Below are 55,841 nucleotides of genomic sequence, written 5' to 3' on the forward strand. Positions count from 1 at the left end.
AGCCTTCCGATACTACCTGAAGCGTTCAACTCATTGAATCTCAAGGAGTTTTGCGTTTCGACTGCGTCGGAAGTGGGGCGCATTATAGGCCCCTGAAACGGCACGTCAACCCTTTATTTCAATTATTTGAAATATTTAGATTGAAGGCCGCATTTAAAGGCGAACAGGTACCGGCCTTCAGAACTTCGGCATCTACCTGATCCAGACAACCCAAGACCGTTCGCCCACTTTTTCCATCCCGCCCCAGGCGCCCCGCTAGACTGATGCTTCTTACCGCCACGGACACTGCTCTGTCATGGCCAACGCCATCAGCGCCGACATCGCCACCATCGGCCGCATCAACGCAGTCCCTGCCCTTCTCCAGGTCATCTGCGAGACCACCGGCATGCGCTTTGCCGCCGTGGCTCGGGTAACCGAGAACAGCTGGACCGCCTGCGCCGTACTGGACAACCTGGGTCTGGGCCTCAAGCCTGGCGATGAACTCGACGTCACCACAACCCTGTGCCAGGAAATCCGCAGCAGCCACCAGACCATCGTGATCGACCAGGCCAGCGAGGACGACCAGTACGCCCGGCATCACGCACCACGGGTCTACCGTTTCGAAAGCTATATCTCGGTGCCGGTGCTACGTACCGACGGCAGTTTCTTCGGCACCATCAGCGCCCTGGACCCCAGGCCCACCTCACTCAAGGGCAGCGCCATCCAACCCATGATGGAATCGTTCGCCCGCCTGCTGTCGATCCAGATAGAAAGCGAGGAAAGCGCACAGCGCACCGAACAGGCCCTGCAGAAGGAGCGCGCCATGGCGGAGGTACGCGAGCAGTTCATCGCGGTACTCGGCCACGACCTGCGCAACCCATTGTTCGCCATCACGGCCGGGGCGGAGTTGCTCGTCCAGCGCTTGCAGGACGAGCGCAACCGAGCCATCGCCCGGCACATACATACCTCCGGCAGCCGCGCCGCCCAGCTGGTGCGCGATATGCTGGACTTCGCCCGCGGCCGCCTGGGCAGCGGCATCCCCATCAACCAGCAGCCCTGCCACGACCTGGCCGAGGCTCTGACCCATGTGGCCTCGGAGTTGCAACGGGTGCATCCACAACGGCAGATCCTGCTGAACATCGGCGACATCGGTGGGCTGCACTGCGATCGCGAACGCATCGCCCAACTGCTCTCCAACCTGATCGCCAACGCCCTGGCCCATGGCGCCGCCGAAGAGCCGGTCACCGTCACCGCGACCCTGCACGACGGGATCTTCGTACTCAGCGTGCACAACCTGGGCGAGCCGATCCCCGTGCAAGTCCTGGCACAGCTGTTCCAGCCCTTTTCCCGGCCACTCTCCAGCAGACCACAGCAAGGGCTGGGACTGGGGCTTTATATAGCCAACCAGATCGCCTTGGCCCATGGCGGCTCCATGGAGGTCGTATCGAATGCCCAGGTGGGGACGTTGTTCAGCTTCCGCCTGCCCGTCGACCGATCAAAGGTCAACGTGCGTCCATGACGCTCAATGTTCGGCCGGCGCCTCGTGCACCTGCACGCTGGCAGTCATCCCGGCACTGAGGTTGATGTCCTTGGGAATATGATCCAGGCGGATGCGCACCGGGATGCGCTGGGCCAGGCGTACCCAGTTGAATGTCGGTTCAACCTCAGGCAACAGTTGGCTGTCGGGATTGCTGTTGCTGTCGGTGATGCCGCGGCTGATGCTTTGCACATGGCCGTCGATCGCCTCGCCGGCGCCCATCAGCCAGACTTTCACCGGGTCTCCGACATGGATGCGCGGCAGCTTGGTCTCTTCGAAATAGGCCTGGATATAGAAGGTGGCATCATCCACCAGGGCCATGACCGATTGGCCGGTGTTGACATAGTTGCCCTGCGCCAGGCGCAGGTTGGTGATGTGCCCGCTGCGCGGGGCCCGGACTTCGCTGCGTTCCAAGTTGATCCTCGCCACCTGCAGCTGCGCCTGGGCTTCATGCAGCTCACCCCGTGCGACGGCAGCGTTGATCTGGGCATTCTCGCGCAGCTCGGCGCTGATCGCATCGGGGCCCAGGGCCGTGCGCCGCGCCGCCTCGCGCTCACGCAGACGCAATTGGTGGGCGCGGGTTTCGGCCACGGCACTGGCTTGGTCGAAGGCGGCCTGGAAGCGTTCGCGGTCGATGCTCATGAGCAGATCGCCGGCCTTTACCTGCTGGTTGTCGCGCACCTTGAGCTCGCGCACCCAACCGGACACGTCCGGGGCGATGACCACCACGTCTGCACGCACCCGTGCATCACGGGTCCAGGGCGTGAGCATGTAGTACTGCCAAAGGTGATAGCCGGCGAATATGGCCAGAGCCACCACACAGAGGGTAACGAAGGCACGTACGACTGTACGCATGGGTATCACTCCTTACAAAGGCCCCAGGAGATGCACCACCAGGGACAGAACACAAACGAACAATGCCGCATCGAACAACGCCTCGTGCCAGATCCACCGACCCAGCGGCGTGGCCTGCACCACCAGGCGCAGCAGACCGGTGAGCAGCAGCGCCAGCAACGCATAGATCAGAAACGGACTGAGCAGCACACCGCCCAGTGCCCATTCACGCAACCCCATGGATCTCCTCCTGCCGATGGCACCACTTGCCCCAACTGCTGCGCAGTTGCAGCACCGCGCCAACGGCCAGGCGTAGCGGGTCGCTCGGCGGCTGACGGCGCAACGCCTCGATGAATTGCTCGGTCGCCGCGTCCAGGCGTTGGCTGCGCCCTGGTGCCGGCCCACTGGCCAGGACGGCCTCCAACTGCTGCAGGTAATGGCGTTCGGCTGGCCCCAGGGGTGCCTGGGCCACGGCCAGGCACATGCGCAAGTGCACCAGCTCGTCACCGATATCCAGTGCGTGCACGCCATCGTCCCAACGTTTGCGCTCGGCCTCCGGCAATTCACTGGCGTGCCTGGCCAACTGCATCAAGCGGTCGGCCATACGCCCACCGAACCAGCTGTCGGCACCACGCAGGTCGCGCCGGGTCAGGCGCACCAGGTCGCTCTGGGTCGCCGCCCGCAGGCGACGGCCGAGCCAGGCCGGGTGGCGTAGCACCACCAGGCGGAAGGCCATGACCGCGGCTCCAACGCCTAGCAACATGGCCTGGGCGCTATTGAGCATGGCCGCGACATCGAACTGCATGGTATTGAGCGGGGCCACCAACACGATGAAGTGCAGGCAATAGGACGTGGCAGTCGCACCAGTGCGCGGATGCGCCATGCCCAGGGCCCCCAGGAACAGCGGCACTCCCATCCCCAGGCAGAGCATGGCGAAACTGCTCCATTGCGGTAGGAGGATCTGCCCGACCAAAAAGGCCACGGGAATGGCCAGCAGGATGCCCCGCAGGAAGCTCAGGCCGATCTGCGCGCCGTTCTCGCGGCTGGCGAACAGGCTGCAGACCACACAGGTCAGCACCAGCCCGCCCGGCGCCGCCGGCCACGCGGTGGCCAGCCAGAAACTGGCCATGGCAAGGAAGGCCAGGGCACTGCGTGAGCCAAACAGCAAGGCCAGCGGCAGGTCGCGATGGACTGCCAGGCCTTGGGGCACGTCCTTCGGCGCCCTGCCCTGTTCGGCGTCCTGCAAGGCCTGGGTCGCAGCCATGGCGACGTCCAGCAACAGGGCCATGCGCGCCAGGCAATAATGCTCGGCCGAGCTGATCTGCTCGTCATGGGCGGCATCCCAGATTCGCTGGCGCAACAACAACAGGCTGGGTGGGTCGGGCTCGGCCAGTTGCGCGCGCACCTCGTTCAACCAGGGCGCCAGCCGATCGGCCTCGGCTTCATCGAGCTGACGCCATTGGCGGCGCACCGAACGCGAGATACGCAGCAACACCATGAGCTTCTGGCTCAGCCCACGAATCGCCCTGGCCCGTTGGCGGCCACGGTTGCCTTCGAACCAAGCGTGTTCACGCTGGGCATCGATGGCGACGATCCGCCCGAGGATTTCAAGCAAACCCTTGCGCCCCTCGTCTTCGCCGCCCAGCATGGCGCTGGAGGCCTGCAAGCCGTTCTGCCAGGCCTGGCGCGCCTGGCCTGCGAGCTGCTGCTCGACGCGCATCGGCCAGAGCAAGGCGCTGGTGGCCGTGGCGCAGACGATCCCCAGGCAGATCTCGGTGCAGCGCGCTACGGCCTGGTCGAACACCTGTAAAGGATGGTTGATCGAGGGCAAAGCAATGATCGCCACGGTGTAACCCGCCAGTACGAACGAATAGGCCCAGGCACTGCGCAACTGGGTGGAGGCTGCGGTACACAACGCAAGCCACAACGCCAGGGTCAGCAGAAACAGCCAGGGCGCCTGGGCGAACAGGGCGATGAAGACCACCGACATGAACGTACCGACCAAGGTGCCGGCCAGGCGGGCCAGGCCCTTCTGCACCACCATGCCCGACAGCGGCTGGGCGACGATGAAAGCGGTCATCAGCGCCCATGAAGGCTGCTCCAAGCCCCAACGCATGGCCAACCACAGCGCCAGGCCACCCCCAAGCACGGTCTTGATGGCGAACTTGAGGGCGAGGTTGCTGGGTGCGAACAGGGCCTGGAAGGTGATGGGCACGAATCGGACCTTGCGGGGGTGATGATTAAAAAGATAGACAACGGCGCAAGGATAAAGCGTGGCGAATTAATTAGCTAGCTAAGCATCATTCAAGGAAACATATCCCACACAAGCCCGCACCTACACAGGAATGCGTTGCCGCGAAGGCGTTGGGAAATTCCAGGCAAAAAAATGGGCGACCGAAGTCGCCCTAAATGCCTTGCGTGCTCGTGAACCTGGAAGGCTCAGCGCGGCTTGCGCTTGCTCGAATCCTTCCAGATGAAAATGCCCAGACCGGCGAAGAACACCAACATCAACCCGACCGTTACCACACCGGCGATAACCACATTGTCGAAGAACATGTCGGCCTCCCGTTTCGTCTGCCGTTGTCCGATGGGTGCAAGGTAGCGAATACGGGGGGAGGGAAAATTGACCGGAGTCAATGGTGCCCAGGGGCGGGCACGCGAGGCGGACGCAGGGTTGATCTACATCAAGTTTCAGCGCTTCTTCGGCTTACCCTTGGGCTTTTTCTTCGGCTTGGCCAGCGGCATGGCCTGCTCGAATGCCTGGCGGACTTCATTCAGGCGCTTTTCCTTGAGGTCATGGATGCGTTTGGTGCGCTCGGCACCGAAATCGATCAGGTTGTCTTGGCTCATGGGCGGGCTCGACTGACAGCAGAGACTTGCATGATGAAGCCTGACGCCCGTGCTGACCAGCTCAGACTTCGATGTCCACCAACAACCCCTGGCGGGTACGCTCGCCCAGGGGCGCCACAGGCACGGTGTTGTCGGCATTGAGTTCGTCGCCGGGCAAGGCGCTGTAGCGCTCGTCCTGGTCCTTCTGCCGACGTTGCTGCTGGCGACGCTGCTCCTCGCGCAGCAATAGCGCCTGCTCCTGGGGATCGCGCTGGTGCTTGAGGTCGACAGTGCCGTCGCTGGAAGCAGGCTGCGCCGGGACCACTGGGGGAATATCCGGGGTCGGTTTGACCGGGTCCTGTTGCGAAGTCACCGGTGCGGCACTGAGCGGGATGATCGGCGGCAGCATGGAATGGTCTCCTGTGGCCACTGTATCGGCCGGCGATCACTTGCACTTGAGCACCGAACCACCGGATTGTGCAGCGCATCACAACATGCTGTACAACCGCTACTCGAGGTCTTCGCCCAACGGCTCGTCAGGTGGTGGGCTGGCTTCGCTCCAGGGCCGCTTGTAGACCTGCTGCCACACTGCGTCCATGTGCTCGCGTATCACTTGCGGTGCATTTTTCAACGATGCGCTGTCTTCCCGCTCGCCGCCGACAGGCTCCTCGCCCGCCGGAATGATCAGCGATTGGCCGGTGATGGTGTAGGTCGCCTGGCCTTCGCGCATCTCGATAGCGATGTCGTGCGGGTCGATGCCACCGCCGCAGAAGGCATGGCTGGCCACGGTGAGCTCGGCGACGCCATCCTTGTTCAGGTCGCTGGCGTCGCTGACATCGGTGTAGAAGTCTACGTCCAGGTCCAGCCCCGGGCAGCTGGTTTCCTGCTCGATCTGCCAGCGTGGGGCGAACACGTCCGCCTCGGCGCCGCGCCCGTACAGGGTGGCTTTGAGCATGACCTTGTCCACCTCCTGTTCGGTCTCGGCATCGGTGGCCTGGCCATCGACGCGGCTAAGCACCAGCAACCCTTCGCCGTCACGGTCACGGAAATGTACGCTCTTGAGCGGCGTCCGCACACCCAGTACTTCCAGCTGTTCAGTCGGAATCGGTGGCAGGGTTTCGAAGTTCTTCTGTTCACAGGCGGCCAGCAGCAGCACGCTGCCCATAGCCAGGGAGGCGTTCAACCAGCGGTGCTTTGCAGCCATGTGGTGTGGGCCCTCGTCGCAGGACGTTGTTCGTCGATGAAGCAGCTAGACTCTAGATTCTTTGGTCTACCGGCCCCTATCCGTTAACATAGTCGGCTTTTTCATCGCGGGAGTTCAGGCAGTATGGCGCAGCAGTATCAACCGGGGCAACGCTGGATCAGCGACAGCGAAGCCGAGCTCGGCCTGGGTACCATCCTGGCGCAGGATGGCCGCCTGTTGACCGTGCTCTACCCGGCCACTGGCGACACCCGCCAGTATTCCCTGCGCAATGCGCCGCTGACCCGTGTGCGTTTCTCGCCAGGCGACCAGATCACGCATTTCGAAGGCTGGAAGCTGACCGTGCGCGAAGTCGAGGATGCCGATGGGCTGCTGGTCTACCATGGCCTCGACGGGCAGAACCAAGCCCGCGTACTGCCGGAGACCCAGCTCTCCAACTTCATCCAGTTCCGCCTGGCCAGCGACCGCCTGTTCGCCGGGCAGATCGACCCGTTGTCCTGGTTCTCCCTGCGCTACAACACCCTGCAACACACCAGCAAGCAGATGCTGTCGACGCTCTGGGGCCTGGGTGGCTGCCGCGCGCAACCTATCGCCCACCAGTTGCACATCGCCCGCGAGGTCGCCGACCGGATCGCCCCGCGCGTATTGCTGGCCGACGAAGTGGGCCTGGGCAAGACCATCGAAGCCGGCCTGGTGATCCATCGCCAGTTGCTCAATGGCCGCGCCAGCCGCGTGCTGATCCTGGTACCGGAAAACCTCCAGCACCAGTGGTTGGTGGAAATGCGCCGCCGCTTCAACCTGCAGGTGGCACTGTTCGATGCCGAGCGCTTCATCGAAAGCGATGCCAGCAACCCCTTCGAGGACGCCCAGCTCGCCCTGGTGGCGCTGGAGTGGCTGGTGGACGACGAGAAAGCCCAGGACGCCCTGTTCGCGGCGGGCTGGGACCTGATGGTGGTCGACGAAGCCCACCACCTGGTCTGGCACGAAGAACAGGCCAGCCCGGAATATGCCCTGGTCGAACAACTGGCCCAGGTCATCCCCGGCGTGCTGCTGCTCACCGCCACGCCCGAGCAGCTGGGCCAAGACAGCCATTTCGCCCGCCTGCGCCTGCTCGACCCCAACCGCTTCCATGACCTGGCCGCCTTCCGCGCCGAGAGCGAGCACTACCGCCCGGTGGCCGAGGCCGTCCAGGAGCTGCTCGACGAAGGCCGCCTGTCGCCCAAGGCCCACGCCACCATTGCCGGTTTCCTCGGCGCCGAGGGCGAAGCCCTGCTGGGCGCGGTCAGCGACGGCGACAGCCAGGCCAGCGCCCGCCTGATCCGCGAACTGCTCGACCGCCACGGCACCGGCCGCGTGCTGTTCCGTAACACCCGTGCCGCGATCCAGGGCTTCCCCGAGCGCCAGTTGCACCCCTACCCGCTGCCCAACCCGCAGCAATACGTCGACCTGCCGAGCGGCGAGCGAGCCGAGCTGTACCCGGAAGTGGCCTTCCAGGCCCAGGGCGAGGCTGGCGACGACGAACGTTGGTGGCGTTTCGACCCGCGGGTGGACTGGTTGATCGACACCCTGAAGATGCTCAAGCGCACCAAGGTCCTGGTGATCTGCGCCCATGCCGAAACCGCCATGGATCTGGAAGACGCGCTGCGCGTGCGCTCCGGTATTCCGGCCACGGTCTTCCATGAAGGCATGAGCATCCTCGAGCGCGACCGCGCCGCAGCCTACTTCGCCGACGAGGAATTCGGTGCCCAGGTCCTGATCTGTTCGGAAATCGGCAGCGAAGGCCGCAACTTCCAGTTCGCCCATCACTTGGTGATGTTCGACCTGCCGGCACACCCGGACCTGCTCGAACAGCGTATCGGCCGCCTTGACCGGATCGGCCAGAAGCACACCATCGAGCTGCACATCCCCTACCTGCAGGACAGCCCGCAAGAGCGCCTGTTCCAGTGGTACCACCTGGGCCTGAACGCGTTCCTCAATACCTGCCCGACCGGCAACGCGCTGCAACACCAGTTCGGCCCTCGCCTGCTGGCGTTGCTCGAGGGCGGCGAGGCCAAGGCCTGGGATACGCTGGTGGGCGAGGCACGAAGCGAGCGCGAACGCCTGGAAGCCGAGTTGCACACCGGCCGCGACCGCTTGCTGGAGCTCAACTCCGGCGGTGCCGGCGAAGGCCAGGCGCTGGTCGAGGCGATCCTCGAGCAGGACGACCAGTTCGCCCTGCCGATCTACATGGAAACCCTGTTCGACGCCTTCGGCATCGACAGCGAAGACCATTCGGAAAACGCCCTGATCCTCAAGCCGAGCGAGAAGATGCTCGACGCCAGCTTCCCGCTGGGCGACGACGAAGGCGTGACCATCACCTACGACCGCAACCAGGCACTGTCGCGCGAGGACATGCAGTTCCTGACCTGGGAACACCCGATGGTCCAGGGCGGCATGGACTTGGTGCTGTCCGGCTCCATGGGCAACACTGCCGTGGCACTGATCAAGAACAAGGCGCTCAAACCCGGCACTGTGCTGCTCGAGCTGCTCTATGTCAGCGAGGTGGTAGCCCCGCGCAGCCTGCAGCTGGGCCGCTACCTGCCTCCGGCCGCCCTGCGCTGCCTGCTCGATGCCAACGGCAACGACCTGGCCCCGCGCGTAGCGTTCGAAACCCTCAACGACCAGTTGGAAAGCGTGCCCAAGGCCAGCGCCAACAAGTTCGTCCAGGCCCAGCGCGACGTGTTGGCCAAGCGTATCGCCGACGGCGAGGCCAAGGTCCTGCCGACCCATGTCGAGCGCGTGGCCGAGGCCCAGCGTCGCCTGGCAGCGCAGGCCGACGAGGAGCTTGCCCGCCTGACTGCGCTCAAGGCTGTCAACCCAAGCGTGCGCGACAGCGAGATCGAGGCCCTGCGCAAGCAACGTGAAGACGGGCTGGCCATGCTCGACAAGGCCGCCCTGCGCCTGGAGGCGATCCGCGTATTGGTCGCGGGCTGATGGCACGGTAACAAGGGCTGCTTTGCAGCCCATCGCGGCCTTGTGCCGCGAAAGGGGCGCAACGCGCCCCTTCGGCCTTAGAACACTGCGCTATCGAGCCAATATCCAAATGGTTGAAATCAAAATGCCATTAACCAGGCTGGCTTGAACTCCCATTCCTATACTGCTGCTGAACGGTCTCCTCCGGCTTTTTGGGGACGAGTGAGAACTCGACGAAGAGGCGAGCAATGGAGTGGTTGGGACTGCACCTGTTCGACACCCTGCCGACAACCGGCCAAATCATCTTGGACTGCCGCCACGACCCCCTCCTGGTGTTGCTGGCCTATGGGATCGCATGCATCGCCTGCTTCGCGACCTTGGACATGACCGAGCGTCAGAGCCAGAGCGAAGACCCCACCGCTCGTCGACAGTGGCGCGTACTGGGTGCTTGCTGCCTGGCGGCGGGCATCTGGGCGCTGCACTTCACCAGTACCCTGGCCCTGCAAGCACCGGTGGAAGTGCGTTATGACGTTCCCCTGACCGGCTTGTCGCTGCTCGTCGCCCTGCTCGCTGCCTGGCTGGCGATGAACAGCCTCGACCGTGTCGACATGCGCCCTCGCCATTATGTGCAAGGCGCACTGCTCATCGGGCTGGGCATCACGGTGATGCACTACGTGGGCATGGCTGCGCTGAATACCAGCGCTCGCCCGTACTACCACCCGGAACTATCATTGGCTTCGCTGGGCATCGCCATCGCCGCCAGCCTGGCGGCCTTGCTGATGGCGCGTGCTATCAGCAAGGGCAGCGGTACCCTGCACCTGGCCGGCAAATACGCGGCCAGCCTGCTCCTGGGCGGCGGCCTGCTGCTGACCCACTTCTCCAGCATGGCCGCCATGACCTTGGTGGCGCCCGCCGGCAGCCCCCTGCACTTGCCCACTACCGACAACAGCCTGCAATTGGCCCTGACTGTGGCCTTCATTACGCTGTTGATCAGCGGCAGCAGCATCAGTGCCGCCCTGGCAGACCGTAAGCTGCAAAGCAAGGAACATGACCTGCGCCGGGTCAACGTGCTGCTCAGCCAACTGGACCAGGCGCGCGCATCCCTGCAACAGGCGGCTCACTACGATGCCCTGACCAACCTGGTCAATCGTCGCGGGTTCAACCAGGTATTCGCCGAGCGCCTGGCCGAACTTTCCGCCAATGAGCGCATGCTGGCGGTGATGTTCCTGGATATCGACCACTTCAAGCGCATCAATGACAGCTTGGGCCATGCGGCGGGCGATGAGTTGCTCAAAGTGATTGCCGGCCATATCAAGGCCGCCACCCGCAACCACGACGTGGTGGCGCGCTTCGGTGGCGACGAGTTCTGCATCGTCACCAGCCTCAACAGCCGTGACGAAGCACGCCACCTGGCGCAACGCATCATGCAGCGGATGAAGGACCCGATCGACCTGGGGGGGCGGCGCATGGTCATGACCACCAGCATCGGCATCAGCATCTTCCCCGATGACGGGCGCACCGCCGAAGAGCTGCTCAAACACGCCGACCTCGCGCTGTACCAGTCCAAAGGCTGCGGTCGCAACAGCCTGAACTTCTTCAATAACAGCCTGAAGACCCGCGCGACCCTGGAGTTGCAACTGGAGGAGGAGTTGCGGGTCGCCCTGCTCGAGGAGCGCGGCCTGTGCGTGCACTACCAGCCGATCTTCGACCTGCACAACGGCCAGGTGGCCAAGCTGGAAGCCCTGGTACGCTGGCAACACCCCCAACACGGCCTGCTGAGCCCGGATCGCTTCATCGGTATCGCCGAGACCAATGGCCTGATCGCCGACCTCGACTTGTGGGTGTTGCGCCGTGCCTGCCAGGACCTGGCCTCGCTCCATCGCCAAGGCCATGCTGAGCTCAAGGTCACGGTCAACTGTTCGGCCGTGACCCTGGGCCGGGAGGAACTGCCCAACGAAGTGGAAATGGCCTTGTTCGAGGCGGGCCTGGCCCCAAGGCACCTGGAGTTGGAGGTCACCGAGAATGCGCTGATGGGCGATATCCAGCGGGTCGTCAGCTTGCTCAAGCGGGTACGCGCACAGGGTGTTGCCTTGTCGATCGATGATTTCGGCACCGGGTACTCATCGCTGGCCTACCTCAAGCGCCTGCCTCTGGATGTGCTGAAGATCGATCGTTCGTTCATCCAGGAAGTGCCCGGCAGCCAGAAAGACCGCGAGATCGTCCAGGCCATCATCGTCATGGCCCATACCCTGCACCTGCAAGTGGTAACCGAAGGCGTCGAGACCCTCGAACAACACGCGTTCCTCGCCGCCCATGGTTGCGACTACCTGCAGGGCTACCTGCTCAGCCGCCCGGTGGCGCTGGCCGAGCTGCGCTCGACCCTCGACCGCCTCGAGCGCCAGGCCGTAGGCTTCAACCCTTGTTGCGATACAGTTCGACCAGGGTCGCTGGATCTTTTTGCAGATACCCCTGGCTACCATGCAAGCGCATCAGTTGCGCGGCAAGGCCACTGACCGGCGTCGCCGAACCCTGCTCGCGGGAAAACTTCACCGCAGTATCCAGATCCTTGAGCAAGGTGCGTACATGCCACTTGATCGGTTCGAAGCGGCTCTCGGCCATCTGCGGCGCCAGGATCTGCAATGGCTTGGAATCGGCGAAACCGCCGGCCAGGGCTTCGGCGATCAGTCGTGCATCCACGCCAGACTGCTCGGCCAGGGCCACCACCTCGGCAATCACCAACGCATTGCAGGCGACGATCATCTGGTTGCAGGCCTTGGTCACTTGGCCTGCGCCGACTGCACCCATATGGGTCACCCGCTGCCCGAGCGTCAGCAGCACCGGGCGAGCCCGCTCCAAGTCACCCGCCTCGCCACCGACCATGATCGCCAGGGTGCCCGCCTCGGCCCCAGGCGTGCCTCCGGAAACCGGGGCATCCAGCCAGGCCATGCCGCACAACGCCGCCAGTTCGGCCGCCATTTCGCGGGTAGCGGTTGGCTCCAGGCTGGAGAAGTCCACCAGCAACTGCCCCTGGCGCCCACCTTCGGCCACCCCTCCCTCACCGAACACCACTTCGCGTACCACCGACGTATCGGCCAGGCACAACAACACCATGTCAGTGTCGCGGCACAAGTCGGCGGGGGTTAAGGCCAGCCGTGCCCCGGCCGCTACCAGCCCGGCACATTTTTCCGGGCTGCGGTTCCATACCACCAAGGGGTAACCCGCCGCCAGCAAGCGCCGACACATCGGCAACCCCATCAGGCCGATCCCGGCAAACCCCAGCGTAGGCAATGCAGTACTCATGAGCGACTCCATAACAGATGAACAGGAAGCACGGAGGCCGATCATACATCGCTGCGCTGTCGCGCATGGCACACAGGGCGCAAGCGCAACGAGCCAGCTTCATTACGCATACCGTAAACTGTTACCGCAGTGCCGAATTCCCAGCGATTGTTACCAACGGCCACCTTGGCTGAACGTCGGCAAGCATTCGCCCCCACTGCGCTGTGCGTTTTTACGCACCAAAACGGCGCAGCGTCACTGGGTTTTCTTTTCTTGCATCACCACGAACGGCGAAACCACCACCGCCCAGATCTGCGGATCACGGCTCTGAAGGTCTAGCGCCTGCTCCGCGGATACCGGCGCAACAGTGCCATCATTACGCCACTTGGCGAAGATCTCGCTGCGATTCTCGGCCATTGCCTCGGCAACTGCGATGAGGTCCAGGCTCGGGTCCACCCAAATCAGGTCACCCTTTGCCCAGAAACGTTCCAGTGCCTTCCACTCGATGGTCGCCGTTTCGCCGAGCAATTTGGCATAGAGGGTGCTTGCTTGATCGGTCATGGGTTCTCCATAAAAAATTCGGCCACGAAAAAAGGCCGGCATTTTTGCAGAAAAACCCGGTTTCAAATATGTAATTTGATCGATTAACCCCGAAGTTGTGGGGCGGGGCCAAGGATGCAGGCAAAGTAATGGCGCTTTTCTGTATCTTTGTTTCGATCAGGCGACACCCTGGGAAACTGGCACTTTTCGCCCGCTTTTCAAGCGCTCGAAGGGCGCTCTACACTGTACCGGTACAGTTCCGGGACATGTTCCGGGGAAGGTGGGCTTGCGACATGGCGTAGCCGTGCCGGAGACCGCCCGATCTGTAGCCCTGGCCGCCAGGACTATAAGAATTACAACAGAATGAGTGGAGCACTATGATCAAGATTTCCAAGCTGTTCGCCGCAATGGTACTGGCCGGGGTTGCCAGCCATTCGTTTGCCGCCGATACCATCAAGATCGGTATCGCCGGGCCCAAGACCGGCCCGGTCACCCAGTATGGCGACATGCAGTTCGTTGGCGCCAAGCAGGCCATCAAGGACATCAACGCCAAGGGCGGCATCGACGGCAAGATGCTCGAAGCCAAGGAATACGACGACGCGTGCGACCCTAAACAGGCCGTGGCCGTCGCCAACAAAGTGGTCAACGATGGCGTCAAGTTCGTGGTCGGCCACCTGTGCTCCAGCTCCACCCAGCCTGCGTCCGACATCTACGAAGACGAAGGCGTGATCATGATCACCCCGGCCGCCACCAGCCCGGAAATCACCGCTCGTGGCTACAAGCTGGTGTTCCGCACCATCGGCCTGGACAGCGCCCAGGGCCCGGCCGCCGGCAATTACATCGCCGACCACGTCAAGCCGAAGGTCGTCGCGGTCCTGCACGACAAGCAGCAGTACGGCGAGGGCATCGCCACCGCGGTCAAGCAGACCCTGGAAGGCAAGAACGTCAAGGTCGCGGTCTTCGAAGGCCTGAACGCCGGTGACAAGGACTTCTCCTCGATCATCCAGAAGCTCAAGCAGAACAACGTCGACTTCGTCTACTACGGCGGCTACCACCCAGAGCTGGGCCTGATTCTGCGCCAAGCCCAGGAGAAAGGCCTGAAAGCCAAGTTCATGGGCCCGGAAGGCGTCGGCAACGACTCCATCTCGCAGATCGCCCAGAACGCCTCCGAAGGCCTGCTGGTCACCCTGCCCAAGTCCTTCGACGCCGACCCAGCGAACAAGGCCATCGTCGATGCCATCAAGGCCGACGGCAAGGACCCGAGCGGTCCATTCGTGTTCCCGGCCTACTCCGCGGTCCAGGTGATCGCTGACGGCATCAAGGCCGCTGGCACCAGCGACGACGCCGAGAAAGTGGCCGCGGAAATCCACAAGGGCACCTTCAAGACCCCGACCGGCGACCTGTCGTTCGATGACAAGGGCGACCTCAAAGACTTCAAGTTCGTGGTCTACGAATGGCACTTCGGCAAGCCGAAGACCGAAGTCTCCCCTCAGTAACTGCGTGACTAATAGCTGACCGAGAAGCCCACTGTGCGAGCAGTGGGCTTTGTTTTACGAGGTTCATGGGCCTGATCCCCGCGATCCGGGGGCGGGTTCACCTGAAAATCTTAAAACCGTCACCCGCGGTTTCCTGGCCGTACCCCCTGCCAGTGAAATGCAAATCAGGTTTTTAGGAGCGCTGTAATGCCTGAGATCTACCATTTCTTCCAACAACTGGTTAATGGATTGACCATCGGCAGCACCTATGCCTTGATCGCCATCGGCTACACCATGGTGTACGGCATCATCGGCATGATCAACTTCGCCCACGGCGAGGTGTACATGATCGGTTCCTACGTGGCCTTCATCGCCCTGGCGGGCCTGGCCATGATGGGTATCGATTCGCTGCCCCTGCTGATGACCGTGGCCTTCATCGCCACCATCGTCGTTACCAGTGCCTATGGCTACAGTATCGAACGGGTTGCCTACCGCCCCCTGCGTAACAGCAACCGCCTGATCCCGCTGATTTCCGCCATCGGCATGTCGATCTTCCTGCAGAACACCGTCCTGCTTTCGCAAGATTCCAAGGACAAGTCCATCCCCAACCTGATCCCCGGCTCCATCTCCTTCGGGCCAGGCGGTGCCGAGGAAGTCCTGGTGTCCTACATGCAGATCCTGGTGTTCGTGGTCACCTTGGTGGCCATGACCTGCCTCACCCTGTTCATCTCCCGTTCCCGCCTGGGCCGCGCCTGCCGTGCCTGCGCCGAGGACATCAAGATGGCCAACCTGCTGGGCATCAACACCAACAACATCATCGCCCTGACCTTCGTCATCGGTGCCGCACTGGCGGCGGTGGCGGCCGTGCTGCTGAGCATGCAGTACGGCGTGATCAACCCCAACGCCGGTTTCCTGGTGGGCCTGAAGGCCTTCACCGCGGCGGTCCTGGGCGGCATCGGCAGTATCCCGGGCGCCATGCTCGGTGGCCTGGTGCTGGGCGTGGCCGAAGCCTTCGGCGCCGACATCTTCGGCGACCAGTACAAAGACGTGGTGGCATTCGGGCTCTTGGTTCTTGTCCTGCTGTTCCGGCCGACCGGCATCCTGGGCCGTCCGGAGGTTGAAAAAGTATGAACAGAAATCTCAAACAGGCGCTGTTCAGCGTCGCCCTGGTCTGGGCCGTGGCGTTCCCGGTGCTTGGCCTGAAACTCAGCATCGACGGCATCAACCTGGTGGTACACAGCCAGGGGCCGTTCACCCTCTCGATCATCGCCATCTGCTCGGTGTTGATGTTCCTACGCGTGCTGTTCGACAAACAGTGGAGCGCAGCGATGCGCGGTCGCTCGGAGCGCAAGTTGATCCCCGCGTCGGTCACCAACTACCTGACCCTGCCCAAGACCCAGCGTTGGGTCATCATGGGCCTGATCGTGGTGGCACTGGTCTGGCCGTTCTTCGGTTCGCGGGGCGCGGTCGACATCGCCACGCTGATCCTCATCTACGTGTTGCTGGGCCTTGGCCTGAACATCGTGGTGGGGCTGGCGGGCCTGCTGGACCTGGGCTACGTCGGTTTCTACGCCGTCGGCGCCTACAGCTACGCCCTGCTGTCGCACTACTTCGGCCTGAGCTTCTGGATCTGCCTGCCGATCGCCGGCCTGATGGCCGCGACCTTCGGCTTCCTGCTCGGCTTCCCGGTGCTGCGCCTGCGGGGTGACTACCTGGCGATCGTGACCTTGGGCTTTGGCGAGATCATCCGCCTGTTCCTGCGTAACCTCACCGGCCTGACCGGTGGCCCCAACGGCATCAGCAACATCGAGAAGCCGACCTTCTTCGGCCTGACCTTCGAACGTCGCGCTGCCGAAGGGATGCAGACCTTCCACGAGTTCTTCGGCCTGCAGTACAACTCGATCAACAAGGTCATCTTCCTCTACCTGGTCGCCCTGTTGCTGGCGTTGCTGGCGCTGTTCGTGATCAACCGCCTGCTGCGCATGCCGATCGGCCGCGCCTGGGAAGCGCTGCGCGAGGACGAGATCGCCTGCCGTGCACTGGGCCTGAACCCGACCGTGATCAAGCTGTCGGCCTTCACCCTGGGTGCCTGCTTCGCCGGTTTCGCCGGCAGCTTCTTCGCTGCCCGCCAAGGGCTGGTGACACCAGAGTCGTTCACCTTCATCGAGTCGGCGATCATCCTCGCCATCGTCGTGCTCGGCGGCATGGGCTCTCAGCTGGGCGTGATCCTCGCGGCCATCGTGATGATCCTGCTGCCGGAGCTGATGCGTGAATTCAGCGAGTACCGCATGCTGATGTTCGGTGCGCTGATGGTATTGATGATGATCTGGCGTCCGCAGGGCCTGCTGCCCATGCAACGTCCCCATATGGAGCTGCGTCGATGAGCCGCGAAATTCTGCAAGTCAGCGGCCTGAGCATGCGCTTCGGCGGCTTGTTGGCGGTGAATGGCGTGGGCCTGACCGTCAAGGAAAAACAGGTGGTGGCATTGATCGGCCCCAACGGTGCCGGCAAGACCACCGTGTTCAACTGCCTGACCGGCTTCTACAAGCCCAGCGGCGGCACCATCCTGCTCGATGGCCAGCCGATCCAGGGCCTGGCCGGGCACCAGATCGCCCGTAAGGGCGTGGTGCGGACCTTCCAGAACGTGCGCCTGTTCAAGGAGATGACCGCGCTGGAGAACCTGCTGATCGCCCAGCACCGCCACCTGAACACCAACTTCTTCGCCGGCCTGTTCAAGACGCCGAGCTTCCGCCGCAGCGAGAAAGAGGCCATGGAGCGCGCGCAGTACTGGCTGGAGAAGGTCAACCTGACCGAGTTCGCCAACCGTACCGCCGGCACCCTGGCCTACGGCCAGCAGCGCCGCCTGGAAATCGCCCGCTGCATGATGACCCAGCCCCGGATCATCATGCTCGACGAGCCAGCCGCCGGCCTGAACCCCAAGGAGACCGAGGACCTCAAGGCCCTGATCGCCTATCTGCGCGAATCCCACAACGTGACCGTGCTGCTGATCGAGCACGACATGAAGCTGGTGATGAGCATTTCCGACCACATCGTGGTGATCAACCAGGGCACGCCCCTGGCCGACGGCACGCCGGAAGAGATTCGCGGCAACCCTGATGTGATCAAGGCCTACCTGGGGGAGGCGTAAATGCTGAAGTTCGAGAACGTTTCCACCTTCTACGGCAAGATCCAGGCGCTGCACAGCGTCAACGTGGAGATCAACCAGGGCGAGATCGTCACCCTGATCGGCGCCAACGGCGCCGGCAAGTCGACATTGCTGATGACCCTCTGCGGCTCGCCCCAGGCACACAGCGGCAGCATCAAGTACCTGGGTGAGGAACTGGTCGGCCAGCCCTCCTCGCACATCATGCGCAAGAGCATCGCGGTCGTGCCGGAAGGCCGCCGTGTGTTCGCCCGCCTGACCGTGGAGGAGAACCTGGCGATGGGCGGCTTCTTCACCAACAAGGGCGACTATCAGGAGCAGTTGGACAAGGTCCTGCAGCTGTTCCCTCGCCTGAAGGAGCGCTACGTGCAGCGTGGCGGCACCATGTCCGGCGGCGAGCAGCAGATGCTGGCCATCGGCCGGGCGCTGATGAGCAAGCCCAAGCTGTTGTTGCTGGACGAACCCTCCCTCGGCCTTGCGCCGATCATCATCCAGCAGATCTTCGACATCATCGAACAACTGCGCCGCGACGGCGTGACGGTGTTCCTGGTGGAGCAGAATGCCAATCAGGCGTTGAAGATCGCCGACCGTGCCTATGTACTGGAGAACGGCAAGGTGGTGATGCAGGGTACCGGCGAGGCACTGCTGGTCGACCCGAAAGTGCGCGACGCCTACCTAGGGGGGTGACCGGGAAAAGGGCCTTCGGGCTAATGCCAGTCATTTAAGCCTTTGCATTGGGGGCGGCTGCCCACCCCACCGCCGCCACGCCGGCCCCCCCTGGTCCGGCGGGCCCAACAACCCCCGCGCAGGACAGGTGGGAGCCGGCTTGCCGGCGATGCATTCGCCTTCGGGCCCTTTTTCTGCCTGCCGCTATATCACCTATGCTGGCCGAAAACTTGTGATCCCGGCAAAGCCTGAGTAACGTGGCCAGCTCCTTGGCAAAAGATCCCCCGGAGTCCACCCCATGCGCCTCACCCCTCCCCTGCTGCTCGCCACCCTGCTGCCGCTGTTCGCGGGCTGCCAGTTGCTGGCGGACAAGCCTGCCGACCCGAACATCGGCACCCTGCGCATGCAGGGCGAGCTGAGCGCCGGGGGTGGCAAGCTGCTGTTCAAGCCGTGCACCGAAGCCCGCCGTTTCGTGGTCAATGACGTCGGTGCCACAGGCCTGTTGCAGGAGGCCGCCAACCTGGCCGACGACGCAGGCGACAAACTTTTCGCGGACGTGCGTGGGCGCCTGGCCGGCAGCAGGCAGGCCGACAATGATGGCCGTCTCGACGTGCAACGCCTGTATCGTCTGGAACCCTCCACCCGCGCCTGCGAAGACCCCAACTTCAAGCAGCTGACCTTACGCGCCGATGGCCAGGAACCGTTCTGGTCGGTGAAGGCCAGCGGCAACGGCATGATTATAGAGCGCCCCGGCAAAGACCCACTGCCCCTGCCCTTCCTCGAAGAAGAAGTGCCCGGCGGCGGCCTGACCCTGAACAGCGAAGCCAACGGCCAGCACGTGGAGCTGTGGGTCGCGCCGCAACGCTGCGTCGACAGCATGAGCGGCGCCGTGCGCCACCTGCGCGCCGAGCTACGCATCGACGGCCAGACCCTGCAAGGCTGCGGCTATTACGGCGGTGCCCGCGACAACTGATCGCCTGGGTACTTTTATCCTCCAGTCGGGGCAGCTAACAGCTTATACTTGGCGGTTTGTGTAAAGCCGCCGGCCGCCCATGGCCGGGATACTGGACCCTGCCATGCTACGAATCACCGAACTGAAGCTGCCCCTGGATCACGCCGACGAAGCGCTGCGCGAGGCCATCGTGCAACGCCTGGGCATCACCGATGAGCAGCTGCTCGGCTTCACCCTGTTCAAGCGCAGCTACGACGCGCGCAAGAAGAACAGCGAACTGCTGTTCATCTATACCATCGACCTGGAAGCGAGCAACGAAGCCGAGCTGCTACGCAAGTTCGCCGATGATCGCAACATCGGCCCGGCCCCGGACGTGACCTACAAGTTCGTCGGCCAGGCCCCGGCCGACCTGCAGGAGCGCCCGATCGTGGTCGGCTTCGGCCCGTGCGGCATCTTCGCAGGCCTGTTGCTGGCGCAAATGGGCTTCAGGCCGATCATTCTCGAACGCGGCAAGGAAGTGCGCCAGCGCACCAAGGACACCTGGGGCCTGTGGCGCAAGAGCGTGCTCAACCCCGAGTCCAACGTGCAGTTCGGCGAAGGCGGCGCCGGGACGTTCTCCGACGGCAAGCTGTACAGCCAGATCAAGGACCCGAACCATCACGGGCGCAAGGTCCTGGAAGAATTCGTCAAGGCCGGTGCGCCAGAGGAAATCCTCTACATCAACAAGCCGCACATCGGTACCTTCCGCCTGACCGGCATGGTCGAGCAGATGCGCCAGGACATGATCGCCTTGGGCGCCGAAGTGCGCTTCCAGCAGAAGGTCACCGACCTGCTGGTCGAAGATGGCCAGCTGACCGGCGTGGTATTGGAGAGTGGTGAGCAACTGCACTCGCGCCACGTGGTCCTGGCCTTGGGTCACAGTGCCCGCGACACCTTCCGCATGCTGCATGCCAAGGGTGTGTATATGGAAGCCAAGCCGTTCTCGGTCGGTTTCCGCATCGAGCACCCTCAGACGCTGATCGACAAGGCGCGCCTGGGCAAGTACGCCGGCCACCCGAAACTGGGCGCTGCCGACTACAAGCTGGTGTACCACGCCAAGAACGGTCGGTCGGTATACAGCTTCTGCATGTGCCCGGGCGGCACCGTGGTAGCGGCCACCAGCGAGCCAGGCCGGGTCGTCACCAACGGCATGAGCCAGTATTCGCGGAACGAGCGCAACGCCAACTCCGGCATCGTCGTCGGCATCGACCCGGAGCGCGACTACCCGGGCGGCCCACTGGCTGGGATCGAGCTGCAGGAACGCCTGGAAGCCCATGCCTATGTCATGGGCGGCAGCAACTACCAGGCACCGGCACAACTGGTCGGCGATTTCGTCGCAGGGCGCGCCTCCACCGAACTGGGCAGCGTCGAGCCCTCCTACAAGCCAGGGATCACCCTGGGCGACCTGGCACCCAGCCTGCCGGACTTCGCCATCGAAGCCATCCGCGAGGCCCTGCCGGCGTTCGACCGCCAGATCAAAGGCTACAACCTGCACGACGCGGTGCTGACCGGCATCGAGACGCGCACCTCATCGCCGGTACGCATCACCCGTGGCGCGGACTACCAGAGCCTGAACCTCAAAGGCCTGTACCCGGCCGGTGAAGGGGCCGGTTATGCGGGTGGCATTCTGTCCGCCGGCGTCGATGGCATCCGCATCGCTGAAGCCGTGGCCCGTGACATGCTGGGGCTCGATGGCTGAGTACCTGGCCATCGAACATGCAACCCGCTCCTCATAGAACAACGCAAGACTATTTGGTTTTGCGGACCCTGTGGGAGCGGCGGTGCGGCGGTCCGACTTGTCCCGCGATCAGGCCCGACCCGATGTCACCGTCGCCAAGCAAGGGCTTCGCCCTTGATCGCGGGGCAAGCCCGTGCCTACAAAACTACACAAAAATCAGAAAATTCCCCTCATCACACTTCCCAAAGTTCTCTAGGCTTCGCGAATCGGGCCGTAAAACCCTATGACAAAAGCGCAGAGCATCTGGGTTTCAAAGCCGTCACGCTAGGGTTTATCTTTTTCAACACCAAACCTGCTCATGGAGACCCGTTTGGCCGTGCGTAACCTTATTTCCCGTTTCCTCCAACTGGAAGCCGCCGGAGGCCTGTTGCTGATCGCCGCTGCCGTACTTGCGTTGATCATCAACAACTCCCCGCTTGCCTACCTCTATGGCGGGCTGCTCGATGTGCCGGTCGCGGTCCAGGTCGGCACCCTGCAGATCGCCAAGCCACTGCTGTTGTGGATCAACGATGGCCTGATGGCGCTGTTCTTCCTGCTGATTGGTCTGGAGGTCAAGCGTGAGATCGTCGAAGGCCACCTGTCCAAGCCGTCGCAGGTGGTGCTGCCCGCCACCGCCGCTATCGGCGGCATGCTGGTGCCGGCGCTGATCTACTGGTACATCAACCGCGACAACCCTACCGCCATCGCTGGCTGGGCCATCCCCACCGCCACCGATATCGCCTTCGCCCTCGGCGTGCTGGCACTGCTCGGCAAGCGGGTGCCGGTGTCATTGAAGCTGTTCCTGATGACCCTGGCGATCATCGATGACCTGGGCGCCATCGTCATCATCGCCCTGTTCTACTCCGGCAGCCTGTCGAGCCTGTCGTTGATGCTGGCCGGGGCGTGCCTGCTGGCGCTGCTGGCCATGAACCGGCTCGGCGTGGTGAAGCTGGCGCCCTACCTGCTGGTGGGCCTTGTACTGTGGGTCTGCGTGCTCAAGAGCGGTGTGCATGCGACCCTGGCGGGTGTCGCCCTGGCGCTGTGTATTCCTCTGCGCACCCAGCATGCCGAGCCGTCGCCTCTGCTGCGCCTCGAACATGCCCTGCACCCCTGGGTCGCCTATGCCATCCTGCCCTTGTTCGCCTTCGCCAACGCCGGTGTATCCCTGGCTGGCATGACCGTGGACAGCTTCACCCACCCGGTGCCCATGGGCATCGCCATCGGCCTGCTGCTGGGCAAGACGGTCGGTGTGTTCGGCCTGACCTGGATCGCCATCAAGCTGCGCCTGGCGGCACTGCCCACTGGTGCGAATTGGGGGCAGGTGCTGGGCGTGGCCGTTCTGTGCGGCATCGGCTTCACCATGAGCCTGTTCGTCGGCTCCCTGGCCTTCGTGCCCGGCGCCAGCGACTTCGCCGGCATGGACCGCATGGGCATCCTCACCGGCTCGCTGTTCGCCGCGCTGATCGGTTATGGGATCACCGCGATGGCCAGTCGCAAGTTGCCAGGCAACTGATCGCCCGGGCAACAAAAAACCCCGACCGGCCTGGGCCGTGTCGGGGTTTTTTGTTGCCTGCGCCGATCAGTGGGTGACGCGGCTGGTGCCATCGACCGTCAGGATGCGTACACGCTCGCCGACGCGGAAGATCTCGTTCTGCTGCACTTGCTGCACATAGGCGCGCATGCTGCCGTCGTCTTCACGTACGGTGATCTCTACGCCTTGGGTGCGGGTCAGGCCTTCCTCGGCAGCGGAACCTGCCAGGCCGCCAGCAACAGCGCCGATCACCGCGGCAACGATGCTGCCGCGACCGCCACCGATGGCGCTACCGGCCACACCACCGACCACGGCACCTGCACCGCCGCCGATCGGGGTCTTGGTGCCCTCGATCTTCACAGGGCGCAGGGATTCGATGGTGCCCATGCGCACGGTCTGTACACGGCGGGCCTCGTCTCGGGAATAGCTGTCGCCGGACAGGTTCGACGCACAACCGCCGAGCAACAGCGACAGGGTGGTGAAGCTGGCCACCAGCAAAACGGATTTACGCATGGGAAAACTCTCCATAAGTCAGGTGTCCATTAGACCCCGTGCGTTGACGACTGTCACGACACATACGTTATAAAACTGTGTTTATTCAGCGTTGGTACAGCCTACGAAGGTTAAGGCGCCAGGCGCTCACGCAGCCACTGGCCGTCCAGCTTGCGGTAGTTCAGGCGGTCGTGCAGCCGGCTGGCGCGCCCTTGCCAGAACTCGATGCGCTCAGGCAGCAGGCGGTACCCGCCCCAATGCTCGGGGCAATGGGGTTGGCTATCGGAGAAACGCGCTTCGGTGGCCTTGACCAGCCCTTCGAGCTCCTCACGACCAGCGATGACCCGGCTCTGGGGCGAGGCCCAGGCCCCCAGGCGGCTGCCCAGCGGGCGTACCTGGTAGTAGTCGTCGGACTCCTTGGCCGTGACCTTTTCCACCCGCCCTTCGATCCGCACCTGGCGCTCCAGTGCCGGCCAGAAGAACGTCATGGCGGCAAAAGGGTTGGCCAGCAAATGCTGGCCCTTGGCGCTGTCGTAGTTGGTGAAGAAGGTGAAACCACGCTCGTCGAGCCCCTTGAGCAGCAGCACCCGGCAATGCGGGCGACCTTCGCCATCGACAGTGGCGAGCGTCATGGCATTGGCCTCCACTGGCGCCTGCTCGGTCTTCACCGCCTCGCCGAACCATTGGTGGAACAGGGCGAACGGCTCTCCCGGGGCCTGGTCTTCGGTCAGGCCATCGCGGGTGTAGTCGCGGCGCATATCGGCCAGGGACTGGGTCATGACAGCGTATCCTTAACGGTCAGTTGGTCTTGGCAGAAGCCACTTTCTTCTCGGTGGTGGCCTTCTTGGCTGCCGGTTTTGCCGTGGCCTTCTTCTTCGCAGTGGTCTTGGCCGGCGCCTTGGCCTTGGCGGTGGTTTTTTTCGCCGCAGGCTTGGCCGCAGCCTTCGCTGCTGGCTTGGCAGCAGGTGTCTTGTCCTGGACCGCGACCATCGAGGCCGGCGCAGGGGCCGGAGCAGCCTGCTGGTACTTGGCCAGCAGCGCAACCATGGTGTTCTGCGGGGTCAGCAACATTTCCACGCGGCGGTTAAGGGCGCGGCCTTCAGCGCTGTCGTTGGCGGCACGAGGCATGACCGAGCCCATGCCCTTGAGGGTCAGGCGGTCACGCTGCAGGCCGCTGAGACGGAAGATCGCCGACACCGAGGCGGCGCGCTCGAGGCTGAGCTTCTGGTTGGCAGCGGCGGCGCCGCTGGTGTCGGCATGGCCCAGCACCAACACGGCGGTCTTGGGGTCTGTTTCGACGGTCTTGGCCACGCGGGTGATCGGGCCCAGGGTCATCGGCAAAAGCATGTTCGGGCGGTCCGGGTTGTACGAACCATCCACCGGGATGGTCACCGCCAACACGTTGTCACGGCGTTCGAGCTCGAACTTGCTGCCCTTGATCGCTTCGCGCACCTTGGGCTCGTACTCGTCCAGCCAAGCCTGGGTGGCCTTCTGGTCGATCTTCGGCACCACCGGGCCCTTGGCCTGCTTATCGTCACCGCCGAATGGCCACCACCAGCGGCTGGAGCTCTCGGACTTGGCGTCGGCCTTGGCCACCTTCTCGGTCACGGCCTCCTTCACTTCCTGCTCGGCGACTTTGTCCGAGCCGAAGGGCCACCAGCTGAGGCCCGCGTCGCTCGACGCGTTCTGCGAGTGCTGGGCGCAACCGGTCGCGGCCAGGCACAGGGCGAGTGCTAAGGTTTTATGTGAAGACATCAGCGATACACCATGAATTAGAAAGAGATTTTGCCCACACACACCAGGCGTTGGCATTGAGGATAGTCAAAGGGTCCGGGCAATACCCGCATTACCCGATCAAAGGCAACTGGCAAGGACGCGCACCAGTTTCTGGGCCCGGGGGTCCATCAACACGTAGGGGCCAAGGGTATTGGTGACGAAACCGAAGGCCACGTCGTGCTCCGGGTCGGCGAACCCGACCGAACCACCGGCTCCCGGGTGACCAAAGGCACGCGGCCCCAGGCCGAAGGTGGCATTGGCCACGTCGGGCTGGTCGAGCATGCAGCCCAGGCCGAAGCGGGTCTGGGTCAACAGGGTGCGATCTTGGCCGAGGCTGTGTTCACGGGTCAGCTCATCGAGCAGCTCCGACTCCAAGAGGCTGCCGTCGAGCAGGCCGGCATAGAAGCCCGCCAGGCTACGGGCATTACCATGGCCATTGGCTGCCGGTTGCTGCATGCGCCGCCATTCGGGCTTGTTGGTGCTGGTGAGGATGGCCGGCGGGTTGGTGAACGCCCGGGTCGACAGGGCCTCGGGCTCGCGCAGGGTGACCTGCAGCAGACGCTGGGCGGCCGCGTCGCCGGGGTTACCCTTGCCACGGGCGATGTGCGCCACGCGGTGGAATTCTTCGTCGGCCAGGCCCACATGGAAGTCCAGGCCCAGGGGCCGGGCGGTACGCGCCACGATGGATTCGCCTGGGCCGCGCCCATCGACGCGGCGGATCAGCTCGCCGATCAGCCAGCCGTAGGTGATCGCGGCATAGCCATGCTCGGTACCGGGCACCCACCAGGGCGCCTCGGCCGCGAGGGCATCGACCATGGCCTGCCAGTCGTACAGCGCCTCGGCCGGCAGCAGCTCACGGATAGCCGGCAGGCCGGCACGGTGGCTGAGCAGTTGGCGCAGGGTCACGGCCTCTTTGCCGGCCTGGGCGAATTCAGGCCAGTAGCGGGCCACGGGGGCGTCCAGGGCCAGCTTGCCCTCGCCTACCAGTTGCAAGGCCGTCACGGCGGTGAAGGTCTTGGTGCAGGAGAACAGGTTGGCAATGGTGTCGCTGTGCCAGGCTTCCCGTCCGTCCTTGTCGGCGCTACCGGCCCACAAGTCGACCACGGTTTCGCCGCCGACCTGGATGCACAACGCCGCCCCCCGTTCCTGGGCATCTTCGAACAACGCGGCGAAGGCCTCGCGCACCGCCTCGAACTTCAGCTCATAGTGACCCTGGATCTGCACCCGACCGCTCTCCGTACGACTTTTCTCAACAAAGTCGTGCATTGTTCCAGTAGTTGGCCGATTTGCAAACTGAATGTGGCCGGATGGTCGTGCTTGATGGCAGACCAGTGCCTGCCCTCATTGCAGGGCAAGCCCCTCCTACAAGGGGCTGCGCCGTGTTCATCGTTGCGCCGGCTGCTCCAGTGCCTTGCGCAACTGATCCATGGCCTGCAGGTTGCTCTTGCGCACCGCTTCCACGAACCCGGCATAGGGCACATCGGTGATGGCCACCAGGCCAAGGTGCCCGTTCTCGCCGTCCAGCAGGCGGCCGGTGGCCGGCTGATCGAGGTACTGGAACCAGTGCGCCCCGACGATCATCGGCTGGGCCAGGGCCGCCTTGAGGAAATTGCCGTAGGCAGGCCCACGGTCCTCTTCGCGGGCGACTTCCAGCGGCCCTGGCCAGAACGGCCCACGGTCACGGGAACCGAACTGGAACTCCGACACCAGCACCGGCTTGTCCAGCTCGGCCAGGCGGGCGAAGTCGTAGCCATCTTCAGGCTTGAGGGTATAGAAGTTGAAGCTCAGCACGTCGCAGAACTCGGCGCAGGCCTTGACCGCCTCCGGTGTGCTGACCGCGTAACGGCCACCCAACAGCAGGTGGTTGGGGGCGTGCCATTTCAAGGCATCGGAAATGGTCTTGAAGTAGGTCTGGGCGAATACCTGCTGGAAATGCTGGTAGTCACGCTCGATTTCAGGGTGCTCGGGGCTGGGCAATGGCGCTTCGAAGCCCGGGTCCTCCATCAGCTCCCATGCCTGCAGGTCGATCCCCCAGGCCTTGGACAGCCCTTGCTGGTTGCGGTACTTGTCGCGCAACTGCTTGAGGAAGGCGCGTTTGGCAGGTACGTCGGTGGTCAGGCGCAGGGTGCCGTAGGCCAGGCCGTAGCGGGCCTTGGGGTCATCACCGGGCGCGGCCCAGGCCAATTCGTTGTCGGCGAAGTAGCCGATCAGCCAGGGGTCGTCACGGTGGTCACGGGCGGCGATGGCCACGGCGCGCTCGGTGGCCATGGCGAAACGCGGATCGAACGGGTCGGGCATGCGTCCCCACCAATCCATACCGGTGCTGATGCTGGTGTAGTCGCCGACGATCGACAGCGGCAAAGTGTAGGGCACCCGCCGGGCCTGCCCCAGGGCCGGATCGCTCCAGTTGCCCAGGGTATTGAAACCCCACGCCTGCAGGCGGTCCAGGGCGTGCCCCTGCCACCGGGCTGCATCCAGCGCCGCTGGCGGGCAGGCGGGCGCTGGCTGGCCCTGGGGGCTTGCCGGGCACGGCTGGCCGTAGGTGCGCTGCAGGTTCGCGGCATAGAAGTCGAACCAGCGGCCCTGCTTGAAGTTGCGCCCCTGGGACGAAGCATTGCCATCGTCGTTGTTGCCCTGGCCGTAGAAGGCAGCCAGCGGCTCGCCCTCGCCCGGTAAGGCCTTGAACATGCCCTCGCGGCCTTGCACATAGGTTCGCCCACCGTCGGCGGCCACGGCATTGACACCCAGCGAATAGAAAGGATGGCCATCCGGGGTGACCAGGTACCAGCGACCGTCGCGCTTCTCGGTGCGGAAGAAGCCCTTGGCTTCGAATGCAGGCCCGGCCAGCAGGCCGCCATAGGCATCCAGCTTGAATTTGCCACGCTCGGCGAGCCAGCCCTTGAGCTGTTGTTGCTCACGGCTGTCGGCAGCCTTGAGCTGTTCGTCGCGGGTGATTTTTTCCGGCCAGCGCCCTCGCGTCGACTGGCCATAGGCATCGAGCAAGCCTTCGTAGGCGGCCTTGAACGCCTGGTCGTCATCCTGGATGCCGACCTTCTCGATGAGCAGGCTCTGGGCGACCTTGGGGTCGGGAATGCTCAGGCTGACGGCAACCACCTGCTTGAGGTCGATGTCCCCGGCGCTGCTGGCCAGCAACAGGCGCTGCCCTTCGTATACCCATGGCATGGGCGGCCCTGCGCGCATGCCATGGCTCAACGGCGAGCGCGCCTGCAGCGGCACCATCACCGTCTGCGCAGGCCCCGCGGGCAGGTCGACCCGGCTGGTCAGGGTGCGCCCGTCGCTGCTCTGTACCGTGACATCCACCGTCAAGGCCCAGTCCATGGCGCTTTGCAGGCGCAAGGTCAGTGCTTGGCCAGCAGACCAGTCCCAGGCGCCACTTTGCGGGCTCAGGCGCAGGGTCGGCCGTTGCACGGGGTCGAACACCACGCGCCGCAGCACCTCGCCCTCGGCGGTCTGCTCGGCGTTGTACTGCGGCATACGGGCATCGACGGTGGTCACGTTGACCACGGAGGCCGGGCGCACGAAGCTGAACAACGTCTGCTGCCCAGCCAGCAAGGGCGGGCTGAGCAACAGGGCAAACACGGCAGGCAGGGTACGGCGGATCATAGGGTTGCAGCTCTCCTTCAGGGCACTGGGGCCCGCGACAGGTCATAGACAACGGGGGCGGAGCTTCGTGCTCCGCCCGTCAGGAAATCTCTCGCCGGAACGGCGGCAGCGCATTGAGGATAGCCTTGCCGTAGCGCTGGGTGACCAGGCGGCGGTCAAGCAAAGTGATGACGCCACGGTCCTGCTCGGTCCGCAGCAAACGGCCGCAAGCCTGGATCAGACGCAGCGAGGCGTCGGGCACGGCGATCTCCATGAACGGATTGCCACCACGGGCCTCGATCCACTCGGCCAGTGCTGCTTCGACCGGGTCGTCCGGCACGGCGAAGGGGATCTTGGCGATCACCACGTGCTCGCAATACGCGCCTGGGAGGTCGACCCCTTCGGCGAAGCTGGCCAGGCCGAACAGCACGCTGTGCTGGCCATCGTCCACCCGCGCCTTGTGCTTGTTCAGGGTTTCCTGCTTGGACAGGTTGCCCTGGATCAGTACCAGCTTGCGCCAGTCCCGGTCCAGGCCGTCGAAGACGTCCTGCATCTGCTTGCGCGAAGAGAACAGTACCAACGCACCGCGGGCCTCCTCGAGCATCTTCGGCAGTTCACGGATGATCGCCGCGGTGTGGCCCGGTACATCCCGTGGGTCGGCCCCCAGGTCAGGGACCCGCAGCAGCCCGGCGTCGCCATGAACAAAGGGGCTGGGCACTACACAGGTGACCGCGTCGCGGGGCAGCCCCGAACGCATGCGGAACCGGTCGAACTTGCCCAGTGCGGTCAGGGTCGCAGATGTCACCAGGGCGCCATGGGCCACGTTCCACAGGCTGCGCCGGAGCATCTCGGCCGCCAGGATGGGGCTGGCATTGACTTCGATATCGAACAGCGCACCGCTCTCGGCCAGGGTGAGCCAGCGGGCCATGGGCGGGCTGTCTTCCGGGTCTTCGGCGGTGAAGGCAGTCCACAGTTCCCAGTTGCCTTGGGCACGGGTCACCAGGCTGCCGAACAGCGGATACCATTCTTCGGCCTGGTGGCTGGCGATACCGATGTTGACCTCGCCATCCATGCCTTCCTTGAGCAGATCGGCCAAACGGGTGAACAGGTCGTTGAGACGGGCGAAGCCTTTCTTCAACTCGATGCCGACCTCGCGGATCTGCTCCGGCACCACGCCACCTTCGAAGCGGTAGCGAGGGCGCTCGCGGCCCTCCATGTCCTCGCCGGGGCGGAAGTCCGCCACCTGCTCGCACAGGGTGAACATGAACTGCTGCTGGGTGCGTACCTCCCGCGCCAGCTCTGGCACCTGTTCGATCAGCTTGCCCAGGTCGCCGGGCAACGGGTGCTGGGCCAGCAGCTTGGTCAGGTTCTTGGCCGTCTGCTCCAGCCAGTCGGCGGTGGAGCGCAGGCGCGAATAATGGGCGAAATGGCCGATGGCCTTGTCGGGCAAGTGGTGGCCTTCGTCGAAGACGTACATAGTGTCGCGCGGGTCGGGCAACACAGCCCCACCGCCCAGCGCCAGGTCGGCCAGAACCATGTCGTGGTTGGTGACGATGACGTCGACCTTGCCCATGCCCTCGCGGGCCTTGTAGAACACGCACTGCTGGAAGTTCGGGCAATGCCGGCCGGTGCATTGGCTGTGGTCAGTGGTCAGGCGAGCCCAGTCCTGGTCTTCCAGCGCCTCGGGCCAGCTGTCACGGTCGCCGTCCCAGCGGTTGCCGGCGAGCTTTTCGATCATGCTGTTGAACAGCTTCTGGCTCTTTTCATCGACTTCGATGCGAAAGCCCTCTTCCTCGAAGAGCTGGGCGGTGGCCGACTGAGCGTGGCCTTCCTGCAGCAGGATGTCGAGCTTGGACAGGCACAGGTAGCGTCCGCGGCCCTTGGCCAGGGCGAAGCTGAAGTTCAGGCCGCTGCTGCGCATGAGGTCGGGCAGGTCCTTGAAGACGATCTGCTCCTGCAGGGCGACGGTGGCGGTAGCGATCACCAGGCGCTTGCCGGCTGCCTTGGCGGCCGGGATCGCAGCCAGGCTGTAGGCGACCGTCTTGCCGGTACCGGTACCGGCTTCCACCGCGACCACGGCGGGCTCACCGGCACGGCGCCCTTCGTCGTCACAGGCGATGTCGCCGAGGACCTTGGCCACTTCGGCGATCATCAGGCGCTGGCCGTAGCGGGGCTTGAGGCTCTTGGCTTCGAGAAAACGCGAATAGGCGCCCTGGATGGTGGCTTTGAGTTCGTTGCTGATCATGGTCTGCAGGCGCCCGAAGGGCTGGATGAATTTTCAGTGTTTCGCATGGGCCGGCTATCATACCCCGCTATCGACCTTTATGCCCCATGGAGAACCATATGCTTGCCTTTGCCCTGCCCTACACACTGCACGTCCTGGCAGCCCTGGTCTGGGTCGGCGGCATGTTCTTCGCCTGGCTGGTGCTGCGTCCGGCAACGGTTGCAGCGCTGGAAGGGCCGGCACGGCTGAAGCTGTGGGTGGAAGTTTTCCGACGCTTCTTCGGATGGGTCTGGCTGGCAGTGGCGGTCCTGGCGATCAGTGGTATCGGGATGTTGCACATGCGGTTCAACGGCTTCGAGACGGCGCCCCGCTATATCCAGGTGATGATCGGCGGGGCGATCGTCATGTTTGCGTTGTTCATGCGGGTCCAGACGCTCTTGCTGCCGGAACTGCGGGCGGCGGTGCAGGCCCAGGACTGGGCAGCGGGGGCGTCGGTGCTGGGGCGGATTCGACGGATGGTCGGGATCAACCTGTTGGTGGGGATGCTGGTCGTGGCAGTGGCGAGTTCGCGGGTTCTGGTTTGAGGGAGTCGGCAGGGTCATGTTGATGGAATGACTGCCCAGGCCCTATCGCGGGACAAGCCCGCGATTGCGCCCCAAGGGCCCACACCTGCTTACAACCGCTGCAGAATCAGCTCCCCGGCAGCCCCAGCCAACCCCGGCTGCCCAGCGACGCCAGGCCGACCATCGGCCCCCGCCTCGGTGCGGTAGACCAGGCACCCTTTGCTGCTGCCGCCCAACCCTGCCTTGCCGGCAGCCCCTGGTTTACCGGGCGCGCCACCCTCCAGGCGAACCTCGATACGTGCCTGTGGGAAGCCTGCCGGCACGGCCAGGAGGATCCGACCGCCCGAGGCACCGTCGTGCCCGTCGCCCCCGTCGTCGCCATCCGCACCACGGCCCGCCTGGCCCCAAGTGCAACCACCGGCTTTGCCGTTGGCGCCATCGAGCCCGGCATAGCCCGGCGCCCCTGCCCCGCCTCGGGCGTCGATGGACAACCGCTCGGCCTGCAAGCCGTTCAGGCGCAGGTCCAGGTCACGCCCCGGCCGGGCGGCCCGTTCATAGGTACCCGGCGCTCCGGTGGCAGTGATTTCGCTTCCTTGCCCCAGCACGGCGGCGCCGGTCTCGATCCGCAAGGGCTTCTCGGCAGGGGTGACGGCGATCCGCGCATCGCGCCCCAGCACCAAGTGGTCGACTTTCAATTCGCTCAGTGTCGCCGGCAACAACAAGGTCGCCGAGTCCGCCACCTGCAGGCGCTCCAGGTGCACGCTGCCCGTCTTGTTCGGCAGGCGCAGCACCGAGTGGGCGGCAACGTCCAGGCTCTGGGCCTGGGCCAGGGGGCTGGCCAGCGCCAGCCAAAGCATCAACTTACGCATGGCGGGGCGCCTCCAGGGGCTTGGGAATGGACATCACATGGAAAATGCCGGTCAGCAGGATCTGCAGGCGATCGAACCAGCGATGGCTGCGCCCGCGCAGGCTGCCGTTGAAAAACAATACCTCCAGGCAATGCAGCCCCAGCAGGACGATGCCCGCAGCGTTGATCAGCAAATTGAACGGCAGTGGCTGGGGCATGAACAGATTCACCAGCACCACCCACCAGAACACCACCGTCAGGGCCTTGCCCAGGCCCAGGATGAATTTCATGCCCCCGCCCCCTGTCTTGTTGTTATGGCTGCGGCCCGTTCGGGCAGGCCGCTGGCCAACAGTAAACTCCTGCCAGGATAGGCGCCAGAGGTGTCAGTTCAGGTGCAGCTCCACCCGCCGGTTGCGCGCCTGGCCTTCGTCGGTGTCGTTGTCGGCCACCGGCTCCGCCTCACCGCGCCCCTGGCTGGTCACCTTGGCCGGCGCCAGACCCTGACTGATCAGGTATTCGGCAACGCTGCTGGCACGGCGTTCGGACAGCGCCTGGTTGTAGCTGTCCGAGCCGGTGCTGTCGGTGTGGCCGATGACCTTGACGCTGATCACCGTCGGGTCGTTGAGCTTGGGCAGCAGGCTTTGCAGACGCTGCTGGGCGCCAGCAGTCAGCTCGGCGGAGTCGAAGGCGAACAGGACCTGCCCCTGGTCGTCGAGGGTGATCACCTCAGGCGCCGGCGCTGGTGCCTCGGCCTTGGCGGGCGGGTACTGCGGCAATGGGCAACCCATATGGTCGACCCGGGTATCGGCCGGCGTGTCCGGGCAGCGGTCGCGGCGGTCGAACACACCATCACCATCCTCGTCGCCGTCTTGGGCATAGCAGATCAAGCCACCGGCGATCGCACCGGCAGCGCCGGCTCCAGCCGCCCAGGCGGAACTCTCGATGGCGCCCAGGCCACCGCCGACCAACCCGCCCAGCAGGCTGCACAGCGGCCATGTTCGTTGATTGAGGGGCGCGCTGCCATCGCTGTGGGTGGCACACCCGCCCAGCAAGCTCGTGGCCACCAGCAGCGGCAATGCCGCCTTCGACATGACACCCATGATGAATGCTCCTGTGTCACCGGCCGCGGCCGGTCACTCGAATTGGGAGCGCCCATGCCACTGCTCAAGGCATGGGCGCAGGCCGTCAGCGCTGGATCTTGATCTCGGTACGACGGTTCATGGCACGGCCATCGGCGGTCGCGTTGTCGGCCACCGGCTGGGTCTCGCCAGCACCTACCACCGAGACGAAGCTGCTGCGCGGTACGCCGCTTTCGACCAGGTAGTCGGTCACCGAGTGGGCACGGCGCTCGGACAGTTTCTGGTTGTAGCTGTCGGAGCCGACACTGTCGGTATGCCCGGTCACAGTCAGGCGGGCGCTCGGCGCTTCCTGTTTCAGGCGCGTGGCGATGGTGTTCAAGCGCTCCTTGTCGGCTGCGGTCAGACGTGCGGAGTCGAATTCGAAGTGCACGTCACGGATGACGATGACTTCTTCCTTCTGCACCACCGCTTCCTCGACCACCGGGGCCGGCTCCGGCGGGCAGCCATTGGCATCGACCTGCACCCCGGGCGGGGTACCCGGGCACTTGTCGCGGCTGTCCGGCACGCCGTCGCCATCCTCGTCGCCATCGCCATGGGCCCAGCAGTAGCCCGCCGCCAGGCCACCGCCCAGCAACGCGCCCCACCCAGCCCAGCTGGAGCTCTCGATGGCGCCCAGGGCAGCGCCGCCCACACCCCCGACGGCAGCACACTTCGGCCAGTCGGTTTTTTGCAAACCTGCACATCCAGTCAACACACTGGTGAGCAGGACCAGGGGTATCGCTGTGCGTACTATGCTCATCTTGTTGCTTCTCCTAGGGGGAATCGGCATAAGACCGATCCTTCGGAGTAAAGACCGCGCATTCCCTCTCTGCCAGCAATAAGCCATGCCTCTTTGCCGACCGCACCGGGCCCGCTAGTCTAGGGCCCACCTGAACGAGGATTGGCAATGACCGACGGTTTCTCCCAGCGCACCCCGCAGCAGGCTCTCGCCGCCCTGCTCGAGCGCTTCACGCCCCAGCGCCTGTTGCTGGTGGGCACGCGTTTCCCGGCCCTGGAGGCATTTGCCCAGGCCCACCCCGAGGTGCACATCGAAACGGCCGCGCCAGGTCCGCTGCCGCCCCAGGCCGCCGCCCAGCGTTTCGACCTCGCGGTGCTGGTGGACTGCCTCGAACACCTGCCCAAGCGCACCGGCCTGGAGTTGCTCGGCGGCATCCGCAACCTCAATGCCAGCCGGGTCGCCGTGCTGGCGGACCTGCAGGCCTGCGGCTGGCACGACACCGACTTCTTCGCCCTGGCGTTGTCGGCCAGCGAGAAATTCCGCCGCGACGACCAGGTGCTGAGCCTGTTCACCTATGATCTACATGACTACAAGCAGGTCCCGGACTGGCTCAACGCCAAGTTCTGGGCCAACCCTGAAAACTTCGGCAAGTATTGGTGGTGATGCAATGAGTGTCTCGGTCTGCCCTTGCGGCAGCGGCAACCTGCTCGACGCGTGCTGTGGGCGTTATCACGCCGGCACGCCGGCCCCCGACGCCCAGACGCTGATGCGCTCGCGCTACAGCGCCTATGTGCTGGGCCTGGTGGACTACCTGGTAGCAACCACCCTGCCCGCCCAGCAGGCGGGCCTGGATCGCGCGGCCATTGCTGCGTGGAGCGCCCAGAGTACCTGGCTGGGCCTGGAGGTCGAGCACGCCGAGGTGCTCGGCGGCCAGCCCGAGCATGCCTTCGTCAGCTTCACCGCCCGTTGGCACGACCAGCAAGGCGACCACCAGCACCATGAACGCTCCGCCTTCGTCCAGCACGACGGCCGCTGGTACTTCATCGATCCGACCGTAGGCCTGAAGGCCGGCCGCAACGACCCCTGCCCCTGCGCCAGCGGGCAGAAATTCAAGAAATGCTGCGCCAGTTACATCGGTAGCTGACCATGATCCCCTCGGCCCGCCTGCTCCTCCTCACCCTTTCATTGGCACTGCTGGCGGGCTGTGCCGGCTGGGGCGGCGACAGCTGGCGCCAACCGCAGATCCAGCTGGTCAAGGTCGAGACCGTCAAGGCCCGCCTGCACCAGCAGGAGTTCGTGCTCCACCTGCGGGTGGACAACCCCAACGACAGCCGCCTGTTCATTCGCAACCTCGCCTACTCGGTGAAACTCAACGAACTGCTCCTGGCCCAGGACGAGGCCAGCCTCTGGCGCAGTGTCGGCGGCCATGCCACGCGCACCTTCAAGATCACCGCGCGGACCAACCTGTGGCAGCACCTCAAGCCGCTGGCCAAGCTGCTCAAGAGCGAACAACCCCTGCATTATCGCCTGCAGGGTGAACTGAACACCGGGCTGATCGTCCACCGGGACCTGCACTTGTCGCGCAGTGGTGAGATAATCCCCGGCGATCTTCAACCGGAGTAACCCCGCAATGACCCAGCAACCCCATGTCCATGGCCCCGACTGCAACCACGGTCACGACCACCATGACCACGACCACGGCCATGTGCACGGCCCGCACTGCAACCACGGCCACCAGGAGCCGGTGCGCAACGCCCTGAAGGACGTCGGCCGCAACGACCCGTGCCCGTGCGGCAGCCAGAAGAAATTCAAGAAGTGCCACGGGGCCTGACGCCAGCAGACATGTCCTGCGGGCCGCTTCGCGGCCATCGCGGGACAAGCCCGCTCCTACACCGTCCAGGCGTTGCAGGCGTGTGGGGGAGCAGGCCGGCCCGGCGATAGCCATAGCACCTGTTCCTGCAGACTTCGGCCACTGGGCTGCCCCCCGAAAAATAAAGGCTCCAGGCACCTTGCATGGCGACTGCGCGCTCACTAACGTAGCGCCTTTGAACCCCCGCCACGCCTAGCAGGAGCCTCGTCATGGCCGCCGCCGCCCTTCCTCCCTTCCGCCCTCGGTTCGGTACTGCCGCCGCGTTGTTCGGCATGCTCGGCCTTGCCGGCTGCCAGACGGGCGGCTACCAGGACAGCGTTCCTCCGACCACGGGCGTGCAACCGCTCAAGGGCCTGGCGCAGAACGTCTCGGTGCGCCGCAACGCCATGGGGGCGCCCCTGATCGAAAGCAGCAGCTTCCATGATGCGCTGTTCAGCCTGGGCTATATCCATGCCGGTGACCGTATCGAACAGATGGTCGCCATGCGTCTGCTCGCGCAGGGCCGCCTGGCCGAGCTGGCAGGCCCCGAGGCGCTGGATGTCGACCGGCTGATGCGCGCCGCCAACCTCAAGCAAAGCGCCGGGCAGCTGTATGCCGATGCCTCGCCGCGCCTGAAGCGCTTCTTCGAGGTCTACGCCCGTGGGGTCAATGCCTACCTGTTCCGCTACCGCGACCGGCTGCCGGCACAGCTCGCCCGCAGCGGCTACCGCCCGGAGTACTGGAAGCCCGAGGACTCGGCACTGGTGTTCAGCCTCTATGCCTTCAGCCAATCGGTGAACCTCCAGGAAGAGCTCGCCGCCCTGGCCCTGGCGCAAAAGGTCGGCACCGACAAGCTGGCCTGGCTGCTGCCGGGCGCGCCGGACGAACCGCTGGCCGAAGCCGAGCTGGACAAACTCAAGGGCCTGAACCTGGCGAGCCAGCTGCCGGGCCTGGATGCCCTGGCCAGTGCAAGCCAGAAACTCGCCGACCTGGGCCTGCTCGGCACCCCGGGCTCGGCCAACCTGGCCCTGGGCCCACAGCGCAGTCGCAGCGGCAAGAGCCTGTTGGCCAGCGACAGTCGCGCCAACTGGGCCCTGGCCCCCGTGCAGATCCATACCAGCAAGTACCAGGTCGCCGGCCTGTCGCTGCCAGGCCTGCCCATCGTACTGGCCGGCTACAACGGCAAACTGGCCTGGAGCAGCAGCGCGGTCATGGCCGACAACCAGGACCTGTACCTGGAACAACTGCGCCGCCAAGGCAACCAGCTGAGCTACCTGGCCGATGGCAAGTGGCAGCCGGCACGGGCTCGCAGCGAGACCTTCTTCATACGTGGCCAGCGCCCGCAGCGCGAAGTGATGTACGACACTCGCCACGGCACCCTGCTCAACCAGCCGGCCAACGCCGGCCTGGGCCTTGCCCTGAACTTGCCTCAGCTCAAGGGTGACGCCAGCCTGGATGCCTTGTTCAACTTGACCCGCGCGCCATCGGTGGAGCGCGCCTTCGACATCACCCGCGAAGTCGGTGCCGCGGCGCTGAACTTCGTCTTCGCCGAACCCCAGCACATCGGCTGGCAAGTCAGCGGTCGCTACCCCAACCGCCGTGAAGGCCAGGGCCTGCTGCCCTCGCCAGGCTGGGACGGGCGCTACGACTGGGACGGCTTTGCCGACCCGATGCTCCACCCTTACGACCAGGACCCTACCGCCGGCTGGATCGGCCACGCCAACCAGCGCAGCCTGCCCCGTGGCTACGGCATGCAGTTGTCCAACACCTGGTACTACCCCGAGCGCGCCGAGCGCCTGGCCCAGCTGGCGGGCAACGGTCGTCATGACAGCCGCAGCCTGATGGCCTTGCAAAACGACCAGGTCACCCTGCTGGCGGACAAGCTTAAGCAAATGTTCGACGCGCCGGGCATGGCCCAGTCCCTGGCCCAGGCCATCGATGCGCTGCCCGCCGCCCAGCGTACCCAGGCTCGCGAGGCCTTGGCGACGCTCAAGGCATTCGATGGCCGCCTGAGCCCGGTCTCGGCCGATGCCGCGCTGTACCAACTGTTCCTCCAGGCCGTAGCGCGCCAGACCTTCCTCGACGAACTCGGCCCGGAATCCAGCCCGGCCTGGCAGGCGTTCGTCGGCAATGCGCGCCTGTCCTACTCGGCCCAGGCCGACCATCTGCTCGGGCGCGAAGACAGCCCGTTCTGGGATGATCGCAGCACGGCGCAAACAGAAGACAAGCCCACCATCCTCGCCCGCAGCCTGGCGGCAGCGATGGAAGCCGGCAACACGCAACTGGGGCCCGACCGTCGCGCCTGGCAATGGGGCCGGTTGCACCAGTACCGCTGGCCGGCACCGGCCTACCATGGGCTGGGCGATGCCATCAGCCGGGGGCCCATGGCTGCAGGCGGCGACTTCAGCACCCTGGCCCTGACGCCCTATGCCTGGGGCAGCAGCTTCGACACCAGCCTGCCGGCCTCGGCACGCATGATCGTCGACTTCGGCCAGGCCGAACCGCTGCAGGTGCTGACCAGCAATGGCCAGTCCGGTAACCCGGTCAGCCGCCATTTCAGCGACGGCCTGGACGCCTGGTTCAAGGGCCGCTTCATGAACCTGCCCCTGCAACAGCAGAACTTCTCCCGCGCCTATGGCAGCCAACGCCTCACCTTGGTGCCTGGCCGCTGAAGCCACTCTTCCCCGATCGCAGACGCGTACGGGCAGCCCAGCTGGGCTGCCCGTATTCTTTCGAACTTCCCACACCGCCTCGCGCTCTGAGCTAGCAAGCCCTCAGCCAGCCGACGCGCCCCATGGACCTTGTCATCGCCCGCCCCGAAGGCCTGTACTGCCCGCCCGGTGACTTCTACATCGACCCCTGGCAGCCGGTGGACCGAGCCGTCATCACCCACGGCCACGGCGACCACGCCCGCCCGGGCAATCGCCGCTACCTGGCTGCCGAGCCCAGCGCCGGCATCCTGCACAGCCGCCTAGGGAACATCGACCTGCAGACCCTGCCCTATGGCGAGCGGCTCGAGCACAATGGCGTGACCTTGAGCTTCCACCCAGCCGGCCATGTGCTGGGCTCGGCCCAGGTACGCTTGGAATACCAGGGGGAAGTCTGGGTCGCGTCGGGCGACTACAAGGTCGAGCCCGATGGCACCTGCGCCCCGTTCGAGCCAGTGCGCTGCCATACATTCATCAGCGAGTCGACGTTCGGCTTGCCGATCTACCGCTGGCCACCCCAGGCCGAGGTGTTCGCACAGATCAACGCCTGGTGGAGGGCCAATCGCGACCAGGGCAAAGCCAGCGTGCTGCTGTGCTACGCCTTCGGCAAGGCCCAGCGCATCCTTCACGGCCTGGATGCCGGCATTGGCCCGATCCTCGTGCATGGCGCCATGGAGCCGCTGAACCGGGTCTATCGCGAGGCCGGCATACGCCTGCCGGATACCCACTACGCCGGGGACATTCCACGTAACGACCCACGCTTGCGCCAGGCCCTGGTCCTGGCCCCGCCCTCGGCCGCCGGCAGCAGCTGGATGAAACGCTTCGGCGACTACAGCGACGGCTTCGCCAGCGGCTGGATGCGCATGCGTGGCACCCGGCGCCGGCGCGGGGTGGACCGAGGCTTCGTGCTCTCCGACCATGCCGACTGGCCAGGACTGCTGTGGGCGATCGAGCAAACCGGCGCCGAGCGGGTCATGGTCACCCATGGCTCGGTCAATACCCTGGTGCGCTACCTCGGTGAGCAAGGCCTGGACGCACGGGCCTTCGTGACCGAATACGGCGACGAAGACGATCCGATCGGCGAGGCGGCACCATGAAGGCCTTCGCCAACCTCTATCTGCAGCTGGACGCCACCACTTCCAGCAATGCCAAGCTCGCGGCCCTGCAAGCCTACTTCGCCCAGGCACCCGCGCAAGATGCGGCCTGGGCCGTATATTTCCTGGCGGGCGGGCGCCCGAGGCAAATGGTACCGACCCGTCTGCTGCGCGAGCTCACGCTGACATTGTCCGGCCTGCCGGACTGGCTGTTCGAGGAAAGCTACCAGGCGGTGGGCGACCTGGCCGAGACGCTCTCGCTGCTGCTGCCGGAAAACCCACACGGCAATGACGAGGGTCTGGCCCATTGGGTCGAGGTGCACCTGCTGCCGTTGCGCGGGCAGCCGCCAGAGGTGATCCGTCAACGCCTGCCCGTCTTGTGGGCGCAGTTGGACCGGCCAAGCCTGATGTTATGCGTGAAGCTCATCACCGGGAGCTTCCGGGTGGGGGTGTCCAAACTGCTGGTCACTCGGGCCCTGGCCCAGTTAGCAGGCCTGGATGCCAAGCGCGTGGCCCAGCGTCTGGTCGGCTACACCGACCTTAGCCATCGCCCAACGCCGCAGCGCTACCTGCAGTTGGTGGCTGCCGAATCGGCCGATGAACACCAGCAGCGCGGTGGCCAGCCCTACCCGTTCTTCCTGGCCCATGCGCTGCAGGCCCCCCTCGAGCAATTCGACGCTCTGCTCGGCCCGGTGGATGCCTGGCAGGTGGAATGGAAGTGGGATGGCATCCGCGCCCAGGTGGTCAAGCGCGACGGCCAGTTGTGGATATGGTCCAGGGGCGAGGAACTGGTCACCGAGCGCTTCCCCGAACTGCATAGCCTCGCCGCTACGTTGCCTGATGGTGTGGTGCTCGATGGCGAAATCCTGGTCTGGAAGCCCCGTGCCAACGCCGCTGACATTGCCGTGCAGCCTTTCGCCCTGCTGCAGCAGCGCCTGGGGCGAAAGACCCTGGGCAAGAAACTGCTCGCCGACGCCCCGGTGGTGCTGCAAGCCTACGACCTGCTCGAATGGCAAGGCGAAGACTGGCGCAACCGACCGCAGCATGTACGCCGGGCGCAACTGGAGGCGCTGTTGCGCGAACATCCCCTGACGCCGGTCGTGCTCTCCCCTTTGCTGCTGGCCGACGACTGGTCGGCGCTGGCGCGCCAACGCGAGCGCTCTCGCAGCCTCGGCGTCGAAGGCTTGATGCTCAAGCAGCGCGATGCCCTCTATGGCGTGGGCCGGACCAAGGACATGGGCCTGTGGTGGAAATGGAAAATCGCCCCCTTCAGCGTCGATGCGGTGCTGATCTACGCCCAGCGCGGCCATGGTCGGCGCGCCAGCCTGTACAGCGACTACACCTTTGCCGTCTGGGATGGTCCGCCGGATACGCCGGGGCGCACCTTGGTGCCATTCGCCAAGGCCTATTCCGGCCTGAGCGACGAAGAGATGCGCCAGGTCGATGCAATCATCCGCAAGACCACCGTGGAAACCTTCGGCCCGGTGCGCAGCGTGACCCCGACCTTGGTGTTCGAACTCGGCTTCGAGGGTATCGCCCTGTCCAAGCGCCACAAGAGCGGCATCGCCGTACGCTTTCCTCGTATGCTGCGTTGGCGCCACGACAAGCCGGTCGAGCAAGCCGACGACCTGGCCACCTTGCAGGCACTGCTGACCTGAACGGGGATAGCGCCGGACAAGGAGGCTGCGCAACAGCCGAAGTTATGCTTCTATCTTTGTGCCGACTGTTATCGCAGACCGTTTTCGCCACTCAGCCAGGACCACCATGCATCATTCGACCCACGACCTGCTGTCTCCCGTCCCGGGCATCGCCCGCCAGCTCCATAGCTTCCACTTCGGCCCGCGCGGTGGCGGCAAGGTCTACATCCAGGCCTCGCTGCACGCCGACGAACTGCCCGGCATGCTGGTGGCCTGGCACCTCAAGCGCCGCCTGGTCGAGCTGGAACAGCAAGGCCGGCTGAACCAAGAGGTGATTCTGGTTCCCGTGGCCAACCCGGTCGGCCTGGAGCAGGTGCTGCTGGATGCGCCCCTGGGGCGTTTCGAATTGCAAAGCGGGGAAAACTTCAACCGCAACTTCGTCGACCTGTCGGACAGCATCGGTGACCAGATCGAAGGCCACCTGACCCAGGACCCGGAACACAACCGGGCGTTGATCCGCGAATACCTGCGCCGCGGGCTGGACGCCCATCCTGCGCGCACCCCGTTGCAATCCCAGCGCCTGACCTTGCAGCGCCTGGCCTGCGATGCCGACATCGTGCTCGACCTGCACTGCGACTTCGAGGCGGTGGAACACCTGTACACCACACCTGAAGCCTGGCCCCAGGTCGAGCCACTGGCCCGCTACCTGGGTGTCCAGGCCAGCCTGCTGGCCACCGATTCAGGGGGCCAATCGTTCGATGAGTGCTTCAGCCTGGTGTGGTGGCAGTTGCAGCAGCGCTTCGGCAAGCACTTCCCAATCCCCATGGGCAGTTTCTCGCTGACGGTAGAGCTGCGCGGCCAGGCCGATGTCTGCCACGACCTAGCAGCCAAGGATTGCCAGGGCATCCTCGATTTCCTGACCCATGCGGGGGTCATCGAGGGCCAGGCCAAAGCGTTGCCGCCCCTGGCCTACCCGGCAACACCACTGGCTGCCGTCGAACCGGTGATGGCACCGTTGGGCGGTTTGCTGGTATTCCACGCCAAACCCGGGCAATACCTGGAAGCCGGCCAGTTGATCGCCGAAGTCATCGACCCGCTGAGCGACCGGGTGACTGCGGTGCACAATGTCCAGGCAGGCTTGCTCTATGCGCGCAGCGTAAGACGCATGGCCACGGCAGGCATGGTCATTGCGCATGTGGCGGGCGAGCAGGTCTGCCGCAGCGGTTACCTGCTGGCCAACTGAGACGGCGTGGGGCTCAAGCCACCGGCGAGGGAGGCGGTTCGTCCGGCAAGGTGGGTTCGCCCGGCTCCATGGGTGGCGATTCGCCTGGTTCGGGTGGTTGCGGGGTATCAGGGTCGGGCTGGTGGGGCACGCCACCGGCCTGCACCGGCGTCGGCGGATGCGCCAGCAGGGACCATGCCAGCAACCCGATCTGGTTGGGCTGGAGGACGGCCAGCTTCGCGCTGATAGCGGGATGGAGTTTCATTGGCTGCTCCTGGCGATAGCCGGCACGCGCCATGCGCACCGGACCGTTCTAACCATTGGAGTGCCTGGCGCGCGAGGAATTCCCCGCGCTCGTCACTCAGGTGCGTGGCAGGGTGACGCCGCGCTGGCCCTGGTACTTGCCGCCACGATCCTTATAAGACACTTCGCATTCTTCATCGGATTCGAGGAAGAGCATCTGCGCCACGCCTTCGTTGGCATAGATCTTGGCCGGCAGGGTGGTGGTATTGGAGAACTCCAGGGTTACGTGGCCTTCCCACTCAGGTTCCAGCGGGGTGACGTTGACGATGATGCCGCAGCGGGCATAGGTGCTCTTGCCCAGGCAGATGGTCAATACGTTGCGCGGAATGCGGAAGTATTCGACGGTGCGGGCCAGGGCGAAGGAGTTCGGCGGGATGATGCATACGTCGCTCTTGACGTCGACGAAGCTGCCGGCATCGAAGTTCTTCGGGTCGACGGTGGCCGAATTGATATTGGTGAACACCTTGAATTCGTCGGCGCAGCGCACGTCGTAGCCGTAGCTGGAGACGCCGAAGGAAATGACCCGGCTGTCTTCGCCGCCGCGCACCTGGCGCTCGACGAACGGTTCGATCATGCCGTGTTCCTGCGCCATGCGGCGAATCCACTTGTCCGATTTGATGCTCATGGCGGGAGTGTCCTGAGAGTGCAAGGTGAAAAACGAGACGCGCATCTTACCGGTCCCGGCGCCCGCGGCAAAGTTCCATCCTGCAATCCCGCGCCGGACGGGAGCTGTAGCCACCGTCGATCCGAATTTCGACAAAGCCGTCATTGACCATTGGCAGGTTGGGGAAAGTGGGTTAAGGTGGCGCCACTGTGCTGCACGTGACACCGAGAATCTCTAGTTTGATGCACGATTCCTATCGGCCCATCGCTGAATTTTCTGCTCTCTTTGCGCTCAGTCCCGGCCAGGGCGTTTCCTGTGCCGAAATCTACTTTGTCCAAGGAGACAGAAACATGTCCAATCGCCAATCCGGTGTTGTCAAGTGGTTCAACGATGAGAAGGGCTACGGCTTCATCACCCCTCAGTCGGGTGACGACCTGTTCGTACACTTCAAAGCCATCCAGGCTGACGGCTTCAAAACCCTGAAAGAAGGCCAGGCTGTTACTTTCGTCGCTACCCGCGGCCAGAAAGGCATGCAGGCTGAAGAAGTTCAAATCGCCTAAGTCGATTTGCTTCCTCGCTTTCAAAAAAACCCGCCTCCGGCGGGTTTTTTTATGCCTGGCCGATCGATAAATCGGTGCTGGCTCCTTCGCGGGTAAACCCGCTCCCACAGTGGGCGCGCACTATCGCCAGCATGTGCCGACCTTGTGGGAGCGGGTTTACCTGCGAAGCAGACGACTCACCCTTGCGGGTCAGTCCTCGCTGATGGTGATGTTCGGCATCGCCGGCGCCGCCGCTTCCTGCAGCACGATCCGCGCCCCCACCTGGCGGGCCAGTTCCTGGTAGATCATGGCGATCTGGCTTTCCGGCTCGGCGATGGCCGTAGGCTTGCCGTTATCGGCCTGCTCGCGGATCAGCATCGACAGCGGCAGGGAGGCCAGCAGTTCGACACCATACTGGGCCGCGAGCTTCTGGCCACCACCTTCGCCGAACAGGTGCTCGGCATGGCCGCAGTTCGAGCAAATGTGCACGGCCATGTTCTCGACCACGCCCAACACCGGGATGTTGACTTTGCGGAACATTTCCACGCCCTTCTTCGCATCCAGCAACGCCAGGTCCTGCGGGGTGGTGACGATCACCGAACCGGCGACGGGCACCTTTTGCGCCAGGGTCAGCTGGATGTCGCCGGTGCCAGGTGGCATGTCGATCACCAGGTAGTCGAGGTCATCCCAGGCGGTCTGGGTCACCAGTTGCAGCAACGCCCCGGAGACCATCGGGCCGCGCCAGACCATCGGCGTGTTGTCATCGGTGAGAAACGCCATGGACATGACTTCCACGCCGTGGGCCTTGATCGGCACGAACCACTTCTGCTCGCGCACCTGCGGCCGGGTCCCCTCGGCGATGCCGAACATCACGCCCTGGCTCGGGCCGTAGATATCGGCATCGAGGATGCCCACCCGGGCCCCCTCGCGGGCCAGGGCCAGGGCCAGGTTGGCGGCGGTGGTCGACTTGCCGACCCCGCCCTTGCCCGAGGCCACGGCGATGATGTTCTTGACGTTGGCCATGGCCGGCACCTGGGCCTGGCCCTTGTGGGTGCCGACCACGCAATCGATCGAAACCGTGGCCGCGCTCACGCCGTCGAGGTTTTCGATGGCGGTGCCCAGCACCTGCGCCCAACCGTTCTTGAACAAACCGGCGGCATAGCCCAGCTGCAAGCGTACGTTGACCTGCCCGCCCTGGATGTCGATGGCGCGCACGCAACCGGCGCTGACCGGGTCCTGGTTCAGGTAGGGGTCGGTGTACTGGCGAAGCACGCCTTCGACGGCGGCATGTGTGACGGCACTCATGGACACTCCCAATGGCAAACGAATATGGAACAGGCGCCTATGCTAACCGTCAATCGTCAGCAGATGCGTCCTTGGGGTGAAATATATTCGCCAGCCCTTTATAGTGGCCGATCTTCTTCATTTTCCATCCCGTTGCCAGATCAAGTAGCCAAGCCACCATGTCCGAGCCACGCCAGATTCTCGTCACCAGCGCCCTGCCCTATGCCAATGGTTCCATCCACCTTGGCCATATGCTCGAGTACATCCAGACGGACATGTGGGTTCGCTTCCAGAAGCTGCGTGGCAACCAGTGCATCTATGTCTGCGCCGATGACGCCCACGGCTCGGCCATCATGCTGCGTGCCGAGAAGGAAGGCATCACGCCTGAGCAATTGATCGCCAACGTCCAGGCCGAGCACAGCAGCGACTTCGCCGATTTCCTGGTCGATTTCGACAACTTCCACTCGACCCACTGCGAAGAGAACCGCGAGCTGTCGAGCCTGATTTACACCCGCCTGCGTGAAGCAGGGCACATCGCCACCCGTTCGGTCACCCAGTACTACGACCCCGAGAAGGGCATGTTTCTGGCCGACCGCTTCATCAAGGGCACCTGCCCCAAGTGCGCGGCCGAAGACCAGTACGGCGACAACTGCGAGAAATGCGGTGCCACCTACGCGCCCACCGAGCTGAAGAACCCCAAGTCGGCCATTTCCGGTGCCACGCCGGAGCTGCGCGACTCCCAGCACTTCTTCTTCAAGCTGCCTGACTTCCAGGCGATGCTGCAGCAGTGGACCCGCAGCGGCACCCTGCAGGACGCCGTCGCCAACAAGCTGGCCGAGTGGCTGGACTCGGGCCTGCAGGAGTGGGACATCTCCCGCGACGCGCCGTACTTCGGCTTCGAGATCCCGGGCGAGCCGGGCAAGTACTTCTACGTCTGGCTGGACGCGCCGATCGGCTACATGGCCAGCTTCAAGAACCTGTGTGCACGCCGTCCGGAGCTGGACTTCGACGCGTTCTGGAAAGAAGACTCCAAGGCCGAGCTGTACCACTTCATCGGCAAGGACATCGTCAACTTCCACGCCCTGTTCTGGCCGGCCATGCTCGAAGGCGCAGGCTTCCGCAAGCCGACCGCCATCAACGTGCACGGCTACCTGACGGTCAATGGCGCCAAGATGTCCAAGTCGCGCGGCACCTTCATCAAGGCGCGCACTTACCTGGATCATCTGCAGCCGGAATACCTGCGCTACTACTACGCCTCCAAGCTGGGCCGTGGCGTCGATGACCTGGACCTGAACCTCGACGACTTCGTGCAGAAGGTCAACTCCGACCTGGTCGGCAAGGTGGTCAACATCGCCAGCCGCTGCGCAGGGTTCATCCACAAGGGCAACGCAGGCGTTCTGGTAGCCGGCGATGCCGCCCCCGAGCTGAGCGAAGCCTTCCTGGCCGCCGCCCCGTCCATCGCCGAAGCCTACGAAAACCGCGACTTCGCCCGTGCCATGCGTGAAATCATGGCCCTGGCCGACCGGGCCAACGCCTGGATCGCCGACAAGGCGCCTTGGTCGCTGGCCAAGCAGGAAGGCAAGCAGGACGAGGTCCAGGCCATCTGCGCCCAGGGCATCAACCTGTTCCGCCAGCTGGTGATCTTCCTCAAGCCGGTGCTGCCGGTCCTGGCGGCCGACGCCGAGGCCTTCCTCAATGTCGCGCCGCTGACCTGGAACGACCACCTGTCGCGCCTGGAAAACCACACGCTCAACCCGTTCAAGGCCCTGATGAGCCGTATCGAGCCGGCCAAGATCGAAGCCATGGTCGCCGCCAGCAAGGAAGACCTTGCCGCCGCCGAAGCCGCAGCTCCCGCCGGCAACGGTGAACTGGCCAAGGACCCGCTGTCGCCGGAAGTGGAGTTCGACACCTTTGCCGCGGTCGACCTGCGCGTGGCACTCATCGTCAAGGCCGAGGCGGTCGAGGGCGCCGATAAGCTGCTGCGCCTGACCCTGGACATCGGTGACGAACGCCGCAACGTGTTCTCCGGCATCAAGTCGGCCTACCCCGACCCCGCCAAGCTCGAAGGCCGCCTGACCATGATGGTGGCCAATCTCAAGCCACGGAAGATGCGCTTCGGCGTGTCCGAAGGCATGGTCATGGCGGCCGGCCCTGGCGGTGAAGAAATCTACCTGCTGAGCCCCGACAGCGGCGCCAAGCCAGGTCAGCGCATCAAATAAGCAGCGCATCTTGCCCCGGCCTTCGGCCGGGGCATTTCCATCTGCGGGCGCGTGCCATACTGTCGGCACCTCCCAGCCATCGGCCTTCCCATGAGCGACTACGTCCTGGTACTGGTCAGCGCTGCGCTGGTCAACCACCTGATCCTGCAGCGGTCACCCGTTTCCCGCCTGCAGCTTCACGTATTCGGTGCCTGCAGCGCCCTGGCGGTGATGCTGGGCTTGATCGTCGGGCAACTGTTGCAGGACCTGATAGTTATCCTGCAATGGCAGGACCTGCAGTTGTTCCTACTGTTGCCCTTGCTGGCATTGCAGGCTTTAGGCCTGCCCAAACTGCTCGGGCAGTTGCGGCCCGCTTGGCGGGTGGAGAACCTGCCGTCCCTGCTGCTGGGCAACACCCTGGTGCTAGGCTTGCTATTGCAACTGGGCACGCTTGGCCAGTGGCTCCCGTCACTCGGCTGGGGCCTGGCCGGGGGTCTGGGGTTCTGGCTTGCCTTGGTCCTGTTCGATGACCTGCGCCAACGCACGGATCACGACGACATACCCGTCGCCCTGCGCGGCCTGCCCATCGAACTGATCGGCGCAGGCGTGATGGTCATGGCGTTCTCCGGCTTCAACGGATTATTCACACAATGAGTCTGATTCAACGTATCGACGCCCTGCTTCCACAAACCCAGTGCGGCAAATGCGGCCACGCCGGTTGCCAGCCCTATGCCGAAGGACTGGCCGCTGGCGAAGCGATCAACAAATGCCCACCGGGCGGTGCAGAAACCATTGCCGCCCTGGCTCACCTGCTCGATACCCCGGTCATCGACCTAGACCCGGGTCGAGGCAGCGCACCGCCCCAGGTGGCCTATATCCGCGAGGCCGAATGCATCGGCTGCACCAAGTGCATCCAGGCCTGCCCAGTGGACGCCATCGTCGGTGCCGCGAAGCTGATGCATACAGTCATCGCCAACGAATGCACAGGCTGCGACCTGTGCCTGGCGCCCTGCCCGGTCGACTGCATCGACCTGCTGCCTCTGCCAGACAACATCATTCCGATCGTTGGCGGGCTGGCCCAGACGCCACACCAGCAGGCTGCGCGCACCCAGCGCCGCGACCACGCGCGCCGACGCCACGAACAACGCAACGCCCGGCTGCAACGCGATGAAGCACGTCGCCAGGCCGAGCGATTGGCGCGCAACCCACGGCCGGCCGCCCCTACGGTAGGTGATGGCGACGCCGCGCCGGATCCGATCAAAGCTGCCATCGAACGGGTCAAGGCGCAAAAAGCCGCCAGCAGTGACGCCGCCTTGAAGCAGGCGAAGATCGCCGCCGCCATGAGCCGCGCCCAGCTGAGCAAGGCCCGCAGTGCGTTCGGCAGCTCACCGAGCGAAGCCCAGCTCGACCAGTTGCGCACCCTGGAGAAGGCGGCCGAGCAGGCTCAACGACACCTCGACGCCCTGCAGGCCGGGCCGGGCCATGCCAGCGCCTGACCCGCGGCTGCGCAGGGCCATGGGCCTGGTGCTGCTGGCCTGTGCGCCCGGCTTGCTGGCCCTGTTCTGGCTGCACGGCTGGGGCGTGTTGTTCAACCTGCTGCTCTGTGCCGGCACCGCCTTGGGCTGCGAAGCCTTGCTGCTGGCCCTGCGCGGTCAAGCGCCGCTGCCTGCGTTGACAGATGGCAGCGCGCTGGTCAGCGCCGTGCTGCTGGCCGCAGCCCTGCCTATCCTGGCGCCGTGGTGGCTGCCGGTCATCGCCACAAGCGTGGCGATCGGCATTGGCAAGCACGCCTTCGGCGGTGTCGGGCGCAACCTGTTCAACCCGGCGATGGTCGGCTATGCCTTCGTCCTGCTGAGTTTTCCCCTGCAGATGAACCAATGGCCAGGCCAGCCGGCAGGTTTTATGGAGGCGTGGCAGCATCTGTTCGGCGCGCCGGCGCACGTCGATGCCTGGGCCACTCCGACGGCGCTGGACGGGTTGCGCCACAATCGCAGCCTGACCCTCGAGGAACTGTTCGCCCAACACCCAGGCTTCGGCATGATCGGCGGGCGCGGCAGCGAATGGGTGAACCTCGCGTTCCTGATCGGCGGGCTGTTCCTCTGGCAACGCAAGGTCATCGCCTGGCATGCCCCTGCAGGCCTGCTGGCCGGTATATTCCTGTTCAGCCTGCTGTGCTGGAACGGCTCGGGCTCCGACTCCAATGGCTCACCGCTGCTGCACCTGTTTTCCGGCTCGACCATGCTGGCGGCGTTCTTCATCGCCACCGAACCGGTATCCGGGCCTCGCAGCGCCTTGGCGCGCCTGATGTTCGGCTTCGGCGCGGGCCTGCTGATCTATCTGATCCGCACCTGGGGCAGCTATCCCGATGGCACGGCGTTCGCCATCCTCCTGATGAACCTCGCCGTACCGGCCCTGGAGCGCCAGGCCGCACGCCATTCACAGGCCAGCCCATGAACCCTTCGGCGCGCAGTGCCGTACTGCTGGTGCTGATCGGCATCCTTTCGCTGGGCAGTACCCTGGCCTGGCGACATTGGACAGCGCCAACCCGCCTGGAGGCCGAGCGACAGTTGCATAACCTGCGCTGGTTGCAGGCACTGCCTGCCGGTAGCTTCGACAACCAACCCCTGCAAGCCCCCGTGGCCTTGGGCGACACACACCTGCCCCACAGCCGCTTGCTGGCCGGCTACAGGGCAACCCTGGACGGCAAGCCGAGCGCTGTGCTGCTGCACAGCCAGACACAGGGGTATGCGGGGCTGATTACCCTGGCGATCGCCATAGACCCAGCCGGACGCCTGGTCGGTATTCACGTCCTTGAACAACAGGAAAGCCCAGGCCTCGGGGACCAGCTGGTCGACCCACGCATCCATTGGCTGGACCAATTCACAGGCCGCACCCAGGAAGGCGCCTGGGCCATCAAGCGCGACCACGGCGACTATGACCAACTGGCCGGTGCCACGGTCACCTCCCGTGCGGTGATCGACGCCCTGCAGGATGCCTTGCGCTATTTCGATGCTCACCGCGCCACCCTGCTGGAGGCACGAACCGATGAATAGATTCTGGTTGCCCGGCATCAGTGTGCTTCCCCTGGCTGGTGCCACATCGACCTTGGCACAGGCCACTGCCATCGGGTTGTGTAGCGTGCTGCTCCTGAGCCTGCACCAGGCGTTGCTGATACCACTGCGCCGCTGGCTCGCTGGGCCCTGGCGTTTGCTGGCCAGCCTGTTGCTGCTCGCAGCACTTGCCAGCAGTCTGCAACTGGGCCTGCAGACGTGGGCCCTACCGCTGGCCCATTCACTTGGCCACTATCCAGCCCTGCTCTGCATACAATGCCTGATGGCGGACCAGCTGTGGCCGGACGGGCTTGGCTGGCGGCGCCTGGGCGTTTTGCTGGGCGGCCTGCTGATACTTTGCATACTGCTCGGCGCCTGCCGCCAATGGTTGGCGACCGGGCCCGGCGTGCATCTGGCAAGCCTGGCACCGGGTGGATTGATGCTGCTCGGCGGCTTGCTGGCCCTGTACAATCGCTTGCGTCCGGGGCCAGCCCCCTCACGTCGTCAAGGAAGCCTTTGAGCCCATGAATGCCGCCAAACGCCTGGAGATCTTTCGCAGGCTGCACGAAGACAACCCCGACCCAAAGACCGAACTGGCCTACACCACCCCTTTCGAATTGCTCATCGCCGTCATCCTGTCCGCCCAGGCGACGGATGTCGGGGTGAACAAAGCCACCGCACGGCTGTACCCCGTGGCCAACACACCGCAGGCCATCCATGCCCTAGGCGTCGAAGGGCTGAGCGAATACATCAGGACCATCGGCCTCTACAACAGCAAGGCCAAGAATGTCATCGAGACCTGCCGCCTGCTGATCGAACGCCACGGCGGTGAAGTGCCGCAAACCCGCGAAGCCCTCGAGGCGCTGCCAGGGGTTGGCCGCAAGACCGCGAACGTCGTGCTCAACACCGCCTTTCGCCAGCCCGCCATGGCGGTCGATACGCATATCTTCCGGGTCAGCAACCGGACCGGTATCGCGCCCGGCAAGACGGTGCTGGAGGTGGAAAAGAAATTGCTCAAGTTCGTACCCAAGGACTACCTGCTCGACGCCCACCACTGGCTGATCCTGCACGGCCGCTATGTATGCCAGGCGCGCAAGCCCCGTTGTGGTGCCTGCCGTATCGAGGACCTGTGCGAGTATAAACAGAAGACTTCTGACGATTGAGACAATAGAAGGAAATGGTTGTATACGATTGAAAAAATCTTTTTTACCGGAATCGGGTTTCTCGCTATAAGGACGGCCAATGGCCCCTTGGCTTGGAGTAACTCATGAGCACCGATAAAGACGAACTGTCGATCGACGATGAATTTCCTACCTCGGAAGACGATATCGAGCCCCAGGTGGAAACGGCGAAAACCAATCTGAGCAAACGCCGTACCATCGACAACCTCCTCGAGGAGCGGCGTCTGCAGAAACAACTCGCCGACTTCGACTACGACCTGTAGCCCGCCGGGCATCTTGAAAGCCTCCCTTGCGGAGGCTTTCCTGTTTCAGGGCCGCGACAGGCCGTGGCGCTGGGCAAGTTCGATGAGGTCGACCAGGGAACGGGCATTGAGCTTGAGCAACAGGCGTGTCTTGTAGGTACTGACCGTCTTGTTGCTGAGGAACATGCTGTTGGCGATCTCCTTGTTGCTCTTGCCGCTGGCCAGCTCCTTCAACACCATGACCTCTCTGCCGGAAAGACGCTGGACCATCTCCTCCTCGGTGCCTCCCTTGGCACACCCACGCGTCTTGTGCAGGGCCTGGTTGGGGAAATAGCTGTACCCGGACAGCACGGCCTTGATCGCGCTGAGCAGTTCGGTCAGGTCCTGCTGCTTGCACACATAACCCGCCGCGCCCGCCTGCATGCAACGCATGGAGAAATGCCCCGCGGCCTGAGACGTCAGAACCAGCACCTTGCTGGCTGGGCTGATGCTCGACAGCCGACCAATGACCTCCAGCCCATCGAGTTTCGGAATACCGATATCCAACACTACGATGTCGGGTTGGTATTCCCGGATCAACTGCAAGGCATCCACACCGTTATCGGTTTCCGCCACGACGTCATACCCATGCCGTTCCATCAACATGCGTACGGCCAGACGAATAACCGGATGATCATCCACGATAAGCACTTTATTCATGCGATATCCATTGATTCATTATTCTTGCTCCGAGCTACCACGATAACCGAGCACGCCACGCCATGGCGCGGCGGATTGCGGCATATGACCAAACAGAGACGAGACCTACATCAATTGCGGAAATTTCCTACAACCGAACACTTTATAAATTGTCGAGTTATGTAGGTGTGAGACCAAAAGTTAATAACGATAAATAAACATTTCCTAGTCGCAAGCCGGCGAGACGTACGAACGACTAATCTATGTTTCAGGGTAACTAGACGCAGCGGCAAAGGTGATTTTGGCGTTATGGCTTCCAGGGAAATATCTCTATCTTCCGCCGACCGCGAAAACAGGCGAGAGATAAGCAAATATTTGCGGGCCAAGCACCATGCAACAGACAGACTCCATCAGTCCCTTGGCGATCATCGCCATATTCGCAGGCATCATCGAAGCCTCCGCCCTTGCCTCCCTGCCCTTTCTCAGCGAGAACAGCCAGAAGACCTATACTTGGTTTCTGGTGGGCTTTCCGTTCTTCCTGACCATGCTGTTTTTCCTGACCTTGAACTTCAACTATCACTCCCTGTACCAGCCCAACAGAACCGCTCGCCGAAACAAGCCCCACGCACAAGTGCCCAGTACGCCGCCTGCGGAAAAGGCGAGCACATCGACGATGACCATCACGCTCTCAGGGCCCGACACGCGCAAGATGATCGAGCAGCATATATTGCGTACCCTCACCCGCCGCCATCGCCATGCTCGCCGTTGGGTACTCTACGACCTCGATACCCGGACCCGTATCCAGCTGTCGGTCAAGGCGCTGGGTGAGCCCGACGAGGCGATCGACCGCTGATAAATAAAAAACCCGGCGCCAAGGCCGGGTTTTCAGGTAACGCTCACCAGGATGAGATCAGAGCAGCGAGCGGCCCTTGTTGGCGGCAATGCGCATGCGCAGGGCGTTGAGCTTGATGAAGCCCGCAGCATCGGCCTGGTTGTAGGCGCCGCCGTCTTCCTCGAAGGTCGCGATGTTGGCGTCGAACAGCGAATCGTCCGATTTGCGACCGACAACGGTGACGTTGCCCTTGTACAGCTTCAGGCGAACGACGCCGTTCACGTTGACCTGCGAGGCGTCGATCATCTGCTGCAGCATCAGACGCTCCGGGCTCCACCAGTAGCCGGTGTAGATCAGGCTGGCATACTTGGGCATCAGCTCATCCTTCAGGTGAGCGACTTCGCGGTCCAGGGTGATCGACTCGATGGCGCGGTGGGCCTTGAGCATGATGGTGCCGCCAGGGGTCTCGTAGCAGCCACGGGACTTCATGCCGACATAGCGGTTCTCGACGATGTCCAGACGACCGATACCGTTGGCACCACCGATGCGGTTCAGGTCGGCCAGGACGGTAGCCGGGGTCTTCTCGACGCCGTCAATGGCGACGATGTCACCGTTGCGGTAGGTGAGCTCGATGTAGGTAGCCTGGTCCGGGGCGTTCTCCGGGGAGACGCTCCAGCGCCACATGTCTTCTTCGTGCTCGGTCCAGGTATCTTCCAGGACACCGCCTTCATAGGAAATGTGCAGCAGGTTGGCGTCCATCGAGTACGGCGACTTCTTCTTGCCGTGGCGCTCGATCGGGATGCCGTGCTTCTCGGCGTAGTCCATCAGCTTCTCGCGGGACAGCAGGTCCCACTCGCGCCATGGTGCGATGACCTTGACGCCCGGCTTGAGTGCATAGGCGCCCAGCTCGAAACGCACCTGGTCGTTGCCCTTGCCGGTAGCGCCATGGGAAATGGCGTCGGCACCGGTTTCGTTGGCGATCTCGATCAGGCGCTTGGCGATCAGCGGACGGGCAATGGAGGTACCCAGCAGGTACTCGCCTTCATAGACGGTGTTGGCGCGGAACATCGGGAACACGAAGTCTCGCACGAACTCTTCGCGCAGGTCATCGATGTAGATCTCTTTGACGCCCATTGCCTGTGCCTTGGCACGGGCCGGCTCGACCTCCTCGCCCTGACCCAGGTCAGCGGTGAAGGTCACCACTTCGCAGTTGTAGGTATCCTGCAGCCACTTGAGAATCACCGAAGTATCAAGGCCGCCGGAATACGCCAGTACGACCTTTTTTACGTCCGCCATGCCATCACTCCACGGGGTTGTACGGAAAGCGGTTGATTCTACCGGCCCCATTGAAATATTTACAATGGGGCGACAGCTTGTGATGACAAAGCGACAGGAACAGTCAAGAGCGCGACCCTCGTCGCGGTCAGGATTTTTTTTCTGCCGGTGCCTGCGCCGGCGCTGGGCCAGGCGTCGCTGGAGCTGCGGCAGCGGGCGCCGGGGTGGGCCCTGCCGAGGGCTTTTCCACCGGCTTCTCGACCGGGGCGACACGCTCCAACTGAATGTTCACCCGGCGGTTGCGCGCCCGGTTGGCGGCACTGTTGTTCCGGGCCAAGGGGTAACGTTCGCCATGGAAGCGCACGGTGATCTGCTCATCCGGCACACCATGGGCCTTGAGGTAGTCGGCGACCGCCAGGGCGCGGCGGCGTGAGGTGTCGCGGTTGGTCAGGCGGCTGCCGCTGTTGTCGGCATGGCCATCGAGCTCGATGTGGTTCACCGACGGGTCGGCCTTGAGGTAATCGAGGATCACGTCCAGGCGTGCCCGCGCCGCGCTGTCCAGCTCGATACCGCGTGGGAACCCGACCTGGGTCTGGCGGATCTGGTCGAAGTTCATCGGCAGCAGCTTGGCGGCACATGCCTGGTAGTCGCCGTAGGCCTTGGCGAAGCTGACCGGCAATACATGCACCTCCATGGGTCTGCCGCCCTCGCCGGCATGGTTGCGCACCACCGTGCTGCGCCCGTCGAGCAGGCCGTTGATCAGCCGGCTGGCCTGCCCCTGGGACGATGTGAACAACACCCCGCTGCGCCCCATGCGCACGCCCCCGAGATTGATGTCGCCCCGGCCAGGTTGCCAAGGTGCTGCCGCCGCCAGCAAGGTCGCATTGCCCGCCCCCAGCGCATTGCTGTCCGATCGCAACTGGAAGACCGCCTGTTCGCCGGCACGGCGGACGAACTCACCGCTGCCGAAACCGTCGATCGGCTGGGACAGCCGACATTCGAACTGGTCCCCCTCGACGTTCCAGGCGACGTTCTCCACGCGCGTCTGGAAGGTCAATGCCCCGGCCGGCAGGCTGGCAAACAGGGAAA

The 55,841-nt window shown here is 64.2% G+C and carries 54 protein-coding genes and 1 pseudogene (1 of these 55 running past the window's edge); 30 read left to right on the top strand and 25 right to left on the bottom strand.

The features are described 5' to 3' along the window. Nucleotides 1–295 precede the first annotated feature (295 nt). Nucleotides 296–1,498 (top strand): ATP-binding protein, encoded by a 1,203-nt coding sequence (locus ACNFCI_RS20385; protein WP_368829701.1) that lies wholly within the window; start codon nt 296–298, stop codon nt 1,496–1,498. Between the two features lie 3 nt (nt 1,499–1,501). Here the strand turns inward: ACNFCI_RS20385 and ACNFCI_RS20390 are convergent, their stop codons facing one another. The 7 genes from ACNFCI_RS20390 to ACNFCI_RS20420 all read right to left on the bottom strand — a co-directional run bounded on the left by ACNFCI_RS20390 (nt 1,502) and on the right by ACNFCI_RS20420 (nt 6,383). Further along, nucleotides 1,502–2,371 carry an efflux RND transporter periplasmic adaptor subunit gene (locus ACNFCI_RS20390; RefSeq protein WP_368829700.1) on the bottom strand — a complete coding sequence of 290 codons (870 nt, stop codon included), beginning with the start codon at nt 2,369–2,371 and terminating at the stop codon, nt 1,502–1,504. A gap of 12 nt (nt 2,372–2,383) precedes the next feature. Continuing rightward, nucleotides 2,384–2,590 carry a DUF1656 domain-containing protein gene (locus ACNFCI_RS20395; protein WP_368829699.1) on the bottom strand — a complete coding sequence of 69 codons (207 nt, stop codon included), beginning with the start codon at nt 2,588–2,590 and terminating at the stop codon, nt 2,384–2,386. After that, nucleotides 2,577–4,565, bottom strand: a complete 1,989-nt coding sequence (locus ACNFCI_RS20400; protein WP_368829698.1) for an FUSC family protein — start codon at nt 4,563–4,565, stop codon at nt 2,577–2,579. Before ACNFCI_RS20400 ends, ACNFCI_RS20395 begins: the two co-directional genes overlap by 14 nt. 224 nt (nt 4,566–4,789) lie before the next feature. Continuing rightward, nucleotides 4,790–4,906 carry a cytochrome c oxidase subunit CcoM gene (ccoM, locus tag ACNFCI_RS20405; RefSeq protein ID WP_301178464.1) on the bottom strand — a complete coding sequence of 39 codons (117 nt, stop codon included), beginning with the start codon at nt 4,904–4,906 and terminating at the stop codon, nt 4,790–4,792. Nucleotides 4,907–5,041: 135 nt separating this feature from the next. Beyond that, complete coding sequence (locus ACNFCI_RS20410) at nt 5,042–5,200, bottom strand: hypothetical protein (protein WP_172402998.1); 159 nt, start codon at nt 5,198–5,200, stop codon at nt 5,042–5,044. A gap of 61 nt (nt 5,201–5,261) precedes the next feature. Beyond that, nucleotides 5,262–5,588, bottom strand: a complete 327-nt coding sequence (locus ACNFCI_RS20415) for an aspartate-semialdehyde dehydrogenase (protein WP_084856110.1) — start codon at nt 5,586–5,588, stop codon at nt 5,262–5,264. Nucleotides 5,589–5,687: 99 nt separating this feature from the next. Next, nucleotides 5,688–6,383: a M949_RS01915 family surface polysaccharide biosynthesis protein gene (locus ACNFCI_RS20420; protein WP_084856108.1), complete on the bottom strand. Its 696-nt coding sequence runs from the start codon at nt 6,381–6,383 to the stop codon at nt 5,688–5,690. 123 nt (nt 6,384–6,506) lie between these two features. On the opposite strand from ACNFCI_RS20420, the gene rapA reads away from it, so the two are divergent. Both rapA and ACNFCI_RS20430 read left to right on the top strand, forming a co-directional pair. Next, entirely contained in the window at nt 6,507–9,353 is a 2,847-nt protein-coding gene (rapA, locus tag ACNFCI_RS20425) for an RNA polymerase-associated protein RapA (RefSeq protein WP_368829696.1), read from the top strand. Between the two features lie 227 nt (nt 9,354–9,580). After that, nucleotides 9,581–11,845, top strand: a complete 2,265-nt coding sequence (locus ACNFCI_RS20430) for a putative bifunctional diguanylate cyclase/phosphodiesterase (protein WP_084856105.1) — start codon at nt 9,581–9,583, stop codon at nt 11,843–11,845. On the opposite strand, the gene ACNFCI_RS20435 is transcribed toward ACNFCI_RS20430, so the two are convergent. Together ACNFCI_RS20435 and ACNFCI_RS20440 are read right to left on the bottom strand one after the other, a co-directional pair. After that, nucleotides 11,745–12,632: an NAD(P)-dependent oxidoreductase gene (locus ACNFCI_RS20435; protein WP_368829695.1), complete on the bottom strand. Its 888-nt coding sequence runs from the start codon at nt 12,630–12,632 to the stop codon at nt 11,745–11,747. The two genes, ACNFCI_RS20430 and ACNFCI_RS20435, sit on opposite strands and share 101 nt — an antisense overlap. A 234-nt stretch (nt 12,633–12,866) precedes the next feature. After that, nucleotides 12,867–13,172, bottom strand: coding sequence for a DUF2288 domain-containing protein (locus ACNFCI_RS20440; RefSeq protein WP_368829694.1), 306 nt, complete (start codon nt 13,170–13,172; stop codon nt 12,867–12,869). 356 nt (nt 13,173–13,528) lie between these two features. Here ACNFCI_RS20440 and ACNFCI_RS20445 point away from each other — a divergent pair, with 356 nt between their 5' ends. The 8 genes from ACNFCI_RS20445 to nhaA all read left to right on the top strand — a co-directional run bounded on the left by ACNFCI_RS20445 (nt 13,529) and on the right by nhaA (nt 22,676). Continuing rightward, nucleotides 13,529–14,647 (top strand): branched-chain amino acid ABC transporter substrate-binding protein, encoded by a 1,119-nt coding sequence (locus ACNFCI_RS20445; protein WP_368829693.1) that lies wholly within the window; start codon nt 13,529–13,531, stop codon nt 14,645–14,647. 186 nt (nt 14,648–14,833) lie between these two features. Continuing rightward, nucleotides 14,834–15,757: a high-affinity branched-chain amino acid ABC transporter permease LivH gene (livH, locus tag ACNFCI_RS20450; protein ID WP_084856094.1), complete on the top strand. Its 924-nt coding sequence runs from the start codon at nt 14,834–14,836 to the stop codon at nt 15,755–15,757. After that, complete coding sequence (locus ACNFCI_RS20455; protein WP_084856091.1) at nt 15,754–17,010, top strand: high-affinity branched-chain amino acid ABC transporter permease LivM; 1,257 nt, start codon at nt 15,754–15,756, stop codon at nt 17,008–17,010. The genes livH and ACNFCI_RS20455 overlap by 4 nt, the downstream gene beginning before the upstream one ends. Then, nucleotides 17,007–17,774 (top strand): high-affinity branched-chain amino acid ABC transporter ATP-binding protein LivG, encoded by a 768-nt coding sequence (gene livG / locus ACNFCI_RS20460; protein ID WP_084856089.1) that lies wholly within the window; start codon nt 17,007–17,009, stop codon nt 17,772–17,774. The genes ACNFCI_RS20455 and livG overlap by 4 nt, the downstream gene beginning before the upstream one ends. Next, nucleotides 17,775–18,476, top strand: coding sequence for an ABC transporter ATP-binding protein (locus ACNFCI_RS20465; protein ID WP_043215137.1), 702 nt, complete (start codon nt 17,775–17,777; stop codon nt 18,474–18,476). It abuts the gene before it with no gap. A 277-nt stretch (nt 18,477–18,753) separates the two neighbouring features. Beyond that, nucleotides 18,754–19,428 (top strand): COG3650 family protein, encoded by a 675-nt coding sequence (locus ACNFCI_RS20470; RefSeq protein WP_368829692.1) that lies wholly within the window; start codon nt 18,754–18,756, stop codon nt 19,426–19,428. A 103-nt stretch (nt 19,429–19,531) separates the two neighbouring features. Beyond that, on the top strand, nt 19,532–21,145 hold the full coding sequence (locus ACNFCI_RS20475; protein ID WP_368829691.1) for an NAD(P)/FAD-dependent oxidoreductase: 1,614 nt from the start codon (nt 19,532–19,534) through the stop codon (nt 21,143–21,145). Nucleotides 21,146–21,500: 355 nt separating this feature from the next. Next, nucleotides 21,501–22,676 carry a Na+/H+ antiporter NhaA gene (gene nhaA, locus ACNFCI_RS20480; protein WP_253249325.1) on the top strand — a complete coding sequence of 392 codons (1,176 nt, stop codon included), beginning with the start codon at nt 21,501–21,503 and terminating at the stop codon, nt 22,674–22,676. Between the two features lie 66 nt (nt 22,677–22,742). On the opposite strand, the gene ACNFCI_RS20485 is transcribed toward nhaA, so the two are convergent. The 6 genes from ACNFCI_RS20485 to dinG form a co-directional block, all read right to left on the bottom strand. Then, entirely contained in the window at nt 22,743–23,207 is a 465-nt protein-coding gene (locus tag ACNFCI_RS20485; RefSeq protein ID WP_084856081.1) for a glycine zipper 2TM domain-containing protein, read from the bottom strand. Nucleotides 23,208–23,317: 110 nt separating this feature from the next. Continuing rightward, a complete protein-coding gene (gene pdxH, locus ACNFCI_RS20490; RefSeq protein WP_084856079.1) occupies nt 23,318–23,965 on the bottom strand; it encodes a pyridoxamine 5'-phosphate oxidase in 648 nt (215 codons plus the stop codon). Between the two features lie 19 nt (nt 23,966–23,984). Continuing rightward, complete coding sequence (locus ACNFCI_RS20495; RefSeq protein ID WP_368829690.1) at nt 23,985–24,941, bottom strand: OmpA family protein; 957 nt, start codon at nt 24,939–24,941, stop codon at nt 23,985–23,987. 99 nt (nt 24,942–25,040) lie between these two features. After that, entirely contained in the window at nt 25,041–26,186 is a 1,146-nt protein-coding gene (locus ACNFCI_RS20500) for a serine hydrolase domain-containing protein (protein WP_324813318.1), read from the bottom strand. Between the two features lie 159 nt (nt 26,187–26,345). Beyond that, nucleotides 26,346–28,586, bottom strand: a complete 2,241-nt coding sequence (locus ACNFCI_RS20505) for a beta-galactosidase (RefSeq protein WP_084856074.1) — start codon at nt 28,584–28,586, stop codon at nt 26,346–26,348. Between the two features lie 79 nt (nt 28,587–28,665). Further along, the gene (gene dinG / locus ACNFCI_RS20510) at nt 28,666–30,810 is read right to left on the bottom strand and encodes an ATP-dependent DNA helicase DinG (RefSeq protein WP_324813312.1); all 2,145 of its coding nucleotides are present in this window, start codon (nt 30,808–30,810) and stop codon (nt 28,666–28,668) included. Nucleotides 30,811–30,908: 98 nt separating this feature from the next. On the opposite strand from dinG, the gene ACNFCI_RS20515 reads away from it, so the two are divergent. Beyond that, nucleotides 30,909–31,373, top strand: a complete 465-nt coding sequence (locus ACNFCI_RS20515; RefSeq protein ID WP_368829689.1) for a CopD family protein — start codon at nt 30,909–30,911, stop codon at nt 31,371–31,373. An 89-nt stretch (nt 31,374–31,462) separates the two neighbouring features. On the opposite strand, the gene ACNFCI_RS20520 is transcribed toward ACNFCI_RS20515, so the two are convergent. The 4 genes from ACNFCI_RS20520 to ACNFCI_RS20535 form a co-directional block, all read right to left on the bottom strand. Continuing rightward, entirely contained in the window at nt 31,463–32,221 is a 759-nt protein-coding gene (locus ACNFCI_RS20520; RefSeq protein ID WP_084856069.1) for a collagen pro alpha-chain precursor, read from the bottom strand. Continuing rightward, nucleotides 32,214–32,489 carry a DUF1145 domain-containing protein gene (locus ACNFCI_RS20525; RefSeq protein ID WP_084856067.1) on the bottom strand — a complete coding sequence of 92 codons (276 nt, stop codon included), beginning with the start codon at nt 32,487–32,489 and terminating at the stop codon, nt 32,214–32,216. The genes ACNFCI_RS20520 and ACNFCI_RS20525 overlap by 8 nt, the downstream gene beginning before the upstream one ends. A 93-nt stretch (nt 32,490–32,582) precedes the next feature. Next, nucleotides 32,583–33,299, bottom strand: a complete 717-nt coding sequence (locus ACNFCI_RS20530; RefSeq protein ID WP_368829688.1) for an OmpA family protein — start codon at nt 33,297–33,299, stop codon at nt 32,583–32,585. 85 nt (nt 33,300–33,384) lie between these two features. Continuing rightward, complete coding sequence (locus tag ACNFCI_RS20535; RefSeq protein WP_368829687.1) at nt 33,385–34,077, bottom strand: OmpA family protein; 693 nt, start codon at nt 34,075–34,077, stop codon at nt 33,385–33,387. Nucleotides 34,078–34,224: 147 nt separating this feature from the next. Here ACNFCI_RS20535 and ACNFCI_RS20540 point away from each other — a divergent pair, with 147 nt between their 5' ends. The 8 genes from ACNFCI_RS20540 to ACNFCI_RS20575 all read left to right on the top strand — a co-directional run bounded on the left by ACNFCI_RS20540 (nt 34,225) and on the right by ACNFCI_RS20575 (nt 42,587). Next, complete coding sequence (locus tag ACNFCI_RS20540) at nt 34,225–34,719, top strand: DUF6231 family protein (protein ID WP_368829686.1); 495 nt, start codon at nt 34,225–34,227, stop codon at nt 34,717–34,719. 4 nt (nt 34,720–34,723) lie between these two features. Next, nucleotides 34,724–35,200, top strand: a complete 477-nt coding sequence (locus ACNFCI_RS20545) for a YchJ family protein (RefSeq protein WP_084856060.1) — start codon at nt 34,724–34,726, stop codon at nt 35,198–35,200. 2 nt (nt 35,201–35,202) lie between these two features. Next, nucleotides 35,203–35,679, top strand: a complete 477-nt coding sequence (locus ACNFCI_RS20550; protein WP_368829685.1) for an LEA type 2 family protein — start codon at nt 35,203–35,205, stop codon at nt 35,677–35,679. 7 nt (nt 35,680–35,686) lie between these two features. Further along, nucleotides 35,687–35,887: an SEC-C metal-binding domain-containing protein gene (locus ACNFCI_RS20555; RefSeq protein ID WP_023379046.1), complete on the top strand. Its 201-nt coding sequence runs from the start codon at nt 35,687–35,689 to the stop codon at nt 35,885–35,887. A gap of 248 nt (nt 35,888–36,135) precedes the next feature. Beyond that, nucleotides 36,136–38,577: a penicillin acylase family protein gene (locus ACNFCI_RS20560; protein WP_368829684.1), complete on the top strand. Its 2,442-nt coding sequence runs from the start codon at nt 36,136–36,138 to the stop codon at nt 38,575–38,577. A 122-nt stretch (nt 38,578–38,699) separates the two neighbouring features. Continuing rightward, nucleotides 38,700–39,710, top strand: coding sequence for a ligase-associated DNA damage response exonuclease (locus ACNFCI_RS20565; RefSeq protein WP_368829683.1), 1,011 nt, complete (start codon nt 38,700–38,702; stop codon nt 39,708–39,710). Continuing rightward, nucleotides 39,707–41,365, top strand: a complete 1,659-nt coding sequence (locus ACNFCI_RS20570; protein WP_368829682.1) for an ATP-dependent DNA ligase — start codon at nt 39,707–39,709, stop codon at nt 41,363–41,365. The genes ACNFCI_RS20565 and ACNFCI_RS20570 overlap by 4 nt, the downstream gene beginning before the upstream one ends. Nucleotides 41,366–41,471: 106 nt before the next feature. Beyond that, nucleotides 41,472–42,587, top strand: coding sequence for a succinylglutamate desuccinylase/aspartoacylase family protein (locus tag ACNFCI_RS20575; protein ID WP_368829681.1), 1,116 nt, complete (start codon nt 41,472–41,474; stop codon nt 42,585–42,587). 13 nt (nt 42,588–42,600) lie between these two features. Here ACNFCI_RS20575 and ACNFCI_RS20580 read toward each other — a convergent pair whose 3' ends face one another. Next, complete coding sequence (locus ACNFCI_RS20580) at nt 42,601–42,831, bottom strand: hypothetical protein (protein WP_084856050.1); 231 nt, start codon at nt 42,829–42,831, stop codon at nt 42,601–42,603. A gap of 96 nt (nt 42,832–42,927) precedes the next feature. After that, complete coding sequence (gene dcd, locus ACNFCI_RS20585; protein ID WP_043213075.1) at nt 42,928–43,494, bottom strand: dCTP deaminase; 567 nt, start codon at nt 43,492–43,494, stop codon at nt 42,928–42,930. Nucleotides 43,495–43,823: 329 nt separating this feature from the next. Here dcd and ACNFCI_RS20590 point away from each other — a divergent pair, with 329 nt between their 5' ends. Beyond that, nucleotides 43,824–44,033, top strand: coding sequence for a cold-shock protein (locus tag ACNFCI_RS20590; RefSeq protein ID WP_003254922.1), 210 nt, complete (start codon nt 43,824–43,826; stop codon nt 44,031–44,033). Between the two features lie 189 nt (nt 44,034–44,222). On the opposite strand, the gene apbC is transcribed toward ACNFCI_RS20590, so the two are convergent. Continuing rightward, on the bottom strand, nt 44,223–45,317 hold the full coding sequence (gene apbC, locus ACNFCI_RS20595; protein WP_084856048.1) for an iron-sulfur cluster carrier protein ApbC: 1,095 nt from the start codon (nt 45,315–45,317) through the stop codon (nt 44,223–44,225). Nucleotides 45,318–45,475: 158 nt separating this feature from the next. Between apbC and metG the strand changes: the two genes are divergently transcribed. The 8 genes and pseudogenes from metG to ACNFCI_RS20635 all read left to right on the top strand — a co-directional run bounded on the left by metG (nt 45,476) and on the right by ACNFCI_RS20635 (nt 51,988). Beyond that, entirely contained in the window at nt 45,476–47,515 is a 2,040-nt protein-coding gene (gene metG / locus ACNFCI_RS20600; RefSeq protein ID WP_368829680.1) for a methionine--tRNA ligase, read from the top strand. A gap of 90 nt (nt 47,516–47,605) precedes the next feature. Then, nucleotides 47,606–48,148: an Rnf-Nqr domain containing protein gene (locus ACNFCI_RS20605; RefSeq protein WP_368829679.1), complete on the top strand. Its 543-nt coding sequence runs from the start codon at nt 47,606–47,608 to the stop codon at nt 48,146–48,148. After that, nucleotides 48,145–48,987 (top strand): annotated as a pseudogene (locus ACNFCI_RS20610) (RnfABCDGE type electron transport complex subunit B); the annotation flags it as partial. The gene ACNFCI_RS20605 and the pseudogene ACNFCI_RS20610, both read left to right, overlap by 4 nt. Then, nucleotides 48,977–49,948 carry an RnfABCDGE type electron transport complex subunit D gene (locus ACNFCI_RS20615; RefSeq protein WP_368829678.1) on the top strand — a complete coding sequence of 324 codons (972 nt, stop codon included), beginning with the start codon at nt 48,977–48,979 and terminating at the stop codon, nt 49,946–49,948. The pseudogene ACNFCI_RS20610 and the gene ACNFCI_RS20615, both read left to right, overlap by 11 nt. Continuing rightward, a complete protein-coding gene (locus ACNFCI_RS20620) occupies nt 49,945–50,547 on the top strand; it encodes an RnfABCDGE type electron transport complex subunit G (protein WP_368829677.1) in 603 nt (200 codons plus the stop codon). The genes ACNFCI_RS20615 and ACNFCI_RS20620 overlap by 4 nt, the downstream gene beginning before the upstream one ends. Further along, nucleotides 50,540–51,064 carry an Rnf-Nqr domain containing protein gene (locus ACNFCI_RS20625; protein ID WP_368829676.1) on the top strand — a complete coding sequence of 175 codons (525 nt, stop codon included), beginning with the start codon at nt 50,540–50,542 and terminating at the stop codon, nt 51,062–51,064. Before ACNFCI_RS20620 ends, ACNFCI_RS20625 begins: the two co-directional genes overlap by 8 nt. A gap of 4 nt (nt 51,065–51,068) precedes the next feature. After that, on the top strand, nt 51,069–51,707 hold the full coding sequence (gene nth, locus ACNFCI_RS20630) for an endonuclease III (protein WP_324813242.1): 639 nt from the start codon (nt 51,069–51,071) through the stop codon (nt 51,705–51,707). A 104-nt stretch (nt 51,708–51,811) separates the two neighbouring features. After that, nucleotides 51,812–51,988, top strand: coding sequence for a PA3496 family putative envelope integrity protein (locus ACNFCI_RS20635; RefSeq protein ID WP_172402996.1), 177 nt, complete (start codon nt 51,812–51,814; stop codon nt 51,986–51,988). Between the two features lie 45 nt (nt 51,989–52,033). Here ACNFCI_RS20635 and ACNFCI_RS20640 read toward each other — a convergent pair whose 3' ends face one another. Then, nucleotides 52,034–52,666 carry a response regulator transcription factor gene (locus tag ACNFCI_RS20640; protein ID WP_084856033.1) on the bottom strand — a complete coding sequence of 211 codons (633 nt, stop codon included), beginning with the start codon at nt 52,664–52,666 and terminating at the stop codon, nt 52,034–52,036. A 370-nt stretch (nt 52,667–53,036) separates the two neighbouring features. On the opposite strand from ACNFCI_RS20640, the gene ACNFCI_RS20645 reads away from it, so the two are divergent. Next, nucleotides 53,037–53,498: a hypothetical protein gene (locus ACNFCI_RS20645; RefSeq protein ID WP_368829675.1), complete on the top strand. Its 462-nt coding sequence runs from the start codon at nt 53,037–53,039 to the stop codon at nt 53,496–53,498. 57 nt (nt 53,499–53,555) lie between these two features. Here ACNFCI_RS20645 and ACNFCI_RS20650 read toward each other — a convergent pair whose 3' ends face one another. Continuing rightward, a complete protein-coding gene (locus ACNFCI_RS20650) occupies nt 53,556–54,773 on the bottom strand; it encodes an argininosuccinate synthase (RefSeq protein ID WP_013973956.1) in 1,218 nt (405 codons plus the stop codon). A 127-nt stretch (nt 54,774–54,900) separates the two neighbouring features. Further along, a protein-coding gene (locus ACNFCI_RS20655; protein ID WP_368829674.1) for an OmpA family protein crosses the window boundary here: on the bottom strand, nt 54,901–55,841 show its 3' portion. It continues 25 nt past the right edge of the window; 941 of the gene's 966 nt are visible here — the last part of the coding sequence; its start codon lies beyond the right edge, outside the window; the stop codon is at nt 54,901–54,903.

The sequence above is a fragment of the Pseudomonas sp. NY15356 genome (genome assembly GCF_048068175.1).
GTDB classification, from domain to species: Bacteria; Pseudomonadota; Gammaproteobacteria; order Pseudomonadales; family Pseudomonadaceae; genus Aquipseudomonas; species Aquipseudomonas putida_K.

Coding starts and splice junctions, on each gene's coding strand:
- ACNFCI_RS20635 (WP_172402996.1), top strand. CDS start 51,812: ATGAGCACCGATAAAGACGAACTGTCGATCGACGATGAATTTCCTACC.
- ACNFCI_RS20430 (WP_084856105.1), top strand. CDS start 9,581: ATGGAGTGGTTGGGACTGCACCTGTTCGACACCCTGCCGACAACCGGC.
- ACNFCI_RS20570 (WP_368829682.1), top strand. CDS start 39,707: ATGAAGGCCTTCGCCAACCTCTATCTGCAGCTGGACGCCACCACTTCC.
- ACNFCI_RS20540 (WP_368829686.1), top strand. CDS start 34,225: ATGACCGACGGTTTCTCCCAGCGCACCCCGCAGCAGGCTCTCGCCGCC.
- ACNFCI_RS20420 (WP_084856108.1), bottom strand. CDS start 6,383: ATGGCTGCAAAGCACCGCTGGTTGAACGCCTCCCTGGCTATGGGCAGC.
- nth (WP_324813242.1), top strand. CDS start 51,069: ATGAATGCCGCCAAACGCCTGGAGATCTTTCGCAGGCTGCACGAAGAC.
- ACNFCI_RS20645 (WP_368829675.1), top strand. CDS start 53,037: ATGCAACAGACAGACTCCATCAGTCCCTTGGCGATCATCGCCATATTC.
- pdxH (WP_084856079.1), bottom strand. CDS start 23,965: ATGACCCAGTCCCTGGCCGATATGCGCCGCGACTACACCCGCGATGGC.
- ACNFCI_RS20445 (WP_368829693.1), top strand. CDS start 13,529: ATGATCAAGATTTCCAAGCTGTTCGCCGCAATGGTACTGGCCGGGGTT.
- livH (WP_084856094.1), top strand. CDS start 14,834: ATGCCTGAGATCTACCATTTCTTCCAACAACTGGTTAATGGATTGACC.
- ACNFCI_RS20485 (WP_084856081.1), bottom strand. CDS start 23,207: ATGCGTAAATCCGTTTTGCTGGTGGCCAGCTTCACCACCCTGTCGCTG.
- metG (WP_368829680.1), top strand. CDS start 45,476: ATGTCCGAGCCACGCCAGATTCTCGTCACCAGCGCCCTGCCCTATGCC.
- ACNFCI_RS20395 (WP_368829699.1), bottom strand. CDS start 2,590: ATGGGGTTGCGTGAATGGGCACTGGGCGGTGTGCTGCTCAGTCCGTTT.
- ACNFCI_RS20575 (WP_368829681.1), top strand. CDS start 41,472: ATGCATCATTCGACCCACGACCTGCTGTCTCCCGTCCCGGGCATCGCC.
- ACNFCI_RS20545 (WP_084856060.1), top strand. CDS start 34,724: ATGAGTGTCTCGGTCTGCCCTTGCGGCAGCGGCAACCTGCTCGACGCG.
- ACNFCI_RS20555 (WP_023379046.1), top strand. CDS start 35,687: ATGACCCAGCAACCCCATGTCCATGGCCCCGACTGCAACCACGGTCAC.
- rapA (WP_368829696.1), top strand. CDS start 6,507: ATGGCGCAGCAGTATCAACCGGGGCAACGCTGGATCAGCGACAGCGAA.
- ACNFCI_RS20615 (WP_368829678.1), top strand. CDS start 48,977: ATGCCAGCGCCTGACCCGCGGCTGCGCAGGGCCATGGGCCTGGTGCTG.
- ACNFCI_RS20650 (WP_013973956.1), bottom strand. CDS start 54,773: ATGGCGGACGTAAAAAAGGTCGTACTGGCGTATTCCGGCGGCCTTGAT.
- ACNFCI_RS20515 (WP_368829689.1), top strand. CDS start 30,909: ATGCTTGCCTTTGCCCTGCCCTACACACTGCACGTCCTGGCAGCCCTG.
- ACNFCI_RS20465 (WP_043215137.1), top strand. CDS start 17,775: ATGCTGAAGTTCGAGAACGTTTCCACCTTCTACGGCAAGATCCAGGCG.
- ACNFCI_RS20620 (WP_368829677.1), top strand. CDS start 49,945: ATGAACCCTTCGGCGCGCAGTGCCGTACTGCTGGTGCTGATCGGCATC.
- ACNFCI_RS20625 (WP_368829676.1), top strand. CDS start 50,540: ATGAATAGATTCTGGTTGCCCGGCATCAGTGTGCTTCCCCTGGCTGGT.
- ACNFCI_RS20440 (WP_368829694.1), bottom strand. CDS start 13,172: ATGACCGATCAAGCAAGCACCCTCTATGCCAAATTGCTCGGCGAAACG.
- ACNFCI_RS20495 (WP_368829690.1), bottom strand. CDS start 24,941: ATGTCTTCACATAAAACCTTAGCACTCGCCCTGTGCCTGGCCGCGACC.
- ACNFCI_RS20590 (WP_003254922.1), top strand. CDS start 43,824: ATGTCCAATCGCCAATCCGGTGTTGTCAAGTGGTTCAACGATGAGAAG.
- ACNFCI_RS20565 (WP_368829683.1), top strand. CDS start 38,700: ATGGACCTTGTCATCGCCCGCCCCGAAGGCCTGTACTGCCCGCCCGGT.
- ACNFCI_RS20455 (WP_084856091.1), top strand. CDS start 15,754: ATGAACAGAAATCTCAAACAGGCGCTGTTCAGCGTCGCCCTGGTCTGG.
- ACNFCI_RS20550 (WP_368829685.1), top strand. CDS start 35,203: ATGATCCCCTCGGCCCGCCTGCTCCTCCTCACCCTTTCATTGGCACTG.
- livG (WP_084856089.1), top strand. CDS start 17,007: ATGAGCCGCGAAATTCTGCAAGTCAGCGGCCTGAGCATGCGCTTCGGC.
- ACNFCI_RS20560 (WP_368829684.1), top strand. CDS start 36,136: ATGGCCGCCGCCGCCCTTCCTCCCTTCCGCCCTCGGTTCGGTACTGCC.
- apbC (WP_084856048.1), bottom strand. CDS start 45,317: ATGAGTGCCGTCACACATGCCGCCGTCGAAGGCGTGCTTCGCCAGTAC.
- ACNFCI_RS20435 (WP_368829695.1), bottom strand. CDS start 12,632: ATGAGTACTGCATTGCCTACGCTGGGGTTTGCCGGGATCGGCCTGATG.
- ACNFCI_RS20530 (WP_368829688.1), bottom strand. CDS start 33,299: ATGGGTGTCATGTCGAAGGCGGCATTGCCGCTGCTGGTGGCCACGAGC.
- ACNFCI_RS20410 (WP_172402998.1), bottom strand. CDS start 5,200: ATGAGCCAAGACAACCTGATCGATTTCGGTGCCGAGCGCACCAAACGC.
- ACNFCI_RS20535 (WP_368829687.1), bottom strand. CDS start 34,077: ATGAGCATAGTACGCACAGCGATACCCCTGGTCCTGCTCACCAGTGTG.
- ccoM (WP_301178464.1), bottom strand. CDS start 4,906: ATGTTCTTCGACAATGTGGTTATCGCCGGTGTGGTAACGGTCGGGTTG.
- ACNFCI_RS20580 (WP_084856050.1), bottom strand. CDS start 42,831: ATGAAACTCCATCCCGCTATCAGCGCGAAGCTGGCCGTCCTCCAGCCC.
- dinG (WP_324813312.1), bottom strand. CDS start 30,810: ATGATCAGCAACGAACTCAAAGCCACCATCCAGGGCGCCTATTCGCGT.
- ACNFCI_RS20520 (WP_084856069.1), bottom strand. CDS start 32,221: ATGCGTAAGTTGATGCTTTGGCTGGCGCTGGCCAGCCCCCTGGCCCAG.
- ACNFCI_RS20390 (WP_368829700.1), bottom strand. CDS start 2,371: ATGCGTACAGTCGTACGTGCCTTCGTTACCCTCTGTGTGGTGGCTCTG.
- ACNFCI_RS20605 (WP_368829679.1), top strand. CDS start 47,606: ATGAGCGACTACGTCCTGGTACTGGTCAGCGCTGCGCTGGTCAACCAC.
- ACNFCI_RS20525 (WP_084856067.1), bottom strand. CDS start 32,489: ATGAAATTCATCCTGGGCCTGGGCAAGGCCCTGACGGTGGTGTTCTGG.
- ACNFCI_RS20640 (WP_084856033.1), bottom strand. CDS start 52,666: ATGAATAAAGTGCTTATCGTGGATGATCATCCGGTTATTCGTCTGGCC.
- ACNFCI_RS20475 (WP_368829691.1), top strand. CDS start 19,532: ATGCTACGAATCACCGAACTGAAGCTGCCCCTGGATCACGCCGACGAA.
- ACNFCI_RS20505 (WP_084856074.1), bottom strand. CDS start 28,586: ATGATCCGCCGTACCCTGCCTGCCGTGTTTGCCCTGTTGCTCAGCCCG.
- ACNFCI_RS20415 (WP_084856110.1), bottom strand. CDS start 5,588: ATGCTGCCGCCGATCATCCCGCTCAGTGCCGCACCGGTGACTTCGCAA.
- ACNFCI_RS20385 (WP_368829701.1), top strand. CDS start 296: ATGGCCAACGCCATCAGCGCCGACATCGCCACCATCGGCCGCATCAAC.
- ACNFCI_RS20470 (WP_368829692.1), top strand. CDS start 18,754: ATGCGCCTCACCCCTCCCCTGCTGCTCGCCACCCTGCTGCCGCTGTTC.
- dcd (WP_043213075.1), bottom strand. CDS start 43,494: ATGAGCATCAAATCGGACAAGTGGATTCGCCGCATGGCGCAGGAACAC.